Annotated in this window: 48 protein-coding genes; 35 read left to right on the plus strand and 13 right to left on the minus strand. The window is 37.8% G+C overall.

Going from position 1 to position 50,058, the window contains the following annotated elements; all coding sequences use genetic code 11:
* On the plus strand, positions 1–619 hold a 619-nt coding region (locus tag LACPOB_RS0110910), incomplete at its 5' end, for an amino acid ABC transporter permease (RefSeq protein ID WP_017868854.1).
* 417 nt (positions 620–1,036) lie between these two features.
* Entirely contained in the window at positions 1,037–1,447 is a 411-nt protein-coding gene (locus LACPOB_RS0110915; protein WP_017868855.1) for a GNAT family N-acetyltransferase, read from the plus strand.
* Between the two features lie 57 nt (positions 1,448–1,504).
* Here LACPOB_RS0110915 and hflX read toward each other — a convergent pair whose 3' ends face one another.
* Positions 1,505–2,767 carry a GTPase HflX gene (hflX, locus tag LACPOB_RS0110920; protein WP_017868856.1) on the minus strand — a complete coding sequence of 421 codons (1,263 nt, stop codon included), beginning with the start codon at positions 2,765–2,767 and terminating at the stop codon, positions 1,505–1,507.
* A gap of 401 nt (positions 2,768–3,168) precedes the next feature.
* Here hflX and LACPOB_RS0110925 point away from each other — a divergent pair, with 401 nt between their 5' ends.
* The 6 genes from LACPOB_RS0110925 to LACPOB_RS0110950 all read left to right on the plus strand — a co-directional run bounded on the left by LACPOB_RS0110925 (position 3,169) and on the right by LACPOB_RS0110950 (position 10,162).
* The gene (locus tag LACPOB_RS0110925; RefSeq protein WP_017868857.1) at positions 3,169–4,794 is read left to right on the plus strand and encodes a peptide ABC transporter substrate-binding protein; all 1,626 of its coding nucleotides are present in this window, start codon (positions 3,169–3,171) and stop codon (positions 4,792–4,794) included.
* Positions 4,795–5,045: 251 nt separating this feature from the next.
* Complete coding sequence (gene opp3b / locus LACPOB_RS0110930; RefSeq protein WP_017868858.1) at positions 5,046–5,975, plus strand: oligopeptide ABC transporter permease; 930 nt, start codon at positions 5,046–5,048, stop codon at positions 5,973–5,975.
* Between the two features lie 3 nt (positions 5,976–5,978).
* Positions 5,979–7,013 carry an ABC transporter permease gene (locus LACPOB_RS0110935; RefSeq protein ID WP_017868859.1) on the plus strand — a complete coding sequence of 345 codons (1,035 nt, stop codon included), beginning with the start codon at positions 5,979–5,981 and terminating at the stop codon, positions 7,011–7,013.
* Positions 7,014–7,021: 8 nt separating this feature from the next.
* On the plus strand, positions 7,022–8,062 hold the full coding sequence (locus LACPOB_RS0110940) for an ABC transporter ATP-binding protein (RefSeq protein ID WP_017868860.1): 1,041 nt from the start codon (positions 7,022–7,024) through the stop codon (positions 8,060–8,062).
* A gap of 24 nt (positions 8,063–8,086) precedes the next feature.
* Positions 8,087–9,064: an ABC transporter ATP-binding protein gene (locus LACPOB_RS0110945; protein ID WP_017868861.1), complete on the plus strand. Its 978-nt coding sequence runs from the start codon at positions 8,087–8,089 to the stop codon at positions 9,062–9,064.
* A gap of 114 nt (positions 9,065–9,178) precedes the next feature.
* Positions 9,179–10,162 (plus strand): nuclease-related domain-containing protein, encoded by a 984-nt coding sequence (locus tag LACPOB_RS0110950; protein WP_017868862.1) that lies wholly within the window; start codon positions 9,179–9,181, stop codon positions 10,160–10,162.
* A 535-nt stretch (positions 10,163–10,697) separates the two neighbouring features.
* Here the strand turns inward: LACPOB_RS0110950 and LACPOB_RS0110955 are convergent.
* The 3 genes from LACPOB_RS0110955 to LACPOB_RS0110965 all read right to left on the minus strand — a co-directional run bounded on the left by LACPOB_RS0110955 (position 10,698) and on the right by LACPOB_RS0110965 (position 14,001).
* Positions 10,698–11,366 carry a histidine phosphatase family protein gene (locus LACPOB_RS0110955; RefSeq protein ID WP_017868863.1) on the minus strand — a complete coding sequence of 223 codons (669 nt, stop codon included), beginning with the start codon at positions 11,364–11,366 and terminating at the stop codon, positions 10,698–10,700.
* A gap of 27 nt (positions 11,367–11,393) precedes the next feature.
* Positions 11,394–12,062, minus strand: coding sequence for a histidine phosphatase family protein (locus tag LACPOB_RS0110960; RefSeq protein ID WP_017868864.1), 669 nt, complete (start codon positions 12,060–12,062; stop codon positions 11,394–11,396).
* Between the two features lie 70 nt (positions 12,063–12,132).
* A complete protein-coding gene (locus tag LACPOB_RS0110965; RefSeq protein ID WP_017868865.1) occupies positions 12,133–14,001 on the minus strand; it encodes a cation:proton antiporter family protein in 1,869 nt (622 codons plus the stop codon).
* A 233-nt stretch (positions 14,002–14,234) separates the two neighbouring features.
* On the opposite strand from LACPOB_RS0110965, the gene helD reads away from it, so the two are divergent.
* Positions 14,235–16,538, plus strand: coding sequence for an RNA polymerase recycling motor HelD (gene helD, locus LACPOB_RS0110970; protein WP_026142834.1), 2,304 nt, complete (start codon positions 14,235–14,237; stop codon positions 16,536–16,538).
* 204 nt (positions 16,539–16,742) lie between these two features.
* Here helD and LACPOB_RS0110975 read toward each other — a convergent pair whose 3' ends face one another.
* Positions 16,743–17,324, minus strand: a complete 582-nt coding sequence (locus LACPOB_RS0110975; RefSeq protein WP_017868867.1) for a GDSL-type esterase/lipase family protein — start codon at positions 17,322–17,324, stop codon at positions 16,743–16,745.
* A 182-nt stretch (positions 17,325–17,506) separates the two neighbouring features.
* Between LACPOB_RS0110975 and coaA the strand changes: the two genes are divergently transcribed.
* Together coaA and guaA are read left to right on the plus strand one after the other, a co-directional pair.
* Positions 17,507–18,430 carry a type I pantothenate kinase gene (coaA, locus tag LACPOB_RS0110980; RefSeq protein WP_017868868.1) on the plus strand — a complete coding sequence of 308 codons (924 nt, stop codon included), beginning with the start codon at positions 17,507–17,509 and terminating at the stop codon, positions 18,428–18,430.
* A 106-nt stretch (positions 18,431–18,536) separates the two neighbouring features.
* Positions 18,537–20,090, plus strand: coding sequence for a glutamine-hydrolyzing GMP synthase (gene guaA, locus LACPOB_RS0110985; protein ID WP_017868869.1), 1,554 nt, complete (start codon positions 18,537–18,539; stop codon positions 20,088–20,090).
* A gap of 173 nt (positions 20,091–20,263) precedes the next feature.
* Here the strand turns inward: guaA and LACPOB_RS0110990 are convergent, their stop codons facing one another.
* A complete protein-coding gene (locus tag LACPOB_RS0110990; RefSeq protein WP_017868870.1) occupies positions 20,264–20,605 on the minus strand; it encodes a helix-turn-helix domain-containing protein in 342 nt (113 codons plus the stop codon).
* A gap of 184 nt (positions 20,606–20,789) precedes the next feature.
* On the opposite strand from LACPOB_RS0110990, the gene LACPOB_RS0110995 reads away from it, so the two are divergent.
* The 7 genes from LACPOB_RS0110995 (at position 20,790) to LACPOB_RS0111025 (ending at position 26,583) form a co-directional block, all read left to right on the plus strand.
* The gene (locus LACPOB_RS0110995) at positions 20,790–21,107 is read left to right on the plus strand and encodes a hypothetical protein (protein WP_017868871.1); all 318 of its coding nucleotides are present in this window, start codon (positions 20,790–20,792) and stop codon (positions 21,105–21,107) included.
* A 33-nt stretch (positions 21,108–21,140) separates the two neighbouring features.
* On the plus strand, positions 21,141–22,229 hold the full coding sequence (locus tag LACPOB_RS0111000; RefSeq protein ID WP_017868872.1) for a hypothetical protein: 1,089 nt from the start codon (positions 21,141–21,143) through the stop codon (positions 22,227–22,229).
* Positions 22,230–22,814: 585 nt separating this feature from the next.
* Positions 22,815–23,063, plus strand: a complete 249-nt coding sequence (locus tag LACPOB_RS12755; protein ID WP_017868873.1) for a hypothetical protein — start codon at positions 22,815–22,817, stop codon at positions 23,061–23,063.
* Positions 23,064–23,072: 9 nt separating this feature from the next.
* Entirely contained in the window at positions 23,073–23,621 is a 549-nt protein-coding gene (locus tag LACPOB_RS0111010) for a hypothetical protein (protein WP_017868874.1), read from the plus strand.
* Positions 23,622–23,880: 259 nt separating this feature from the next.
* Positions 23,881–25,131: a replication initiation factor domain-containing protein gene (locus tag LACPOB_RS0111015; protein ID WP_017868875.1), complete on the plus strand. Its 1,251-nt coding sequence runs from the start codon at positions 23,881–23,883 to the stop codon at positions 25,129–25,131.
* Positions 25,128–25,352 (plus strand): DUF3173 family protein, encoded by a 225-nt coding sequence (locus tag LACPOB_RS12840; protein WP_017868876.1) that lies wholly within the window; start codon positions 25,128–25,130, stop codon positions 25,350–25,352. The genes LACPOB_RS0111015 and LACPOB_RS12840 overlap by 4 nt, the downstream gene beginning before the upstream one ends.
* Positions 25,339–26,583 carry a tyrosine-type recombinase/integrase gene (locus LACPOB_RS0111025; protein ID WP_017868877.1) on the plus strand — a complete coding sequence of 415 codons (1,245 nt, stop codon included), beginning with the start codon at positions 25,339–25,341 and terminating at the stop codon, positions 26,581–26,583. The genes LACPOB_RS12840 and LACPOB_RS0111025 overlap by 14 nt, the downstream gene beginning before the upstream one ends.
* Before the next feature lie 492 nt (positions 26,584–27,075).
* Here LACPOB_RS0111025 and LACPOB_RS0111030 read toward each other — a convergent pair whose 3' ends face one another.
* The 4 genes from LACPOB_RS0111030 to LACPOB_RS0111045 form a co-directional block, all read right to left on the minus strand.
* Positions 27,076–27,765: an ABC transporter ATP-binding protein gene (locus LACPOB_RS0111030; RefSeq protein ID WP_017868878.1), complete on the minus strand. Its 690-nt coding sequence runs from the start codon at positions 27,763–27,765 to the stop codon at positions 27,076–27,078.
* Positions 27,766–27,769: 4 nt separating this feature from the next.
* Positions 27,770–28,825 carry an ABC transporter permease gene (locus tag LACPOB_RS0111035; protein ID WP_017868879.1) on the minus strand — a complete coding sequence of 352 codons (1,056 nt, stop codon included), beginning with the start codon at positions 28,823–28,825 and terminating at the stop codon, positions 27,770–27,772.
* Positions 28,826–28,841: 16 nt separating this feature from the next.
* A complete protein-coding gene (locus tag LACPOB_RS0111040) occupies positions 28,842–29,354 on the minus strand; it encodes a TetR/AcrR family transcriptional regulator (protein WP_017868880.1) in 513 nt (170 codons plus the stop codon).
* 275 nt (positions 29,355–29,629) lie between these two features.
* Positions 29,630–30,403, minus strand: a complete 774-nt coding sequence (locus LACPOB_RS0111045; RefSeq protein ID WP_017868881.1) for a sulfite exporter TauE/SafE family protein — start codon at positions 30,401–30,403, stop codon at positions 29,630–29,632.
* Positions 30,404–30,540: 137 nt separating this feature from the next.
* Here LACPOB_RS0111045 and LACPOB_RS0111050 point away from each other — a divergent pair, with 137 nt between their 5' ends.
* Entirely contained in the window at positions 30,541–31,119 is a 579-nt protein-coding gene (locus tag LACPOB_RS0111050; protein ID WP_017868882.1) for a TetR/AcrR family transcriptional regulator, read from the plus strand.
* 107 nt (positions 31,120–31,226) lie between these two features.
* Here the strand turns inward: LACPOB_RS0111050 and LACPOB_RS0111055 are convergent, their stop codons facing one another.
* Entirely contained in the window at positions 31,227–32,294 is a 1,068-nt protein-coding gene (locus LACPOB_RS0111055) for an efflux RND transporter periplasmic adaptor subunit (RefSeq protein ID WP_017868883.1), read from the minus strand.
* Positions 32,295–32,510: 216 nt separating this feature from the next.
* Between LACPOB_RS0111055 and LACPOB_RS0111060 the strand changes: the two genes are divergently transcribed.
* Positions 32,511–33,338, plus strand: coding sequence for an exodeoxyribonuclease III (locus tag LACPOB_RS0111060; protein WP_017868884.1), 828 nt, complete (start codon positions 32,511–32,513; stop codon positions 33,336–33,338).
* Positions 33,339–33,592: 254 nt separating this feature from the next.
* Positions 33,593–33,997, plus strand: coding sequence for an OsmC family protein (locus tag LACPOB_RS0111065; RefSeq protein ID WP_017868885.1), 405 nt, complete (start codon positions 33,593–33,595; stop codon positions 33,995–33,997).
* A gap of 106 nt (positions 33,998–34,103) precedes the next feature.
* On the opposite strand, the gene LACPOB_RS0111070 is transcribed toward LACPOB_RS0111065, so the two are convergent.
* Positions 34,104–34,556 carry a hypothetical protein gene (locus LACPOB_RS0111070; RefSeq protein WP_017868886.1) on the minus strand — a complete coding sequence of 151 codons (453 nt, stop codon included), beginning with the start codon at positions 34,554–34,556 and terminating at the stop codon, positions 34,104–34,106.
* Positions 34,557–35,159: 603 nt separating this feature from the next.
* Between LACPOB_RS0111070 and LACPOB_RS0111075 the strand changes: the two genes are divergently transcribed.
* From LACPOB_RS0111075 to LACPOB_RS0111120, 10 genes are all read left to right on the plus strand, one after another.
* Positions 35,160–36,020, plus strand: a complete 861-nt coding sequence (locus tag LACPOB_RS0111075) for an arginase family protein (RefSeq protein WP_017868887.1) — start codon at positions 35,160–35,162, stop codon at positions 36,018–36,020.
* Between the two features lie 363 nt (positions 36,021–36,383).
* On the plus strand, positions 36,384–37,055 hold the full coding sequence (locus LACPOB_RS0111080) for a hypothetical protein (protein WP_017868888.1): 672 nt from the start codon (positions 36,384–36,386) through the stop codon (positions 37,053–37,055).
* A gap of 336 nt (positions 37,056–37,391) precedes the next feature.
* The gene (locus tag LACPOB_RS0111085) at positions 37,392–37,841 is read left to right on the plus strand and encodes a hypothetical protein (RefSeq protein ID WP_017868889.1); all 450 of its coding nucleotides are present in this window, start codon (positions 37,392–37,394) and stop codon (positions 37,839–37,841) included.
* Between the two features lie 257 nt (positions 37,842–38,098).
* A complete protein-coding gene (locus LACPOB_RS0111090) occupies positions 38,099–38,788 on the plus strand; it encodes an N-acetylmannosamine-6-phosphate 2-epimerase (RefSeq protein ID WP_017868890.1) in 690 nt (229 codons plus the stop codon).
* A 348-nt stretch (positions 38,789–39,136) separates the two neighbouring features.
* Positions 39,137–40,780, plus strand: a complete 1,644-nt coding sequence (locus LACPOB_RS0111095; RefSeq protein ID WP_017868891.1) for a peptide ABC transporter substrate-binding protein — start codon at positions 39,137–39,139, stop codon at positions 40,778–40,780.
* Positions 40,781–40,800: 20 nt separating this feature from the next.
* The gene (pepT, locus tag LACPOB_RS0111100; RefSeq protein WP_017868892.1) at positions 40,801–42,060 is read left to right on the plus strand and encodes a peptidase T; all 1,260 of its coding nucleotides are present in this window, start codon (positions 40,801–40,803) and stop codon (positions 42,058–42,060) included.
* Between the two features lie 339 nt (positions 42,061–42,399).
* Positions 42,400–42,843, plus strand: coding sequence for an ASCH domain-containing protein (locus tag LACPOB_RS0111105; RefSeq protein ID WP_017868893.1), 444 nt, complete (start codon positions 42,400–42,402; stop codon positions 42,841–42,843).
* 50 nt (positions 42,844–42,893) lie between these two features.
* On the plus strand, positions 42,894–43,685 hold the full coding sequence (locus tag LACPOB_RS0111110) for an alpha/beta fold hydrolase (RefSeq protein WP_017868894.1): 792 nt from the start codon (positions 42,894–42,896) through the stop codon (positions 43,683–43,685).
* Between the two features lie 213 nt (positions 43,686–43,898).
* Positions 43,899–44,420 (plus strand): STM3941 family protein, encoded by a 522-nt coding sequence (locus LACPOB_RS0111115; protein ID WP_017868895.1) that lies wholly within the window; start codon positions 43,899–43,901, stop codon positions 44,418–44,420.
* Between the two features lie 178 nt (positions 44,421–44,598).
* Positions 44,599–45,660, plus strand: a complete 1,062-nt coding sequence (locus LACPOB_RS0111120; RefSeq protein ID WP_017868896.1) for a D-alanine--D-alanine ligase family protein — start codon at positions 44,599–44,601, stop codon at positions 45,658–45,660.
* A gap of 268 nt (positions 45,661–45,928) precedes the next feature.
* Here LACPOB_RS0111120 and LACPOB_RS0111125 read toward each other — a convergent pair whose 3' ends face one another.
* A complete protein-coding gene (locus LACPOB_RS0111125) occupies positions 45,929–46,519 on the minus strand; it encodes a histidine phosphatase family protein (protein ID WP_017868897.1) in 591 nt (196 codons plus the stop codon).
* Between the two features lie 240 nt (positions 46,520–46,759).
* On the opposite strand from LACPOB_RS0111125, the gene LACPOB_RS0111130 reads away from it, so the two are divergent.
* The 4 genes from LACPOB_RS0111130 to LACPOB_RS12790 form a co-directional block, all read left to right on the plus strand.
* Positions 46,760–47,557, plus strand: coding sequence for a tyrosine-protein phosphatase (locus LACPOB_RS0111130; RefSeq protein WP_017868898.1), 798 nt, complete (start codon positions 46,760–46,762; stop codon positions 47,555–47,557).
* Between the two features lie 197 nt (positions 47,558–47,754).
* The gene (locus LACPOB_RS0111135; RefSeq protein WP_026142838.1) at positions 47,755–48,843 is read left to right on the plus strand and encodes a glycosyltransferase; all 1,089 of its coding nucleotides are present in this window, start codon (positions 47,755–47,757) and stop codon (positions 48,841–48,843) included.
* Positions 48,844–49,123: 280 nt separating this feature from the next.
* Positions 49,124–49,807 carry an MgtC/SapB family protein gene (locus tag LACPOB_RS0111140; RefSeq protein WP_017868900.1) on the plus strand — a complete coding sequence of 228 codons (684 nt, stop codon included), beginning with the start codon at positions 49,124–49,126 and terminating at the stop codon, positions 49,805–49,807.
* A gap of 53 nt (positions 49,808–49,860) precedes the next feature.
* The coding region (locus LACPOB_RS12790) for a DUF7884 domain-containing protein (RefSeq protein WP_040533226.1) at positions 49,861–50,058 on the plus strand (198 nt) is incomplete at its 3' end.

Genomic DNA, 50,058 nt, shown 5'->3' on the forward strand with positions numbered 1-50,058 from the left:
TCTCAAATTTTTGTTGGCCGGTTTAGGTGTTACCTTGGAAGTTTCTGTGATCTCGATCGTCTTAAGTTTTGTGATCGGTTTGATCTTGGGGATCGTCCGTTATGTCGGCTTTAAGTATGTTTCGGCAGTCGTGGGGTTCGTGATCGATATCTTGCGGAACTTGCCGTTACTACTGATCATTTTTTTCACCTACTTTGCGTTACCGAGGTTAGGTCTACGGATGACACCAATGTCGGCGGCGATCACGGCCTTAGTGGTCTTTGAATCGGCGATGTTAGCTGAGATCGTCCGCAGTGGGATCATCGCGGTGGATCCCGGTCAGATGGAAGGTGCGCGTTCCACGGGAATGACTTACTGGCAGGCTATGTGGCAGATCATTTTGCCTCAGGCCTTGTTAAAGATGATCCCGCCGTTGGTATCGCAGTTCATTTCGTTAGTCAAAGACACGTCTTTGGCTACGATCATCGTCTTGCCAGAACTATTATATCGAGCTCAGATCATATACGGACAGGACACGCGGTATATGTTACCAATGTATCTGATCATCGCGGTCATGTATTTTATCGTATGTTATGCCCTGTCCTTGCTAGCAAAGCGAATGGAAAAAAGGTACGGATAAAAAAGCAGAGATATAATTATGTGAAGTAGGTTATTCTGCTATGGGTAATTTCAACCATAAGCATGATAAAATCAAGAGGTTGTTTTCTCAAATTTTTGAGAGAGCAGCCTTTTTAGCTTTAGAAATAAACTTGTGTCATCTTAAGCGGACGATAACACGACTTTGTAGTTTTCACTTACCTAGTTGTTTTAAATGGATAAGGACATCTTATTATGAGTATTTAAACCCAATATAAGAAAATAATCTCATTTTTTAAGGAATAGTTATATATTGAATATGCCCTTTAAATGCTAATAAATAAGCAAACCACTAAATTTAGCTTGAAAAAACCAGTGCATTTTCTTATAATAAAAAACATAAAAATTTCATTTTTTTCTAATCTTTATTTTAAGTACATATTCGAAAAGGGGTGGGATCATGGATTTGATCGTAAATCCTAGGCTGACCAAAAAAGACATCGTTGTGTTATATAGTTCGGTTGGCTGGCAAAAAGACGTGGAAAATATTGATAATCTTAAAAAAGGACTGAAAAAATCTTTTGTTATCGCGGCTTTTGAAGATAATAAGTTGGTCGGACTGGTACGAGCTTTAAGTGATTTTTCAACTGTTGTTTTCATTCAAGATCTATTAGTTTGCCCTGAGTTTCAAGGCAAAAGGATCGGCAAGACATTGATGCTGCATTTGTTGAATTACTTTGGTGCTGTCGGTCAAGTCATGGTTGCAGCTAAACCGAACAATGATGCACGGAAATTTTTTCATTATTTAGGTTTCCAGGAAGGACAGGATCGTCAATTATCTGCTTATGTGATGGATCGGCGTGTTCATTAGTTGATTTAAAAAGTACCGTATCCTTGTCTTGAGAGTGAGACAAGGATACGGTACTTTTTAATTAGAATATTCAAATTTTTGTAAAATACCAGCGGTTGCTGGAGATACTTCAGCAGTGATCAGAGTGCCTTTTGCGAGATAATCAGTGTTAAGGATACTGGCATTACTATTGAGTTGTTCAAGATACTTACCTTCATCAAATGGGATCAAGTAAGTTTTAGTCTCAAAATCAGCGAATAAAGTTTTTTTGATCATTTTGATCAAGAGTTTTAGTGACTCATCATCCTGAGCGCTAAATGTGATTTGGTCACCAGCAATTTGTGGATAACTAAGCTGTGGTTCAAGATCAGCTTTATTAAAGGCATAGATCATGGGAATACCAGTCACGCCGATCTCACGTAAAGTCTTTTCAGTTGTTTTGACCATTTCTTTAGCATGAGGGTCAGAAGCATCGATCACTTGTATGAGTAAATCAGCTTGTGCTGCTTCAGATAAAGTTGTTTTAAAAGCTTCAACCAATTGATGTGGTAAGGATGAAACGAAACCGACAGTATCACTTAGTAAGATCTGTTTGTTATCAGCAAACTGAATTTTACGGACGGAGGTATCAAGGGTCGCAAACAGCATGTTTTTTTCAAATACTTGTTTTTCTTCGTCCTGACCAGTCAAACGTAAAAGGCCGTTCATAGTGGTCGATTTGCCTGCATTGGTGTAACCAACTAAAGCGACTGTCTTCAAATTAGAGCGATCACGTGCTTTACGTTTAGTTTGTTCTTCTTGTTCAACTTCTTTAAGTTGATGACGCAAATGGTTGATCTGGTTTTGGATAGTTCGGCGGTTTAATTCCATTTGTGTTTCACCAGAACCACGACTCGTAAAGCCACCACCGCTCCCGGCAGTTTGCTGGTCAAAACGATTTAAACTTGAAGTCCGTAAACGTGGTAAGCGATATTGCAAAGAAGCAATTTGAACTTGCAGCTTTGCTTCACGAGTATGCGCACGCCGAGCGAAAATCTCTAAGATCAAAGCCGTTCGATCGATCACAGTTAAATTAGTTTGGTCTTCAATATTTCTTAGTTGAGTTGGTGTTAATTCATCATTAATGATCAGATCGATCGCGCTTTTGGCAGTGGCCGCGTTTTTGATCTCATTTAATTTACCACTGCCAAAATAAGTTGCAGATACTGGCTTATCAAGCTTTTGAGTAATAGTTAGCTCTGGTTTGATAGTTGCTGCTTGGGTCAAGGCCGCAAGTTCGTTCATTGTATATTCAAAATTTTCTTGTCCACTGTCAATTCCTGCAAGAATTGCACCATCCATATTTTTTCCCCCATTCATTTTCATAAACATTATAACATTTGGCTTGGTTCATTGTGGCGTTTATGAGATTTCCATTACTAAGTGAAGATAAGCCTATGTTAGAATAAGAAACTCTGAAAAATAATAGATCTTGGATGATAGAAAATTAATAATATACGGAAAATAGGGCTTTTTCATTAGTTAAATATAGCGCTATCAAACAGTTCGCCTTTTATAAAAATGAGAAAAAATATTGCTTGTATGTCCTTAAAATCTGGGCTTTATGCGAATCATTTAAAATAAACATTAAAAAGATTAGAGGATACTATTGATTTTAATATCAATTTCATATAGAATTTAAACAACGTTGAGAGAGATATTTTTGTATCTATCAATACATATAAAAAGGAGTTGTTACTATAATGAAGCTTAAAAAATTTGCAACAGCAGGCGCCGTAGTGGCTGTTTCTGCCTTAACATTAGCTGCATGTGGTTCTAAGTCTTCATCTGGTGATTCAAAACAAGTTTTGAATTGGGATGAAAGTGCCGAACTACCAAGTATGGACTTATCTAAGGCAACTGACGTAGTTAGTTTTAACCAGCTGAATAATACACTTGAAGGACTTTATCGTTTAGGTAAAGATTCCAAGGTTGAACCTGGTTTGGCTAAGAAAACGCATGTTTCTGACGACGGCTTAACATATACATTTGATTTACGAAAGTCAAAATGGTCTAACGGTGATGATCTAACCGCTAAGGACTTTGTGTATTCCTGGCAACGAACAGTTGACCCAAAGACTGGCTCACAGTATGCATACTTATTTGATGGTGTTAAAAACGCCAATGCAATTATGGATGGCAAGAAAAAGACCAGTGAATTAGGAATCAAAGCTGATGGCGACTACAAATTGACTGTTAACCTTGAAAAACAGATCCCATACTTCAAATTACTAATGGGCTTTCCGGTATTCTTCCCTCAAAATGAAAAAGTGGTTAAAGATGCTGGCAGCAAGTATGGTACTGCTTCGAAGTACATGGTTTATAACGGACCGTTTAAGTTAACGAAATGGACTGGTTCTAATTTAAGCTGGAGTTTGAACAAGAACGGTAAGTATTGGGATAAGAAAAACGTTAAACTTGATAAGATCAATTATAAGGTCAATAAGAGTAACTCAACTTCTTATAACTTGTACAAGACAGACAAGTTGGATGCAACTCCTTTGAGCTCTCAACAGGCTAAACAACTGAAAAATGATAAAGAGTTTTTGGCTCGTAAAGCCGCAAGTACATTCTACTTTCAATATAACCAAACTCAGAAACGTTTCCAAAACAAGAAGATCCGTCAAGCTTTGTCGTTGGCAGTTAACCGTGAACAGTTGACGAAGAAAGTTTTAGGTGATGGTTCAACGGTCTCCAAAGGTCTTGTATCTAAGGACCTAGCCAAAAATAAGGGCAAGGATTTCGCTGATCAGGCTTACGTCAAAGAGGGCGTACAAAACGACAATAAGAAGGCCAAGAAGCTATGGCAAGAAGGGATGAAAGAAGTTGGCGAATCTAAGATGGATATCAATTTGTTGAGTGATGATACTGATAAGGCTAAGGATACGACAGAATTCGTTCAAAGTCAGATCGAATCTACACTTGGCGATAGCGTTAATGTTCACGTTCAAAACGTACCATTTAAGACACGTTTGACACGTTCAGAACAAGGCGATTTCGATATGGTAATTTCCGCTTGGGGTGCTGACTTCGCTGATCCAATTAGTTTCTTAGATTTATTCACATCTGATAATTCACAAAATGATGGTGAATGGAAGAATGGTGAATATGACAAGCTGATCCAAGCTTCTAAGACAACAGATGCAGGAGATGCTGACAAACGTTGGGATGATTTGGTCCAAGCTGAAAAGATCTTAGCTCAAGAACAAGGTGTCGCACCACTTTATCAACAATCAACTGCATGGATGGTTAAAGATAAAGTCAAGGGTGTTATCTACAATTCATCTGGTGCTAACTACAACTTTAAGGATGCTTATATCAAAGAATAGTCTGGTTCTTTAATCAAAAAGCCGAGTGCGGCCAGGGGGAATTGACACGCTCTATGTTGTCAATTCCTTTTGACTTATCTGATGATTAATTAGTAGAATCCGAACATTATGAGAGATATGAATTGATAAAGATCGCTATTAAAGTTACAATAAAGAAATGTTAAAAGCATAGGATGCTGCATCAACTAAGCCAGAGACCCGACTGGTTTGGTTGTTGTACATAGTATAAACCTAGAATGTGAGGGTGAATTATGAAAAAATACCTGCTAAAAAGGGTCTTATATATGGTCTTGACGCTGTTTTTGGTTGCTACCATAACATTCTTCTTAATGAAGTTAATGCCTGGTACACCGTATTCCAATCAGGAAAAAATGACGCCACAACAAATCAAGATCATGAACCAACAGTATGGTTTGGATAAACCGATCTGGATGCAATATGTAATTTATATTTTTGGGATGGTCCATGGTGATTTAGGGACCTCGTTCCAATTTAGTAATCAACCTGTTTCTTACTTGATATCAAGCCGTATCGGTGCTTCCGCTCAACTGGGTGTACAAGCAATGCTATTCGGTGTGATCTTGGGGATCATTGTTGGTTCAGTTGCCGCTATTTACCGTAATACATGGGTCGATACAACAGCAACGGTCCTTTCGATCATTGGTAAGTCGGTACCGAACTTTGTTTTAGCCGTCTTATTACAGTATTACATTTCGCTGAAGTTAGGCTGGTTCCCAATTGCTGACTGGGAAGGCTTCTCATATACGATCTTACCAACGATCGCTTTGGGAGTTGGACCACTAGCGGAAACGGCGCGTTTCATTCGGACCGGAATGGTCGATGTTTTGAATTCCGATTATATTGAACTGGCACGCGCAAAAGGGATGAATAAGTTTGGTATCATTTATCATCATGCTTTGAGAAATAGTTTGATCCCATTAGTAACCCTAATTGGACCATACACAGTTGCATTGATGACAGGTTCCATGGTTATTGAAAATATCTTTTCGATCCCTGGTATCGGTGAACAATATGTTAAGTCGATCCAGACCAACGATTACCCAACGATCATGGGTGTTACAATGTTGTTTTGTTTTGGCCTAGTTCTTATCATCTTGATCACAGATATTATCTATGGGATCATCGATCCACGGATCAGACTTACTGGAAATGAGGACTAATAAATGGCAGAAGAGAAATATAATTTACAACCGGACAGCTTCGAACCATTAGGTCATGATCAGGAACAAGAAATTGAAAGTGAAAAAATTGCCGCTCCTTCATTAACGTTTTCTCAAGATGCATGGCGTCGACTAAAGAAAAACAAAGGTGCCGTGATTTCATTATTCATTATTTTGATCATGGTGATCGTATCATTTGGTTCCACACCTTTTATTAACCATTCAGAGTTGGTTAAATCTAACCCTGAATATGCTAATTTACCGGCTAAGGTCCCTGGTATCGATATCAATGGGCTAAACGGTAAGATGAAGGTTGGCGGAGAATGGACCGATGTTTATAAGGAAAATGGCATCAAGGATAGCGTTCATTTTACCTTGGGAACTGACTATTTAGGTCATTCTTTAGCACAGCGTATTATTTATGGAACAAAAATCTCACTGACTGTTGCGATCGTTGCGACATTGTTTGACTTACTGATCGGGGTCTCGTATGGTATTGTATCGGGTTGGAAGGGAGGACGAACTGATAATGTGATGCAGCGTATCATTGAAATCATTTCGTCTATCCCTAACTTGATCATTGTTGTCTTGATGTTGATTGTTTTTAAGCCTGGGATGACATCGATCATCTTAGCCTTGGCGATCTCAGAGTGGACCACGATGGCCAGGATGATCCGAGCGGAGACATTGTCATTAAAGACAGAAGAATATGTCTTGGCAGCTCGGACGTTGGGTGAATCGACGGGTAAGATCGCATGGAAACATTTGGTTCCTAATGTTTCAAGTATCATTATTATCCAAACGATGTACACGATCCCAAGTGCCATCTTCTTTGAAGCTTTCTTGAGTTTCATTGGTATCGGGATCTCCGCACCGCAAACTTCTTTGGGTGTATTATTGAATGATGGTCAAAAGAACTTCCAGTTCTTGCCTTACCAGATGTGGTATCCAGCAATTGTCCTGGTCATTTTGATGATCGCCTTTAACTTACTCGGTGATGGTTTACGAGATGCATTTGATCCAAGAACAAGAAGGTAGGTTGAATTATGGGTGAAAGAATTTTAGATGTAAATAATCTTGAGATCAATTTTCATACCTACGCAGGTGATGTTAAAGCTATCCGTGATGTTAGTTTTCATTTGGATAAAGGTGAGACACTTGCTATCGTAGGTGAATCTGGCTCAGGTAAATCAGTTACGACTAAGAGTTTAATGGGGCTTTTAGCCAATAACGCAAGAGTGGTCGGCGGTTCGATCATGTACCATGACGAGGACATTTTGAAGAAATCTGAAAAACAGATGCAAGATATTCGTGGTAAAGATATTGCCATGATTTTCCAAGATCCGATGACTTCCCTTGATCCAACTATGAAAATCGGTCGTCAAATCGCTGAACCATTAATGAAACACAAAAATGTTGAAAAGAAAAAAGCTTTAGCACAAGCCCTTGAAATATTAAAGCTAGTTGGCATCGATCATGCTGAAGAGCGGATCAATGAATACCCTCATCAATTTTCTGGTGGACAACGTCAGCGGATCGTAATCGCGATTGCTTTGGTTTGTTATCCAGAGATCCTGATTGCTGACGAACCAACTACAGCCTTGGATGTAACGATCCAGGCACAGATTTTAGATCTAATGAAAGAATTGCAGCAAAAAATTGAAACTTCAATTATTTTCATCACGCATGATTTGGGTGTTGTTGCAGGCATGGCTGATCGTGTGGCCGTTATGTATGCTGGCCAGATCATCGAATACGGCTCAGTTGATGAAATTTTCTATAATCCGCAACACCCTTATACTTGGGGGTTGCTCAACTCAATGCCGACATTGAATAGTACGGATCTACAAGCTATTCCCGGTACACCACCAGACTTACTGGATCCGCCGAAAGGTGACCCGTTTGCTGCTCGAAATCCATATGCAATGAAGATTGACGAGAAGGAAAAACCGCCGTTCTTTAAAGTTTCAGAAACACATTTTGCTTCAACTTGGTTGTTGCATCCGGATGCACCGAAAATCACACCACCCGATGAAATTGTGCGGCGTAAAAAAATTTTTAAGAAAATGCAAGCAAACGTAAATTAGTAGACCAAGGAAGGAAGAAACCACATGCCAGAAAATCAAAAAAAAGTTCTCGAAGTTAAGCATTTAAAGCAATACTTCGGCGTGGGCAAACCTGATATGGTCAAGGCGGTCGATGACATTTCTTTTGATATTTATGACGGAGAAGTGTTTGGACTTGTTGGTGAATCAGGGTCAGGTAAGACAACAGCCGGGCGTAGTATTATTCATTTGTACAATCCGACTGATGGTCAAATTATCTTTAACGGTAAGGATGTCAGCTCGTTCAAGAGTAAAAAAGAGAAACTTGAATTTACGCGTAACATGCAAATGATTTTTCAAGATCCGCAAGCTTCGTTGAATCCACGGATGACCGTTGAAGACATCATTGCTGAAGGGATAGACATTCATGGTTTGGCCAAAGACAAGGCTGAACGCCGCAAAAAGGTTGAAGATCTGCTTGAAACGGTTGGATTGAATCGTGACCATGCTAGCCGTTATCCACATGAATTTTCGGGTGGGCAGCGACAGCGTATCGGTATCGCGCGTGCCTTAGCTGTTGAACCATCATTTATCATCGCTGACGAACCTATCTCAGCTTTGGATGTTTCCATCCAGGCTCAGGTCGTTAACCTGATGAAAGACTTGCAAAAAGAACGTGGCTTAACATATTTGTTTATCGCGCATGACTTGTCAATGGTCAAGTATATTTCAGACCGGATCGGTGTTTTGCACTATGGTCGTCTGTTAGAGGTGGGACCTGCTGATGATGTTTATTTGACACCGTTGCACGACTACACTAAGAGTTTGATCTCAGCTGTTCCTGAACCGGATCCAGAGTTTGAACGGACTCGTCAACGAGTTCCCTACGACGCTTCGATAGAACAAGATAAGGAAGGGCAGCCACGTAAGTTACGGGAAATCACTCCAGGTCATTTTGTACGTTGTTCAGAAGAAGAACTTTCCTTTTATCAGGAACGGGCAGCTAACTATAAAAAAGAAAAACAGGAAACTCCTAGTGTTTAAATGAGAGTTTGTAAAAGCGACTATTATCTAAATTTTAGAGATAGTTGCTTTTTTTTGATGAAAAAAGATAAATTTTGCGTATTTGATAGTAGTAAAAGAAAGGAGAACAGTCAAATGCGTAGGAAATCATTTGAAATGCAGTATTTAGAGACACTGCAAGCGCGTACTAGTTTGAACGACCGTGAGAAACAACAGTTGTTGGCTTGTCAAAAAGGTTATAAAGGTGAATTACAGGTCGACGAACTTATTGAACGCATCATCAAGGATCGGTATCCAGTATTAGATGATGTGAATTTGATTTTTGATAAACAGCGGATACAGGTTGATAAGTTACTTCAAATAGGCAATAAATTGTACTTAATTGATATTAAAAATTATCGTGGTCACTATGTTTTTCGTGATCGGACCTGGTATTGCAACGGAAAACCATTGACCCACAGTATTTTTGGTCAGATCGATCGTACTCACGATATATTAGCGCGGATTTTTGCAGAAAACCATGTGAACATTGAAATCATTAAGGTACTCGTATTTACTGATCATAAAGCAGTACTCGATATTAAAGAAGAAACAGGAGTAGTTGTCAAATATTTGTGGGATTTTTGTGGCTGGGCGCAAAAACTGTGTTCTCAGTCAGCACAAAACGCACAAATGCGCTGGCAGGAGTCTTTACAACCTTATATTGTTACTTTCTATCGACCAGATAATGATTTTTCTACCGAGATTGATAGGAAATTAACTAAGGGGATAAAGTGTCCTAATTGTGGTGGGTTTGAGCTCCATCAACATCGATATTATTTACGTTGCAAACACTGTGAATACTGTCAGCCAAAAGAAACGGCTTATGTGTGTACGATTTGTGAATATGGAATACTGTTCTTCAAGGAAAATCTAAGGATCAGTGATTTGCTCGACTTCTTAGGGGAAAGATATAGTAGAAGCTATCTGGAGAGGGTGTTAGTGAAACATTTTAATTCACTTAAATTTAAATCAAAACAATTTTGTTATCAGAACAAAGGAATTGAATTTCAATATTGGTTTGGTGATCGCAAAAATTATTTTGATAAGGTTCAAGATAGAATACATTGGGGAAGCTGAAGTAGATGCAACACTATGTCGGTCAAAGTAAGCATCATAAATTGATATGTGACACAAAGATGGGAAGAGTAAGTATCACATATTGGTTTGTGCTACTTACTCTGCTCAAATAAGTAGCACAAACAGCAATGTAACACTAACTCCGTCAAAGTAAGTCACACAAGCAGCAATGTAACACTAACTCCGTCAAAGTAAGTCACACAAGCAGCAATGTAACACTAACTCCGTCAAAGTAAGTCACACAAGCAGCAATGTAACGCTAACTCCGTCAAAGTAAGTCATGCAAGTAGAAATGTAACGCTAACTTCATCAAAGTAAGCATCACAACTTAAAATGTGTTGCTAAGTATGCTGGAGTATGTATTACAAATGAGAATATGACGCGAAATCAGCTAAAGTAAGTCGCGTACACAGTGATGTGTCCCGAAGTTTCGATAACTAAGTTATACAATTATACAACACAAACATATTTAAGCATGAAAAATGACACCAGCGAACTTATTAATTTTCGCTGGTGTCATTCGTTCTGTTTCCTTTTAGTATTTAGCGTCATCATCGACTTGATTAAAGTAGTCGACTTTGACATCATCTCTGTCCATAGCTAATTTTGTCACTGAACCATTTTTAGGTCCGACGGTTTGATCAACGTTGCTGTCAAAACGCGCCGCAATACTTCTAATCGTTGTACCATGACTAACAACTAAAATATTGTCACCGTCACGTGCAATGGACTTTAAATAATCAAAGCCTGCATCGACACGCTTCCAATATTCTTTGGCATTTTCTGCGTTATGGAAAGGATCAGCTTCTTTGGTAAAGTCCTTGGTGTCATCCATTGAGTATTTCGCAGCCATTTCATGAAATGAACGGCAGCCATGTGATGCGCCGATCATTAACCAGGCTTGGTCGGAGTCGCTCCCCTCGTAGTAGCCGTAGCTTTGTTCCCGAAAAGCTGGGAGTTCCGCTGGTTCTGGTAATTCTGGGGAAGCCACGTTTTCTTGCAACAAGAAATGGCATGTTTTTTCTGCTCGAGTGGTGTCACTGTGAAAAGCATGAGCAAAATTGATATGGCTTAGATGATGCCCTGCCATATGCCCATCTTGCATGCCCTTAGGTGTCAACGGTGAATCACACCAGCCTTGCATTCTATTATAACGATTCAAGATCGTCTGTCCGTGTCTGACTAAGTAAATGTTAAATGACATAATTTCTACTCCTTACTTTCAAATCTCTTAGTAATCGAAATCTTCAGCTGTTTGATTATAGTAATCGACCGTGAAATTGTGCCCATCTACGGTCAGTTTAGTGACCGATCCGTTATCAGGGTCTGGAAATAACGGTGTCTTTTCGTCGAATAAATTAGCGATACTCCTGATCGTCATGGCATGGCTGACAACTAGCACATTTTTGTCGTCTGGGATCTTCTCGCGCAAATAATCAAAGCCGATCTTGACCCGACTCCAGAATTCAGCGTCATTTTCTGCGTCACCAAATGGATCAGCTTCTTTCATGAAGTCGCGTGTTTCTACCAAAGAATAGTTCTCCACAACGTCTTTGAATGAATGACAGTTGTGTTTAGCTCCGATCATAGTCCAAGCTTGACTGGCATCTGAGCCTTCAAAATACCCAAAACTTTGCTCACGGAAGTTCCGTAGTTCTTTGGGCTTTAAATCAGTATCAGTTGCCTGATTTTCTCCTAATAGGTATTCGCATGTTCTTTTGGTACGCATTGTATCGCTGTGAAAGGCGTAGTCAAAGTGCTTGTTTGTCAAACGTTTCCCAGCAGAGTGTGCGTCGTTGATCCCTTTTTGCGTAAGTGGTGAATCACACCACCCTTGCATTCGGTTATACAAGTTGAGATAAGTTTCTCCATGACGCACAAGATATACAGAAAAAGACATTATAGAATTCCTCCTTCTACAGTGTTGATACTTCTAGTATACAACAGATCAAGCTCTTATACGTACCGATTTACGCTTCGACTGAGTTTTGATTATTTAGCAACTGACGTAGGTTGGCTACATCTTTTCGACTCCCGGAAAGTAAGAGATGGTCGCCTAATTGTAACTGAATGTCGCCTCTTGGTGGTAAGAACTGCCGGTCGCGCACGATTCGGCTGATCACGATGTTTTGGATCTCTGGTAATTCGGACAATTCGATCCCTGAATAAAGCGAATTTGTTAAGTGGATCTCAAAGATCTCAGCATCTGTAGATGTTAACAAGCGTAAGAGTTCCGGTGACTGAATAGCGGCACGTAAGACGCCAACACCAGTCGTGAAGGTACTGAAAAATTCGATATTTTTCTTTTCGAGTTCAGCCTTCATTTTTTGGGCTTCATCTGGGTCTTGAGTATCTAAGCGTAGTAAGACTCGTGGGACTCCATATTTTTTAGCAGCCAGTGCTAGATCATAGTTGTCTTTTGCCAAACGGTGAGCCAATACCAGCACATCTGTGTCAAAAATTTCTTCTTTGATCAATTTTTCTGGTTCCATACTATCAAGATAAGTAATGTCAGTGACACCTTTGTAGGCATCATAACGTCCTTGATTATCGGTGTACATTTTGATCGAGTACCAATCATTGGGTAAGCCGTGAGTTGCGTTAACAGCGGTCAAACTTGCACCGATCAAGTGTACGGAAGTTTTGACAGTAGGTTCATGTCTGGGCTGGTAGATCCGTTTGAAAAATAACGGTCCGAGTAGACATGTTAGGATACCTGCAATGATAAACGCACCACTTTGAGCGGTAGACATTGCACCAATATTTTGCGCAACCGTTGTGGCAGCCAAGATCAAAGTGATCGTTGTCTCTGACAACATAGTAGCGGCAAATGAATTGGTTTTGCCAAATAAGGCTTTGAAGCCAAAGTAAGCCGGTAATTTAGTAATAAAGAAAGCCACTAACAATAACGGGATCAACACGAGCGTGGTCTTTGAACTTAACAGACCTGGTAAATCAAGCTTTGCTCCCGTCAAAATAAAATAGAAAGGGATCAAAAAACCGTAGCCCATGGCATCTAGTTTTTGTTGGGTCGTTTCTTCGGGTTCTAAAAGTTTGATGACGATCCCAGCTAAAAAGGCACCTAAAATGTTTTCAGCACCAACTGTTTCAGCTAAAACAACTAAAACGATTATGACTAAAAAAGCAAAGCGCATATCTAATTGTGTCGTGGATTTGGTATATTCTTGAAAGTGAGTAAAGAAATTACGAAAACGGAAAAGTAAAAAGGCCGCGGCTAAAAAAACGAGCGATATCAGCCATAAGGTACCAACGTGACCACTTTTAACAGAAGTGTAAATAGTTAATGCTATTAATGGGATGACTTCACCTAAAACAGCAAATAACAAAATCGTTTGTCCGATCTTCTTGCCAAGTAATTCGTTTTCCTTTAAGACACTGATGACGATCCCTAAAGCAACAGTAGCTAATAAGATCGCAGCCAAAAATATATCGGAGAATAGTCCGGTGATTTTCAGTAAAACAGCTAAGATAATTGCAGTGATCACGGTCAATGTATAACCGACACCGGCTGCAAATAGAGGTGAATGATCAGAGGAGTTTTCAGCTCTTTTAGCTGCAAGTGCAGTGGAAGTATCCGATTTTTTAAATAAAGAAAAGTCGATCTCCATCCCACTTAAAAACAATAATAAGATCACACCCAAGGTTGACATGGTCGTCAAAACTTGGGTTTCGTGGATCACGTTAAAAAAACTTTTTCCCAAAACGATCCCGACTAAAATTTCAGCAATTGAACTTGGCAAGAGTGAAACTTTAAACTTTGCGAGGATCATCGGAGTAATAAATGCAGCAAAAGCCACAATAACAAGTGATAGATTCATAAACCAGACTCCTTTGATTAGCGCTTTTTATAAGCACAAAAAATTTGGCATTCCGACGTAATTTTTTCCCTTTGTCTCAGTCCCAAATAGTTTACAGATTTCAGTTTAATTTTACAAGCATTTTATAACATATGGCAACTTGCACGTTCTGGTGTTAAATGTGGGCGACTTTATTTGTAGCAGTCTGTAAATAATGGTAGAATATTTCATTAGATTTCAACTCAAACGGAGGCGTGAGTTTGACAATTAAACAAAAAGAACAGCAACGTATGGACTATGTTGTTGATAAAATTAAGCAAGCAAAAACAAAAAGCCAGGCTAACATCGATAGTGCTGGCAAAGATCAGCGTGCGATCATGAATGATTTTAAAAATAATGTTCGGATCAAGACAGGAACTTATTCTGGTTTGATGGAAACGGCTTTGACAGTCCGTCAACAACAAACGATGTTACAGGAACGGGAAAATAACTGGCGTCAAGCGACCCTACAGTTGGATGTTTTACAACGTTTGGAAAAAACACCTTACTTTGCACGGATCGATTTTCAGGAAAGTGGTGAGAAAAAACCAGAAAGTGTTTATATCGGACTAAGTTCTTTTACGGACAGCCCAGATCACTTTTTGATCTATGATTGGCGTGCACCGATCTCAAGTATTTATTATGAAGGTGGGCTCGGAGAAGTTTCTTACGATACACCTGATGGAAAACAAAGTGCTAACTTGACTTTGAAACGGCAGTTTATGGTCGAAAACGGCAAAATCATGACAGTTTTTGATACAGACCAGACTGTGGGTGACCAAATGTTGCTGGAAGTATTGGATGAGTCATCGGATACGAAGATGAAAAGTATCGTTTCGACTATTCAAAAAGAACAAAATAAGATCATCCGGGATACTAAGTCTGACCTCTTATTTGTTCAGGGGGCAGCCGGTTCCGGTAAAACTTCGGCGGTGCTGCAGCGAGTCGCCTTCTTGTTGTACCGTTACCGAGGAAATTTAAGTTCTAGTCAAGTTATCTTATTTTCACCGAACCAGTTATTTAATGATTATATTAATGAAGTTTTGCCTGAACTAGGTGAACAAAATATGGTTCAAATGACCTTTTATCAGTATGCCAAACGACGGGTACCTAAGCTACACGTTGAAACTTTACAAGAGCGGTTTGAAGAGGATAACAATGATCAAGAACGAGCTGCTAAAAATTTAAAGGACAGTTTAAGCTTTTTCAAGGCGACAAATGCGTACGCCGATTTTTTGAACAGCCAGGGTATGCGTTTTAAGAATATTATGTTCCGAGGCAAACCGTTTTTTACTAAAGAACAGATAAAAGATATTTACTATGGCTTTAATAGTAATTATAATTTGCGGAATCGTTTGTCAGCCACTCGTGAATCTTTGTTGAAGAAATTAAGCGGCAAGGTCAACCGCGAAGCACGGACAGAACGAGTCCAAAAAGCAGTGCAAGGGTTAAGCCAGGAGGAATTAACTGACCTTTATGGCGATCACCCGCGTAATTTTGCTGATGGTGACAAGGAATTAAGATTCTTAACGCGTGAATATGTTACACGTGAATTCCAAGTGATCAAAAAGGCGATCGTGCGCAACCGTTTTATCAATATTAACGGGCAATATGCACACTTTTTACGGCATCTACCAGATCTTTTGGACGTCAGTGAATTTGGTTTGAGTCGGACAGACTGGTTGTCTACAGTTGACAAAACGATCGTAGCCATGAAACATGGTCGTATTTCTTTGACTGATGTGACGGCTTACCTTTACCTATTTGACCAGATCATCGGTAAGCGAGGCGACTTGGAAATGCGCCAAGTATTTATCGACGAGATCCAAGACTATTCAGCTTACCAGTTAGCCTTATTAAAAGAGGAATTTCCGCGAGCTAAGTTTACGATGCTAGGTGATTTAAACCAGTCGATCTTTACCCAGGAGAGTAGTCATTCTTTGTTGAGTGAATTAAGTACGATGTTTGAACCAGAAAAGACTCAAGTTGTCCAATTAACGAAGTCTTACCGGTCGACCCAACAGATCACGGATTTTAGTAAAGATATTTTGGAAAATGGTGAAGAAGTAGAGGCCTTCAACCGGGAAGGTGATTTACCAACTATTACTGTTGATATCGATGAAACTCGGATGGTTCAAGATGTCGCTGACCAATTAGAGCAAAATCAGCAAGATAAAATGACCACAGCGATCGTAACCAAGAGTCTACAAGAAACTGAAGATTTAACAGAACGTTTAAAGGCCTTGGGACAAAAAGTTACGGCAATCAAAACTGAAAACCAACGTCTAGTTTCTGGGACAATAATTGTCCCATCGTATTTAGCAAAGGGACTTGAATTTGACGCTATTATTGTGTGGAATGCAAATGAAACTAACTATCATCGTGAAGATGAACGTCAGTTAGTCTATACGATCTGTTCACGGGCGATGCATCGTTTGAATATATTTGCATCTGGCAAATTAACGCCATTGATGTCAGACATTCCAGCGGATCGGTATAAATTGCTTGACCGTGTGTAAAATATTGAAAGAGTGAGACAAAAGATGTTTTGAAGCCGATTTGTAACGATGTTCGCGTTATTTTGGTTCGTAGCAAAGCGAAGAGCCAGAATAACGCGAACGTTGTTACAGTAAGGCTTCAATCTTTTGGAACACGTTTAAGGGCCGTCGATTTAACCCATTTAGTGGGATAGATCAACGGCCCTTTTAGAATTGCACAGCTAGTTATGCACCAGCTACTTTTTGGTCCATTAATTTTTGTGAAACCAATGGAGCTAGTTTTTCCAATAAAAGGTCATAGGCACGTGGAGCATAGTGTAAGTCATCGTCTTGTAAGATCTCTGACGCGCTATGTTTGACTGCTTCACTAAACCAATCGACGTAGCCCACTTGGTATTCTTTGGCTGTTTCGAGCGTTGCTAAAGCGTATTGTTGTAATTTTTCGTTAGGCCGGTGTTCCTGACGGCTCGGGCCAGTAATACCCGGTGTGATCAAGATGCATTTTTGAGCACCAATATGTTTTAACATGATCTCCAAGTTATTTTGGTACTGTTGTAAGGTCATTTTCGGGACCTGCACGTCATTAGTCCCAAAGAAAATGACCACTAGATCTGGGTCATGATCCACAACGTCTGAATGCAAACGAGCTAGTCCGCCTTGAGTATTGTCGCCTAAAACGCCACGATTCATTAGGTCGATTTCACGTGGAGCTAAGGCTTGGGCTAACTTGTCTGTGTAAACGGAGGTGGGGTAACCATGCGTTGCACCAGCGGTAATACTATCACCAAATAAAATGATTCTTTGCATAATTTCTCATCCTTTAAAACTCAATATAAATCTAGTTTACTATAGCATAAATAAGAAAGTCGATACCAAATAGTTGCACGAAAACGATTTTATTTTTGACATCAAAATAGTACAAACGCGTGTCTGGTATGCTATAATGCATAGCGAATGTTTAAATCAAATGTGGAAGGCGTTTATCACTAATGGAAAATCGACTTAATTATTATCAGATCCCACGTGAAGAATGGCGCTTATTTTATCGGGATCACTATGTTCCTTTATCTAGTCAAGAATTAATGCGGATCAAATCATTGAATGATGTGATCTCTTTAAAAGATGTAGAAGAAATATACATGCCGCTTGTTCATTTGTTGGGGATGCGGATGCAGTCTCGTAACTATGCGCAGGGAAAATTGGCAGATTTTTTAGGTATCAAACATAAGAAGCCACCTTTTATTATCGGGATCGCTGGTTCTGTAGCTGTTGGTAAAAGTACGGTTGCGCGTTTATTGCGGGACTTACTGACTGACATTTTCCCACATAATAAGATTCAGCAGATCACGACTGATGGTTTTTTGTATCCGTCTGATGAATTGAAGAAAAGACATTTAATGAAACGTAAGGGCTTTCCCGAAAGCTATGATATGAAAGCTTTGATCAATTTTATCAACGATGTTAAAAATGGTTTGACCGCTAAAGCTCCAGTTTACTCACATTCGGTTTATGACCGTATCCCAGGTAAATATGATGTGATCGACCAGCCGGACATCTTGATCTTAGAGGGAATCAATGTTTTACAGTTGCCAAGTAACCAACAGATCTATATCAGTGACTTTTTTGATTTTTCAATTTATGTCGATGCTGCTGAACCTCTGATCAAAAAATGGTACATGGAACGTTTTGATTTAATTTTGGATAAAGCAAAGGATAAGCCCGAAGATTATTATCATGCCTATGCAATTGGTGACCGTGATATTGCTCATAAGATGGCAGAAGATTTGTGGAATGACGTTAATCATAAAAACTTGCATTCCTATATTTTACCGACAAGAAATCGCGCAGATTTAATCTTGAATAAAGGAAAAAATCATTTGGTTGACGAACTTTACTTGCGTAAATTCGTTTGAGTCTGCTTTTTTGTCCGGTTTTTCTTGAGAAAAGATTGACCGACGGGACAACCGCCGTTACAATAAATTGAGTAGTTAGTGTAAAATTTAAAATGAGGTGAATATCTTGGCTAAAGTTGATATAAAGGACTTCGACAAGATCATCGTCCTCGATTTCGGGAGTCAGTATAACCAGCTGATCACACGGCGTATCCGTGAATTCGGTGTGTATTCTGAATTGCTGTCACATAAACTGACAGCCGCTGAAATCAAGGAAATGGCACCTAAAGGGATCATTTTATCAGGTGGTCCTAACAGTGTTTACGATGAAGGTTCTTTTGACGTTGATCCTGAAATCTTCAACCTGGGTATCCCAGTGTTAGGAATCTGTTACGGAATGCAGATCATGGCTAATGAACTGGGTGGCAAGGTTGAAAGTGCAGCGAATAAAGAATATGGGAAGGCTCTGATTCAAATTACAGATGATCAGGCGCCAACATTTAAAGACTTGCCGGAAGAACAAACGGTGTGGATGAGTCATGGTGACTTGGTTACAGCCGTACCAGAAGGTTTTGAGTCGACAGCAACGAGTCCTAACTGTCCGATTTCTGCGATGGCAAATAATGCCAAGAAATTCTACGGTTTGCAATTCCATCCAGAAGTTCGTAATACAGAATACGGGAATGATATTTTGCGTCATTTTGCATTTGATGTCTGTGAAGCACGTTCTAACTGGTCGATGGAAGACTTTATTGATATGCAGATCGATAAGATCCGTGAAAAAGTCGGCGATGATAAAGTCTTGTTAGGCTTGTCTGGCGGAGTTGATTCATCGGTTGTGGGTGTTTTGTTACATAAAGCAATTGGCGATCAGCTTACATGTATCTTTGTTGACCACGGTTTGTTGCGGAAAAATGAAGCGCAACTTGTGATGGATAGTTTGGCTGGCAAATTCGGCTTGAACATTATCAAAGTTGATGCACAACAACGTTTCTTGGACAAGTTATCTGGTGTGACAGATCCTGAAAAGAAACGAAAGATCATCGGTAATGAATTTATCCAGGTCTTTAATGATGAAGCTATTAAATTAAAAGGTGTTAAGTGGTTAGCTCAAGGCACACTTTATACCGATGTGATCGAATCAGGGACTGATACAGCTCAAACGATCAAGTCACACCATAACGTTGGTGGCTTGCCAGAAGACATGGTCTTTCAATTGATCGAACCTTTGAATACTTTATTCAAGGATGAAGTCCGTGAATTAGGTGAAAAACTAGAAATGCCCCACGAACTTGTTTGGCGTCAGCCATTCCCTGGTCCTGGTCTAGGGATTCGTGTGATCGGTGAAATTACCGAAGACAAGTTACAAATCGTGCGTGATAGTGATGCGATCTTACGCGAAGTTATCGCTCAACATGGTTTAGATAAAGAAATCTGGCAGTACTTTACTGTCCTACCAGGTATCCGTTCAGTAGGTGTCATGGGTGATGGACGGACTTACGACTATACAGTTGGGATCCGTGCCGTCAACTCGATCGATGGCATGACTGCTGACTTTGCACAGATCCCCTGGGATGTTTTACAAGAAATCTCTGTTCGGATCGTGAACGAAGTAGATCATGTTAACCGCATTGTGTATGACATTACTTCTAAGCCGCCTTCCACAATTGAGTGGGAATAGCAGTTTTACGCAACTTGAAAGGGAAACCTTAATTTGTAGCGATTTGAGTGTGCTTTACTTAACTTAAAATCGATGTTTAAGTGTAAGATGTCTACCAAGTTTCTACCAAAAAACTAGAATTAGCTCAGTAAAGTTAATTCTAGTTTTTTGTGTACAAATTTGTAGGTTGCTTTTTATAATTCATCTATGATATTGGAAAAATATTTTGCGAGACGCTCAGCCTTTTCTGGTTCAAGATGGTCAAGCTGTTTAAGTAACAGATTTATATTTGGTGAAAAGGTTAAATTATTATTATTGTTTTGGTTTTTGGGGCTTACTAAGGATGTGATATCAGTATTTAAAGCTTTAGAAATTTGTTCAAGCTTGTTAATACTGATGTTTTGTTCGGAGCTATGTTCAAGTTTTGAAATAAAATTTGTTGAAAGGTCACTATATTCTGCTAATTTTTCTTGGCTTAAACCTAGACTCAGTCTTCTATTTCTGATGTTTGTTCCAATAAGTATATTAATATTCATTTTTTTCTCCCTAGATAGTAAAGTTTGCCTTTACTATGAATAGTAGGGATTTTGGATAAGTATATTAACAAATTATATTTGTACATTTAGTTAGTTACTATATTATATTGACAATGTTGATTAACTGTAGAGTTAGAGGTAGTATATGATATATAATGCTTTTTTAGATAAGGGGGTAGTTTATATGGGGGTAATTTTTAACTTTTTGAGCAATATTATAACTTTGTTGATTTTTGTTGGTGTAGTTTATTTTATTGTAAAAAGAATAGTTTCGCCTAAGTATAGAATTGTATTAACTGATCCGGTGACAGGGTATAGGAAATATTTGAAATCGATCGACGGTATTAATCATTCATATACTTATTCAGCAAGTGCTGAAGATGCTTTAGTATTTAGAGATGGTGATAGAGCTGAACGTTTTGCTAGCTCAGTTAATAGAGAAGCTTTTCCAGAAGTTCAAATGAAAAGAATTATTGTATGGCATTTGGTTAATAAAGGATAGTATTTGAAATCATATAGGGAATAGGAGAAAACATTGAAAAGTAATAATAGTTCTACAAAAGGAAATAGAAAATTATGGATTGTTATAGGAATTGTTGTGATAATTATTGTTTTGTTTGGTTTTATTTTACATGATAGAAAAACTAGCTTATTGAAAAAAGCAGATGTAAAAGTTGAATTTGGAGGATATAATGACTCCGGATACATGTCTTATGACAGAGATAAGCTGGCAAAAGCTGAAATGAAGATTTTTACCGATAAAGCAAAAATGAGTGATTATTGGACTAAAGAATTGTTAAAAGACCCAGACGAGTTAGCTGAACCTGAAAATTTTGATGATTCTGAATCAATGAGTAGCAAAGACAAAGATAAAATGGCAAAGATATATCAATGGCAAAAGGGAACAAAAATTAATGAAAGTTCAAATGGAAATTTAAAGAATGGCCAGAAAGTTATAATAGCGATTAAGACGTCTGATGATAAGACTAATCCACTTAAATCTGAATCTAAGACTTATAAAGTTAAAGGGCTGAAAAAAGTTAAGAATCTCAATGTTAGTTCATTTACCAAAAAACTTAGATTAAAAGTCAGAGGGACGAATACACACGGCTATTTTGATACTGTTAAGGCAAATTCCTCAACTCCTAAAGTTGTTTCAAAACATGTTGAGGACACATTCAAGGCTAATCATAATGGGGGATTAAAGAACGGAGATAAGGTTAAAACAACCGAGAGGAAAATTGCAGATGATTTAAATCGATATTCTGATAAGTATAATTTTATTGGTAGAAAGAACGCCCATGTTATTTTGACTATAGATAATTTGCCTACAAATAAAAAGAATGTAAAAAACTTGAGTAGTTTTATCGATGAACTTGATGAATTGCATCATGGAGATGAACTAGTACATGTTGTTTTTGACCAGGGGAAAAAATCACTTTCGTTGATATATAATCATGGTGACGGCCAGTATTTAACAGATAACTATTCTGGTGTAGTACTTAAGGAAGGAAAGTTAAAGAAGAGTAGTTCATTTACATCCTATCCTCAAAGACGTGACAATAAAGATCCATATGATGATACAAGCTCAAGTGGAAAAATTTATGATATATCCTTGAAATAATCGTGGTTAAATATTTATACACTTTCCTTAAAAGCTAGAAATGACTTTACAAAGTTATTTCTAGCCTTTTTTTGTAATAAATAGCGGTAAATGTTAAGAAATTATTAAGAAAAATTTACTATATTTCAAAAAAGATTAAAATTACGAATTTTTAGTTTCAGTTTGGTTTATAAGGTTAAGCGGGAGCTATGATTTTTCGCATAATTTTTTTGTTTTTTAGTTTCAATTTAGTTTCAACTTAGTTTAATGCAAGCTTCATTGGACATTGCAGTTTGTCAAGAATTTAGATTATTTAGTTTCATTTTAATTTACAAGATAAGGACTTATTGATTTTTTTTGTTTTTTATTTTCATCTTTTAGCAAACAATATTATTTCTAAAACCCCTATATTTTTACGTTAATAACGGAGTTTGACGCTGTCTATTATGAAGATGTAAACTCAGCTTTGTTGCTTTACTTTTTAAGTCAACAAAAATTTATGTATGAGGTGATCTTATAATTAAGTGGAACGAAAGGGTAATTGTTAATCCCGAATTAGTTGAAGCTGTCAATGGGAGTGGTGCAGTTGTTAAAAGGATTGAACCGTTGTTTGGCTTTGACAAAGTTAATAGAAAAAAGTCAGACAAGCAAGTAGGTTATATAGCCACAATTTGTATATTGGACCAAGGGGAAGTTGCAGGAGATACTTTCAAAATAAATGTTGTTGATGAACCCGAATTATACTCAAATGTCCAAGTTGAGGTGTCGGATTCCAAGGCCTATGCTGGTCGGACACGAGGTAATAGAAAGTATCTTGGTATAGAGCTTACTGGTAAGTTACTAAAAATTAAATAGGTTCGCATAATGAAAACATTGCTATTTATGTGGCATTGTATTACAGCCATTCCTGTAGTTGTGCTTGTCCCATTAGCTGTAGCTGGAATAATAACGGGTATTTATCTAGCTATAAGAATCTATTTTTTGGACTTAAAACCTTTTGGTGTTATTTTCGACTATTTGGCGCATAAGGAAAAAATTGCAGAAGAACAGGAAACTTTTAGTAAGGAAAAAAAGAAATTTGAATTTAAAAAAAAGCAATTTAAAAGAGAAAAAATATCTTTTAGACAATTGGAGAGTAAGAAGAAGGACGATTTAGATAAAATTAAAACAATTAAGGAAGAGTATCTGTATGAGATGAACGAATGGAGAACTATTAATTTGAGTTTTGAATCAAGAAACATGGAAAAACCGTATGAGCTGTTATCGATGTTAGTTAAAAATAATGCATATCAGAATAAGTTTTACAAAGAAATTAAGGGGCAAGTGGGAAGAAAATCGGATGACCATTCTACTTTCTTGATTCAAAGATTGCTAGAAGAATTAGATTTTTATTTTAGGCTCGTGAGAGTGTAATTTCGTAAGAAATATCTTATTGATTGTTATGTTTTTCATAGTAATTGTATTGTTTCAACTTATATTGTGATGTGCGATTCTTTAACTGTAGTGCCAAATTATAATTATATTTTTCAAATATAATTATAATTTGGTGCAAACCTTGAGAGGTCTGGGGAGATTGGTATAATTTTCCCCAGCTTTCTATAAAGATTAAGTCTGAGATGTAAAGTCTAGTATATGTAATGACCTAGACTCCACCATTTGCTAGTGAAAGAAGGTGATCTATATCAAAAAGAATATAAAAGTTGGTATCGACGAGTTGAGTATTAGTATAGTTCCAGTTTATCCTGACAATCAAACGGTTGACTGGTGTCGCGACGCATTATGCTTAATTGACGAGTTTGAAAATAGTACAGGTTTAAAGGCTTTATATGGAAGCATCGAATATAGTTTGACTAATTTTCCAAGGTATAATCAAACTTATGAATTTCAGACAGCTAATTCAATTATTATTGCGTACAATGATTTTAAGAAAAATATGGGAATCATATTTCACTTTGGTGCAAAAGCTTGGAATCAATATGTTTCTGATTATCTTAATTTAACTGGTCAAGAGATGAATCCCAGTAAATTATTGCTTCTTATAAACACTGGTGAAAATTATAAAATTAGATTGAGCCGAATAGATTTTACGGCAGATTATTTTAATTATGCGATTAACCTAAATGAGCTATACACAGATATTAACAACGGAAAGATTACTCTGCAGTTATATGGAGGAGGGAATAAAAAAAGAAAAACAACTGCATTTTTAAAGGAAAGCCATTTACAAACATTTTATATTGGTTCATCTAAAGCAGGCACAACTTCTAGAATGAGAGTGTACGATAAAAAGGCGGAGCAAATAGAGCAGCAGGGTTTTAGAATGAAAGAGGCTGTGGATTGTGAAAGCTGGACAAGGTTCGAAGTGGTTTTTAGACGGGACTATGCACATCAAATAACTGAAATATTACGTTCAAAGGAATTTAATGAAAAACAGTTGCAGAACCTTGTAGTTAATAAAATTTTGGAAAAATACAAGCTCGTAAATACTGAAACCGGAGAAGTTCTTAACATTTCGGCTGATTTAGAAAAGCTATTGGATGAATCTGTACTCAAATTTAGTAAACCTAGTCCAAGAGACAACGATTTAGGGAGTTCATTGAAACACCAATTAAACAACTCTGGATTAATGCCACTCTTCTACAAGGTTGATAAATTATGGGGGACAGATATTTTATATATGTTATTTTTAGGGCTTTTTGTTTGGTATAAAAAAAACTATAAACCTAACAAAGACGCAAAGATCTGGATTAGAAAGCACAGGAGGACTACGAAGATAAATTGTATTGAACAGCTGTTTGTAGATGTATCTAGAGAAGATGTAAAAAAAGCTACCGATTACTTTGGCGAGTTCGGTAGTAGTGATTATGAGAATAATCATCATCTAGATGCATTATGTCACTTTTTGCAGGAAAATGAAAGGTGATACTTTTGATAAAAACTACATTAGATAAAGAAGACATTGTTAAATTGGGATTTCTTCCTAACACTGCTAAAGATGTCATCAAAAAAGCAAAAGTTTTTATGGTAGAAGATGGCTATGAGTTCTATAATAAACCTAAGTTAGGTAAAGTACCTGTTAGAGCAGTTGAAGCTATATTAGGGTTTTCGATATCTATAGAGGATGATAAGAATGTCGAAAACTAAGTATCAAAATGTATATCGTGATAAAAATGGAGAGTATTACATCAGTGTTTATATAGGAAGGAATAAGGTAACTGGAAAAAAGAAAATAAAGAAAGCAAAACGAGACGAAAAAGGAAATCATTTCAAAACTGCGAAACAAGCTTCTAACGAGGTGCAACGGATTAAACGTAAATATAAAGATGCGTCTAAACTTAGTAGCGATGGTTTAACTTATGGTGAATTTATGGAAAAAATATTTTTGCCTATGTATAAGGGAAATGTGCAGACTGGAACTTGGGATTCAAGACAGACGATTTTTAAAATAGTTCAAAACTGGTTTGGCGATAAAAAGTTATCGCAAATAAGCCCATTAGAGTGTTTGCAATTTAGAACGTGGTTGTTAGATACTGATGAAGGTAATTATTCGCAAGGATATGCTTCGCAGATTTATACTCTTTTCCGAAAAACTTTAGATGAGGCCGTTGATTTGGAATTTGTTTCCAAAAATGTGGCCCGTCAGAAAAATGCATTACGAGCAATTCCTAAAGGTAAACGGGAAATAAGCTATTGGAACTTAGAAACCTTCGAAAAGGTTATTTCTTGCATATATACCGACGATTTTTATGAAAACATGTGCTTTGTTGCCTTGTGGCTTTATTTTATGACTGGTATGCGTGTAGGTGAAGGACTTGCATTATTTTGGGATTCAGTGGACTTCGATTCTAAATGTATGTATGTCAATCATACTTTAGAACGATATAAAGGTGGCAAATATTACCGGAAACCACATACTAAAACAATAAATGGCGAAAGAACTATTAATATAGATGACGATACTGTGGCACTTTTAAAAAGATGGAAAAAAAGACAAACAGATTATGGACTTAAATACTTTGTTTTAAGTGTTACTGATCAACCTATTTATAAAGATACGATAGGAAGAATAATCAGAAGATACGCAAAATTGGCAGATGTTGAACCAATTAAACCTAAAGAATTGCGACATTCCCATGCTAGTTTATTGATCAATAAATATAATTTTGATGTTTTGACCGTTTCCAAAAGGTTAGGGCACTCTAGTCCAGAAATAACATTAAAATATTATGCCCGTTTTTGGTCTGGCAGAAGTTTAGAGGTAGCAAATAGGTTATCGGGTGTTGTGAAATATTCTTCACCACATGAAACAATGATTAATTTTAATGGGAATCAAAGTATTAAAAAAAAGATAGATGTCTACCAAAAGTCTACTTGAAAAAACATAATACGCTTATAACAGTGATTTAATAACGTTAGCTGCATACCTGTTTCTTTTGAGTGGGAATAAGGCGCCAAGTGAACTTGGTGATGGAACTCCCTGTAATTAACAAGTTTGGTGCGATATCTAATTAGAAATTAGTTTAAATACTAGGGTAGTCCGCCAAATTTATTTACAGATGTTTGGTTGTAATTTTGGATCAGTTTAGTCTGTAATTCAAATAAAAATGGTGCTGAAAAAATTCAGCGCCATTTTTTATTTGGTCTCGGCTCTATTAAATTTGACATTTATTAATAACCCACCCAACAAAATCAAGGTAGATGCAATCATTACGAGCATAAAAAACGTTAGTATGAGTTTGTTTTTTAATATAGATTTCTTCTTTTTTGAAATTTTCATCAGACGGTCAATCTCAACGAAAAAAACAGCAATCCTGAAAAGTTTACGTGGATTGCTGTTCAAAATGCACAAACATAGTTGGGAAAGACTCTAGTAGTTATTAACTGGTTCTTTAACCGATAGATAGCCGTCACTCATCTCGTACAAATGGTCAGCTGATTCAATTAGTCGTGCATCATGTGTGACAACGACAACAGCCTTGTTGTGCTTTACAGCCAAGTTTTTTAATAAGGCAGCTACGACACTGACACGAGAGCTATCGAGTGCAGCTGTAGGTTCGTCTGCAAGAATGATTGCGGGATTTGGATATAAGGCTCTGGCGATTGCCACACGTTGCTGTTGCCCGCCTGATAATTCGGCAGGATATTTGTTCAATAATGACTTGATACCAAGGGTTTCTAGAACGTCATCAAGTTCATCAGGTGATAGGTTCCCGTTGGGCTTTACTTTATCGACAAGTTTAAACTGATCTGCAATCGTTAGATAGGGAAGTAAGTGATACTCCTGTAGAACGAAGCCAATTGAGTCAAGGCGCAGTGCATCACGTTCTTTTTTTGAACGTTCGTTGTAACTGATACCATTGACTTTTACTGTACCTGATGTTGGCGTAAGAAGCCCGCCGGCAATCGTGAGGAATGTACTTTTGCCTGAACCTGATGGTCCCATGATCAAACTTAGACTACCGGGATCGGCTTCAAAATTAACATCGTGAAGAACGTGTACTTTAGCGGTACCAGTTCCGAAAATTTGATTTACGTTTTTTACTGAAAATGAGTTCATTAATTTACCCTCCAATGACTGAAACAGGATCAACACTCAATACAGACTTGATAGGAATTAAACCACCAATCATAGCCATTACCAACAGACCAGCACCAACTGCACCAAGGACTGGAATATCAAACGCCATTGGAACACTGGCAGGAATAACAAGTGCAGTTGCTGTAGTGAGCAACGTAGCAACAATTAATCCAGTGATAACGAGTAAGAATGATTGTGCAATGGTTGCCATTACGAGAACTTTACTTGGAATGCCTTGTACACGCAAGACGGCATAATTCGGTAGCTTTTGCATGGTTAAAATGTACAAGAACACTGCGATAATGATTAGCGAAATAACCATTAAGAAGCCGATCATAATAATGAACGTGGTTGTTTGCGCTTGATAACCCGGGAGTTTATCGATCACTTGCTGTTTGTCATAAGTCTTGACGCCTTTGTGGATGTTATCGTATTTTGAATCTTTAGAGATTATCGCTGATGCAATTGGACCACCAGTAATGTCACGTAAACTTTGCCATGTATCTAGTTGACCATAAACAACTGGAGCAACGTTCATTTTTGCTTTTTTAGTGAAGCCAACAATGGTAAATTTTTGCTTATCATCGTTGAGTTTAACTTTACTACCAAGCTTATACCCTTCAAGTCTAAAGGCCGTATCAGCAACTATTTCATGTGTGTCTTTTACGTTTCGACCACTGTCGAGGTCAATGTTTTTGTAAATGAATTCATTAGATTTGAGCCCAACGAAAACTGCCGCTAATTGTTTATGGCTTTTTGCTTTAGCAACAATTGATGTTTCTCCAATTAGTGATTCTTTATTACTTAATGTACCAACTTCGTCTTTTGTTAAGAATGATTGACGCATATCGACATTTGAATTGGAATTAAGCGCAATGCGATTGCCACCCCATGAATTAATGGCGTCAGTATTCTGTTGAGCTAATCCAAGTGCAAGACTTGTTAATATGAAAATTAAGTAACCGATCAAAACAATCATTGTCACAATTAAGCCAGAACGAATTTTTTCTTTTTTGAGTTCCTTTAAAGCCAAAAACATAGTAGATTCTCCTTTATTAATAAGCCTTTCGCAATACCTTTCGGAGTTGCTCAATGCGTTGTTCGATATTGACCGGGTCAAGTACTATATCACGGACTGTTTGGTGGTATAGCACGGTGACAGCCCATGTTGAATAGCTATCATCGGATAGTCTCAACTTTGTCGGCTCGCTACCTAAAAAACCTTCGTTATATCTATAGTGTTTTTCGATTAAATCTTTGTAACCTTTTTTATCAGTACCACTAACAAAATGTCGTATTGATTCAACGTACTCATCGACATTACTTGCGTTTGGTGTTTTCGGCATTTCTTGATGAATTTGGAACATTGCGATATCGAAAATATAATTATATGCGTCAGTCAAGTCTTCAAAATACTTGTAAAAAGCGCCGCGAGAAATTCCGGCATTAGATACGATTCTTGCAACTTGAGCCTCGGCTAAGGGATAGTTGGAGAACTCGTTTAATAATGAGTTTCGGATGCGATTCTGCTTGTCGGGTTTTAAATTTTCAAAGGTTGGTAATACCATTGACTTAACCTCCATTTCATTTTTAGTGACACCGTGTCACTTATTGCAGTTACAATCATACCAACGGGGGTGACACCGTGTCAACAATTAATTCTATTTTTTATTCGCCAAGTAAAAAACCGCCCATGATATTCAGCATTTCAATATCGTAAGGTGGTTTAATTAATGTACTTTTTAGTTAACGTTAATGATTTGTGGAAGTATTACTTAAGAGACTGGTAGTTTTTAGGTTTAGTTTGAAAAATTTATCATAGACATAAAATATGTCGCATGATTTATTTGAATAACAGAGTAATTCCCATCGCCATGTTGCCAATAATTATCAAAGCATCGATCAAATTATTATTTTGAGAGTTTTTCTTTTGCGAAATTGATTTGGTCAATAAAAATGTGCCAAAGAATGCGCCTAATATTGCTCCTCCGGCCAACACACCGGCTAATAGCCAGTCAACAGTTCCCACACCGGCGCGCATTAAAAAACCTACCAAAGATATACCAGCCAAAACAAAGACGGAAGTCCCGACTGTTTGCATGGTCGTACAGCCTAGTAAAGTTAATCCTGCAATAATTGCAGTCGTTCCACTGGTCCCAACTAGTCCTGATAACACACCACTAATAATTCCAAAAAAGCTAGCTTGCCAAAAACGTTTTGTCTGACTAGTATTAAGCTCACTTTTAGTATCAGTGGGCTTTCTTTTTTTGATGATCATTAGGACAGTTAAAACTACGATGACACTGCCAATTAATGTGTTGTAGTTGTTGTCAGGAATATCGCCAGAAAAATAAGAACCAACTAATGCACCGGCTGTTCCCCAGCCTAACATCGTCCAACCGATCTTGAAATTGACGTTAGATTTTTGAGCGTGGAGATATGCACTGATCGCAGCTGTTGGGAACATAGTAGCTAATGATGTGGCTGTGGCAACTGCGGGTGAAATATTAAAAAATAAAGTTAAGACACTGACGTATAAAGCTCCAGCACCTCCGCCTGTGATGACAGTGGCGATTCCCATGACAAAACCGATAAACGCTAAAATAATTAATTGCATATATTTATTCTCCCTTGTCTACTACATTTAAGTAAGATAATATTTAAGTCGACATCAAAAATTATAAGGATATTGACTTTGACGACAACCAACAATTTAAGGCGTTTTGTCGGTTTAGTAGCTAAGGAAGGAAAATAATGGCACAGTTGGGAGAAATAAATTCTACAGAACAAAAGATCATGCGGGCATTTTGGCAGTTATACCAACAGAAAAAGATCAGCAAAATCACGATCCGTGAGATCATTACTTTGGCCGGGTGTAATCGCAGCACCTTTTATGCACATTTTGCCGATGTCTATGACTTATTGGAGCGGTTTGAAAATCGGCTTTTACCTGATTTAATGCAGCCGTCAGTGCAAAAAATTATTGCCAAGAATGATATTTCCTTGTCAGTGGAACACTGTATGCAGCTCTATCAAAAATACAAACCTTATTATCAATTACTTTTAGGGCCAGATGGTGATCCAAGTTTTCGCACTAAATTGACCGATTGTTTGGGTAAAATTATTAAAGCCCACCTAACTTCGACTTCAGAAAAAAACGAATTTGAAACAGATTTCTTGATTGAAGTAACCTCTTCAATGATTATCTCCTCGTTGATATTTTACTTTAAAAGAGCAGACCGTCCACAAGCTACTGAGATCATTGATTTGATCACTAAAGTTTTAAATGATGGTGTTTCTGGCGAACTTCAATGGCATATTTTATCAGATTGATCAGGTATAAAATCTTTCTATATATAAATGTAGCAATGTTTAAGACCTAATAAGAAGATTGAGTAGCTTGGAGTTATTTAGAGTCGATTTTGGACGATTTTTCGCAGCTATTTACGTTCGTGGATCTGGAGTCCATTGTGCAAATTTTTATTTGGATCAATAATGATTTTGTCACCTTTTTTTAGTCCATCGCTGATGATAAACTTCTGACCCAAGGGTTTTCCCGTGACATTAATTTTTTGTGCTTTTCCATTTGGCTGAACTAAGTAAACATGGTTCTTTTGAACAGCTGATTTTGGGACCTGTACTCCTGTTTGCGGTACTTTAAATTTTACGACCTGACCGTTTAAGAAGGCCGCATCTACAGGAACGGTAAACTTATATGCAGGTTGATCAGCGTGTTTTTGTGTGATTGGTAATTCTGAAACAAAAGAGATCTTACTGTCTTGTTTTTCAGCCAGAATTGAATTTTTTAAAGTGATCTTGGCGTTGTTTTTAACCTGAGTGTAATTCATTTGTGGTACTAGCGCTTCTAAAACGCGTTTTTTTGAAAAGACTATTATTTCTTGTTGACCATTTTTTAGTTGCTTTAGTTGGTATGTGCCGTCAAATGGTGCAATGACTTCAATTTCACTTTGCCCTAAAAGTTCATCTTTGTTTGCTTGTAGTTCAGTTAACCTGTTTTGTAAATTGTTAATAGCTATTTGCTGATTTTGTATGAGAGTTGATCTTAGTGTTTGCATTTCTACTTGGTCGGCTGAGTCTTTATCCTTACCGACCTTAAAATCCGGCTGATTATGGTTTTCATTGGTTATTTTTTGTTCTTCCAATTGTTCTTTGATGCTTGTGATGTTAGTTTGGACTTGTTTTAATTCTGCCTGTTTTGCTGGAAAAGAAATGACAGCAAGTGCTTCTCCTTTTTGAACCGTCTGTTCATTTCTTAGTTCAGTACTTAAGAGTGCATCTGTAGGAATTTGCTTAGTGTACGTTGAATTGCTGGCAACTGTACCTTTTCCACAATACGGTGATACATTTTCAGCTATTGTTACGTGGTAGGTTGATTTTGTTATTTGATCTTTTTTCAGGCTGAAGCCATAGATGAAGATTATGCTGATAATTATAGCCAAGAAAACTGTTACTAGTATCTTATTATACTTATTAATAAACTTTCCCAAATTTTACCCCTCATTTACCGTTTGATGGTCAGTACACATAATTCGTGCTTATTGTAATTGAAAATTTATTTTTTTAAAATAAAGTGGTTAATTGCAATGACTATTAGACTCTGATTTTTCACTAAAAAGTGACTTAAGTTGCGTTTTTCAATAAAATACATGTTTCGTGTTATAGTTAACAGTAACAATAAAATTATGCGGTAAAGGAGAACAATCGTGAAACTAATTTCGTGGAATATTGATTCATTAAATGCAGCTTTGACTAGTGATTCGAACCGAGCACTACTCTCCAGAGATGTTTTAAAGACGATCACTGAATATGATCCTGATGTGATCGCTATTCAAGAAACTAAATTATCGGCTAAGGGACCAACTAAAAAGCATTTAGACGTCTTGAAGGACTTTTTTCCTGACTATGATATTGCCTGGCGCAGTTCAGAAGAACCCGCCCGCAAGTCATATGCGGGTACAATGTTTATCTATAAAAAGGTATTAGCACCAAAAGTTACCTATCCCAAGATCGGTGCTCCTGAAACGATGGATCAGGAAGGGCGGATCACGACTTTAGAACTAGACAAATGTTTTGTGTCGCAAGTTTATACACCAAATTCTGGCAATAAATTAGATCGCTTAGCCGACCGCCAAGTTTGGGACGAAAGATATAGCGAATACTTAAAGGAGCTCGATCAACAAAAACCAGTTATCACTTCAGGCGACTTTAACTGTGCACATACTGAGATCGATTTGGCTCATCCTGACCGTAATCATCGCTCAGCTGGTTTTACTGATGAAGAACGGGCTGATTTCACCCAACTATTAGACAATGGCTTTACCGATAGTTTCCGTGCAGTGCATGGGGATATTAAAGGTGCTTATTCATGGTGGGCTCAACGTGTAAAGACTAGTAAGACTAATAATTCGGGATGGAGGATCGATTATTACCTAGTTAGTGACCGAATTAAAGACCGAATTGTTAAGTCTGAAATGGTAGATTCGGGCACTAGGCAAGATCACACACCGATCTATTTAGAAATTGACTTATAAAAAATTGAATTTTAACTGCGGACAAAGTCCTGATGTACCCTTGCGGTAGGTCAGGGCTTTGTTTTTATGAAAATGTTTTGTATAATAAGCAAATCACTAAACCGTAAAAAACTAAGAAAGTTAGTGATCAATTATAAGCGGCTTTTTAGGTGATAACTGGGATTTTGTGCATATAGGGGGTTAAAAACTTGAGGATCTCAACTGCCTGATCCTTGTTATTATATGTTTACGAAATACAGCAGGGGTGGATGATAATGAGTACAGATAAGAAAAAACAATTGGTATTACAAGCAAATAATGGTAATTTTGTGTTGCCTCATACACCAGAAAACTGGGTATTAAAAGCCAATCAAGGTTATTCACCAGTTCAGATGGTCGTTGCCGCGACGGCCTGTTGTGGTGGATACGTTTATCAAGAAATTTTAGAAAATTCACACGTGTCATTTGAGATGGTTCAGGCTGAGGTTTCTTACACTAGAAATGAAAAGAAACCAGCACAACCACTAAAACAGATCGAAATCACTTTTTGCCTAAAAGTGACAAATGAAGATCAAAGAAAAGCGATAAGTTGTTTACGTTTGATCGACCGTCATTGTCCGGTAATACAGTCTTTGGACCCAGAGATCGAAGTTACACAAAAAGCCGTGTTCGTTGATTAGAAGGATAAAAACGCTTGGTAATATGAACATGTGAGAAAATGGGCCAACAAAAAACGCCAGCAACACAAACAGCTGACGTTTTTTCTGTTTATTTTCCAAGCTTTTGTTAGTCTAATTCAGCCATGCTAGCTGGTAAGAAAAGTGAAGCAAAGCGGGTTATTGGACCACTGAATAAGAAGACTACGACAGTACCTGTCAGAATGGTGAATGGTAATGATGATAACCAATCCATTACAGATCCCCAAGAAATTCCACCGAAGACCATCGTTAAAATGAATACGATCGTTACAACGTTGATCAAGACGATCCCGATCATCGTGTCATACTTACTATTAGACCCCAAACAAAAATTCCCAACGGCTGTTCCTATTTTAGGTAAGGGTAATAGATAAGCCATCAACAAGGCGATGATCCATCCATATAAAGTTGGTTGAAAAAGTGATCCGAAGTTTTGTGGCGCATCGTGTAAAATGTTGATCGCCATTGAGATATTAAAGGAAACAAGTAAGTTGATGAGCAACTGTTCAATTAAAAATGCGAAAGATTTTTTTGGCAACATAATTAGTCCCTCCATTGTTGAAAAAATTTTTAGTACAACATTTCCTGACAAGCAATTCGCAAGCAAGCTTTTTTAACACAAGTGAAAATAAGCGTAAAAAGGTATTTGAAAAATGATTACTTATAAGTGCTATAAAATGAATAATAAATTAATGAATTATAACAGGCATCGATTACAAATAGTTTAAAAGCAATAATGTAACCGCTTTATTTATTTTGTTAAAAAACAGGTTAGCCTCACTTTATGTGATTTTAACCAGAAACAAAAGGGTAAATATTTGGCGAAAATAATGTGAATTACTTATCAATTCAAGTATATCTTGAAAACTAATTTTTGAGAAATAGTATTTGTACAATTCTTTAATAACCAATTTACTATTGTATAGTTAAAATGTACGTTTGTTAGTGCTTTAACTGGAAATTTTTATTGAAAGCGATAAAATAATAAGTTGAAGACACTTTTAAATTATCCTAACGATGGGTTGCTTTTTGAAAAAAGGTACACCATTTTAAGAATGCGAGCGTTTGAATTGTAGAAATGATCTGAGTTAGTATGATTAAAAGAGAGGACAAATATTGTGGAATTAAACTTGGAGGTTTTTGAATGACTGTAAAAACTATTAGATTAGTCAGTGAACAATGGCAGGGAGGAATGAATGAAAATTATAGTTTCGGAGCCCGACTACTATCACACATTGTGCCACCAAGCTACTCTGATGAGACAGAAACCATTTTTACTCCTGTTAGTTCTGAGGTTAAAAGTGATGGGCAAGTCGATGCTGGGGCTACCTTAATCGAACAGATGCAGGCTACATATGATATTTTAGTTGCTAAGGAACCCTTGAATGTGTTGACACTTGGCGGAGATTGTAGCGTTTCACAAGCCCCTTTTGATTATTTGCATGGCAAATATCCAGCTAAATTGGGTTTGATCTGGTTAGACGCTCATCCGGATGTGGCAACAACCAAGACCTCCCATCATTTACATGAAATGGCATTATCAAATCTGTTAGGCAGGGGTGCACAAAACTTCAACCAGGCCATTAAGAATCCTTTCAAAAAAGAGGATGTTTTGCTGGCGGGCTTACGTCATGATCAACTACGACCGATGGATGCAGCTGTTAGTGAATTGAACTTGCAGTATGTGACCCCAGAAGCTCTGGCAACTGAAAGTACAGCAGTTACCAACTGGATCAAGCAACAAGGATACACTAAAGTTGTGATCCACGCTGACCTAGATGTTTTAGACCCTGCCGATTTTCACAGCATTTTACCGGCAGAACCAGGATTGGATAAGCGCGACTTTGACGCTGCGATCGGAACGATGAAGCTTGACCAAGTACTACGCTTATTAACTGACATTTCTCAGACAGCTGACATAGTAGGTTTGACGATGGCTGAACATATGCCATGGGATGCTTTACGTTTACGTCACGGTCTTGCTGATTTGGCGATTTTTAAATAAAGAATTTAAAATACAAAAAAATTGGAATAAGGCTGGGACAAAATAATGTCCCAGTCTCTTCTTTGACTAAAAATAATCAAATTATTGCTTGTGATTTTTATGGCATAAACGCGTTTCAAAAGTCTGAATTCTCAATGTAATGCCATATACGCCATTCCTATCCTGCGCCTTGCTACGGCCAAAAATAACGTAAACGACATTACATACCGGCTTCAAAACGACTTTTGTCCCGCTCTCGCCTTTTTGTATTGATCGGAGTAAAATGAAACTGGTATATTGAAATAAATAATGGTTCAACATGTGTAAGACAATAATAGTTTGTTATTAGCAGATTAGAAAAAGGTAGAAAGGAGCTTGAATATTTTGAAAGAACCAAGTCAACAAACAGTACAACGGATACTAAATGAAGCAAATGAAAATATTACTAAATTCCAAAAATCACGCTTCGGCCTACCATTTAAAAAAACGATGGAGGCCGATCAAATCAATTATGTGATCGCCAGCTTTACCGGGGCTGCTTATACGGGGGATGGACGAACACCGAAACGCTGGACTGCGGAAACAGTTAAAAATGTGATCAGCATGTACTTTCCCCAGTTTTTAGTCATTGATACCGACTTACTGGGACAGATCGTTCCATTACTGGTCAATTACTTTACCTTTTTAGAACATGACCAACATTATATTAAAAATAGTAACGCATTGATCAAGGCAGCTTTTGTCGCTAATTCAGATTTAGTTGCTGCTTGCATGGATCCATCTGATTGGCCTGATGGTGACATTGATGATATTGTCAATGGGGACTTAGGTGAAGAATTTTTAAATCAGACTTCACCAGAAGAATTAGAGCAAATGAAACAGGCCTATACTGTTTTATTACAGGAGCAACAACAAGGGACCTTGGCCTCAGAAGATGAAAAAATGCTGCAGATCTTAGATGGCGTATTGTCACATGAAGATGACCGATCAGATCGAGCACAGACAAAATCAAAGGGACATCCGCAGATGAAATTAGTAAAAAAGCCACGTAAATAATTGTTGTTAGAATAAGTAAAGAAGGAAAAGAATGCGATCCTATTAATTAGAAAAGTATTCTTTTCCTTTTTGTAATGACTAATTTCAATTAAGTTTGTATGTTGATAACGTTGAGTTAAATAAAAAGGCTGAACTTAAGTGTACAACTTTTCAAACTGTATTGTATGTACTTAAGAGTGCTTCTATTAATCTGGTTAAATTTAGAGATAAGACGTGGTGACAGTAAAATTTATTTGGTAAAACAAAAAGTGATGCCAAGTTGTTTTGACGAATTAACAATTGAACAAGAAAGTAAGTTATAATATGAACAGTAAATTTAGAAAGTAGAGTAGTGAAATGACAGGAGAAAAACAATCATTAACACAAAAAGCCAATAACTGGCTGAGCAGTCCAAAAACTTTTTTGATGCTAGCAGTAATAGTGATTTTGATCATTTTAGGTTCAGCCGTGTTTTCCGGGAACTCAGATAAACGTTACCTTGATGATCAGGGTTGGAATGTGCAAATCAACGACGGCGGTAAAAAAACTGAAGTCAATGTTTATTTCTCTGGAGACAAGGCGTATGGCTTTGTCAAAGGAAAAACAGATCTGCCTAAAAAAAATGCAGCGCAGGTTAAATATGACAAGAAACGACACCAAGTAAATATCTATGGCTCACAGTCAAAGATGAGCTTTTTGATTTCAAAGAAGAAAAATAGCCAAGTAGAAGGCACAGCAACATTTGGGAATAGTAGTCAAAAATACTCTTATGTGATGACTAAAGACGATACGATCCAGCTAAAGTAAAATAGAGTGTAACTAGTCAGTAAGGTTTAAGTAGCAAGGGCTTTAGTCATAAAATAAGATGAATGTTTTTGATATTGACATTAAAGTTAACTGGATGAAAGGTTTTGGGTTGAGTCACTTGGCTAAAAGACATCTGAGCACTTTTCTTAAAAATTCCTTTCTTCAGTCATATCAGAAATGTATTTTGTTTTATACGCAAGTTAGTCTGATGTTAAACTGACAACGATGACGTCGAGTCAAAGTAACAGGAGGCCAATATGAATAAAGAAACGTTTATCAACCAAGTTCAGGGAGGTTTGATCGTGTCTTGTCAGGCACTACCGGGTGAACCTTTGTATACAAAAGCAGGAGGAGTCATGTCGTTGATGGCCCAAGCTGCACAGCAAGGTGGGGCAGTCGGGATCCGCGCAAATTCAGTCCAAGATATTCGGCAGATCAAAGCACAGGTAGATTTACCAGTGATCGGGATCGTCAAGCGTGACTATCCACCAGAAGCACCTTATATCACGGCCACTATGCAAGAGGTAGATGAGCTGATGACCGTTAAACCAGAAGTGATCGCACTAGATTGCACTTTACGTCCGCGACACGATGGTCTTTCAGTCACTAAATTTATTCAACAAATTAAAAGCAAGTATCCGAAGCAATTATTGATGGCAGATATTTCTACTCTAGAGGAAGGTATTAATGCAACTCAAGCTGGTGTGGATTTTGTGGGGACGACTTTGGCTGGCTATACTGCAGAAAGTGAACATCTGCCTGGCCCTAATTTTCCATTGATCAACAGTTTGGTTGAGCATGGCTTAGAAGTGATAGCAGAAGGTAAGATCCATACGCCACAAGAAGCTTCACAGATCAGAGATATGGGAGTGATAGCTGTGGTAGTTGGTGGGGCGATCACTAGGCCACAAGAGATCACCCAACGATTTGTGGAAAAATTGCGTTGACATTAAAATATTAGCTGTTAAAATTAAATTATCATTAAAAGACGCTGAAGAGAAGAGTAGCTTGTGGCCTAGATAACAGAGAGCGTGGATGGTGTAAGCACGCATTTAGCAAAATGAGTGAAGATGAGCTTGGAGTCTGTTGATTGTGAAAGCAGTTAATACGGAACGGGACCGTTATCACTCGTGACTTTTGGCTAAGGCAGAAGTTAGTAAGGTAGTCGATGTGAGTCGACTGTAAAAAAGGTGGTATCACGCAAAAGCGTCCTTTCAGATTTTTTCTGAAGGGGCGTTTTTTTCTACTTCAGTTAACACATTTGTTTCTCATTTAAATTTAAGGAGGCAGCTCAGATGAACAAAAAGTTACTGTATACATTTGTTATTGGAACAGCTTTATTTTTAACTGCTTGTGGGAATAACAATGATTCACAAAGGTCAGGGACAGGAAAGTACGCTGACAAACAAGAGCTTCATTGGACGGAAGCTTCGACTTTGGCGACAGCCGACTTATCTAAGGCAACTGATACTTTAAGTTTCAACACTTTGATGAATACCCAAGAAGGTTTGTATCGTTTAGATAAAAAGGGAAAACCAAAACCGGCCTTGGCGGTCAAAACTAAAAAGTCAAATAACGGTAAGACTTATGACTTTACTTTGCGCAAAGGTGTGAAATGGTCGAATGGGGATCCAGTCACGGCTAAAGATTTTGTTTATTCCTGGCAGCGAACTGTTGACCCAAAAACGGCTTCCCAAGATGCGTTTTACTTTGATGGTGTTGAAAATGCTACTGATATTTACAATGGGAAAAAAGATAAGTCGACTCTGGGCATTAAGGCAATTGATGCCCATCATTTACAAGTTAAACTGGCAAAACCAGTGGGGTATTTTGATCAACTTTTAGCCTGGCCACTATTTTATCCTTTGAATCAAAAGGTTGTTGAAAAGTATGGTTCTAAGTATGGGACACAATCAAAATATTTAGTTTCTAATGGTCCATTCAAATTGACAAAGTGGGATGGTACAGGTAAATCATGGACTTTGGCTAAAAATGATTCATATTGGGATAAAAAGCACGTTCATTTGGATAAGATCACTGAGTTAGTTACTGAAAGTACTACAACTAGTTACAATATGTATTCGTCTAAGAAAGTTGATGAAACATTGTTAAACGGCCAACAAGTCAAGGCTAACCAAAATAAGAAAGATTTCGTCAAGCGTTTGCCAACAGCTACCACACGTTTAGACCTGAATCAAAACAAGATCCCAGCTTTCAAAAACAAAAAAATCCGCCAGGCCTTTTCGTTAGCTATCGACCGGCAACAATTGACTGATAAAGTTTTACAAGACGGGTCAGAGCCACTGAAAGGTTTTGTTCCAAGCCAAATGGGAGATGATCCTAAAACAGGACGCCATTTTGAAGATGAAGCTTACGTCAAAAAAGCAGTTTCTTTTGATTTAAAGAAGGCTAAGTCCCTGTTAAAACAAGGCTATCAAGAAGAAGGAATCAAGTCCTTGAAAGTTGATTTGTTAACGTCTGATACTGATAGTAGTAAGCAAGCAGCAGAATTCTTGCAAAGTAAGTTAGAAAGTTTGCCAGGTGTACGTGTTTCAGTTTCCAAAGTTCCGTTCGTACAAATGATCTCACGTCAAAGTGATAAAGATTATGATATGACCGTTAAAACTTGGCAGTCTGTCTTTGCTGACCCAATCAATTTCTTGGATATCTTCGAATCAGATGCCAGCCAAAACAATTCGGGGTTCAAGAATAAAGAATTCGACGACTTGTTAGACCAATCAGAAAATGAATATGGTGATCAGCCAGAAAAAAGATGGCAGAACTTAGTTCAAGCCGAAAAGATCTTGATGGATGACCAAGGAACGATCCCACTATATCAAGTTGCTAAATCACAACTCTTACGAGAAAACGTGAAAGGTGTCATCTTCAACCCAGCAGGTGTACCTTACGACTGGAAAGAAGCTTATATCAGCAATTAGAAATGAGGCATATTAAAGATATGGTTGAAATAAAAGGAAGTTATTTGGAAGAACATTTCCTCAAATATTGTCGGTATAATACTCGTTCAGATGGTAATAGCCAGACGATCCCGACGACACCAGGACAAGTTAAATTGGCAAAACGTGTTGTAAAAGATTTGCAGCAATTAGGATTGCAAGCTTGGTATAACGAAAAGAATGGTTTTGCTGCAGCTTATTTGCCCGCTAATAATACAAAAGAAGTCACAGCCCTGGGATTTTTTGCTCATCTGGATACAGCTGACTATCCGGCAGAAAATGTGAGTCCACAGGTTTATCCCAATTACGATGGGGAAGATATTGTCTTAAATAAGCGAGAAGACATTGTCTTGTCTGTGGCAGAATTTCCAGAACTAAAAAAGTTAGTAGGACAGCGCTTGATCACGACTGATGGAACGACCTTACTAGGTGCAGACGATAAGGCAGGCGTGGCTGCTTTGGTATCAGCCTTAAAAACTTTAGTTGATCAACCAGACATTTTACATGGGCCGATTTACGTGACTTTTGGACCAGACGAAGAAATTGGTCAGGGAGCAAAGCATTTCGATGAAAGTCAGTTTCCTATCGAGTTTGGATATACCTTGGACAATGGTCAACCAGGTGACTTAGAATATGAAACGTTCAACGCTGCATCAGCTCAGGTCGACATCAAAGGAACGCCCGTCCATCCAGGAGATGCTTATCATTTATTAGTGAACGCTACGACTTTGGCTAATGAATTTGTTGCATCCCTGCCGGATGATGAAGTTCCTGAGAAAAGCCAAGGTCATCAGGGTTTCATCATGGTGACTAACCAAGAAAGCACACCCGATCACGCGCGGTTAAACTTGATAATTCGTGATTTTGACAAGTTGCGTTTTGAAGCTAAGAAACAATTATTGCGGGAAATAACAACTAAAATCAATGCACGTTTTGAAGAAAAGCGTGTTAAATTGACCTTAAAGCACCAGTATTCAAATATTGGTGATAAAATCAAGAAAAATCCTTACATTGTAGAACTTGCGTTGAGTGCATACAAAAAATTAGGTTTAACACCAAATGTGACTCCTTTTCGGGGTGGTACGGATGGGAATTTCTTAACAGAAAAAGGGATCCCAACACCTAATTTATTTAATTCCGGAAATAATTTCCATGGCAAATACGAGTATGTAACAGTTGAAGGAATGCAGCTAGTTGTTCAAACCGTCATAGAGATCTGTCGACAACATTTTAAACAAAGCAAGCCGGTAAAACAGGAGTGATAGAGGGCTTTACCGACATGATACGAGGTTAGTTAGGCAGATTATGTTGGAAGTTGTGATATGACTAGTCAGAAATCCGGCAGTTAAAAAATTAGTAACAGATAAAATAATTACTACAGCCCCTAAACTAACAACATTCTAGTTTAGGGGCTGCGTGTGTAAAAAATATCTTGAAGTTTGATTTGAAAAAGTGAGTAATATTTGTCTATAATTAGTAATGTAAAAAGGCTTTCATAAGTTGACGATCAGTTGAAGTGAATAGCTTGATGTTTTTTTGGTGGAGTAACTTAAAAAAATAATTAGCAATTTATGTGAAACTATAATGGGCGGGGAGAAAAAATGGAAACTAAAATCAAAGAATTTTGGGGTAAGTTTGTGACTGAGCATCATTTAGAAAATGTATTGGAGCCAGAAGCTTGGAGTTTTGGCACAGATGCCGATGGTTTAGCGAAATTGGTCCAACAGGGTATCAAGACTGCGACGACTTCGGGCTTTGAATTATATGCTTTTGACGATGATCCATTACCAAAAGTGGGAGAATATAATATTATTTTGAATAGCAAAAATGAGCCTGTTTGTGTTACACAGACTAAGGTAGTAGAAGTAATACCATTTAAGTATATTTCTGAAGAACATGCCTACCATGAGGGAGAAGGAGACCGCAGTTATGAATACTGGCATCAGGTGCATGTAGAATTCTTTAAAGATGAATATGCTAATTATAATGCAACTTTTACACCTGAATCAAAGTGTGTTTGTGAAGTTTTTGAATTGGTTAAATAAGAGATGAGCTTTAAAATAGCGCCAAGTTTGCTAAAATTAGGAGGCAATCCATGAAATTTAGAACAAGCGATGATGTGCGATTAGAGTATGATGACGTGGGTTCGGGCCAACCAGTAATGATTTTGAGTGGGATAGGGGGCAATCGCGTCATTTGGCGAGATCAGGTGTCTGCTTTAGTTGATGCGGGTTATCGGGTGATCAACATCGACGCCAGAAATCAAGGTGCCGCGCAACATACTACAAAGGGCCTAAGGATCTCCCGGCATGCCATGGATCTACGTGAGATCATGGTTGCTTTAGACATCAAAAAACCTATCTTACTGGGAAATTCAATGGGAGCTGCGACAATTTTTGCCTATGCTTCTTTATTTAATACGACAGACGTGGCTGCGATCATTGATGTCGATCAAAGTCCAAAGATGATCATTGACGATGAATGGCATTATGGTTTTAAAAATAAGGTTACCTGGGATAATTTCCCATCAGTTTTAAAAGAGCCGCTTGGTAGATCGACCTACCATAAATTGAAAGATGAGACTTATCGTGTCAATAAAGAAGCACAAGAAAAGTATCCGTATGATGAAAAGCTGAATTATCCTTTCTTAAAAGATCATGCATTTCAAGATTGGCGTGATGTGATCACACAGTTTACTTGTCCATTTTTGATCATTGCCGGCGAGAAGTCACCATTTTTTGATTGTAATTTTGCACCACTGATCGCTAAATCTGCTCGCTATGGGACTTATAAGATCATACCAGAGAGTGGGCATATTGTGATGGCTGAACAACCAGATGCTTTTAATTTGACATTGTTGAATTTTTTGCAAGACAATAATTTGTAAGTAAACAACTGAGACGCTTCTGTCGGATGCTGATGGAGGTGTCATTTTTTTTGGTGCTTGAATAACTTTTAGTCAGGTTATGTGAGCTAAAAGCCTGTGCCTATCCAACTTTTAACAATACATCAAAAACCACGATGTATCGACAAAAGTCCGATAGTGCTCGTTTTTTTGAACAAGTTCACTTCACCTTGTTCTAGAATTGGAGGAATGTTTATGGATATTACAAAACCTTATATAGTTTATGAGCTCAAGGGTAAACAAACGCAACTATTATTCACGGACTTATTAATAGTCTTATTGGGTCTATGCTTGTTGTATTTGGGGTGGCCTGATAAACAGGCTGGATATCTGATTTTTGGAACTGTTTTGGTCATAATCTTTGGTGGGTTAGGTTTGCATTTGTTAAAACAGTTTTTCACGGGCAAGGTTTTAGTTAAGATCACTGCAGCTGGCTTTTATGATCATTCCCGGTTGAGTTCGACTGGCAAATTAGTTAAATGGGAAAAAGTCGTTGGGTTGACCGAATTGCCAGTTGGAGTTCAAGGACAGGTCAGCGTGCGGCTAAAGGATGAAGCAAATTATTTAGCTGCCTTACCTGTTTATAAACGGTTGTTAGTTCGACCACAACTCAAATTAGGTCAGGGCCCGCTAAATATTAGTTTGCAAAATGCACGTTTTGTGACTGCGGCTCAGTTGATAAAAATCATGCGAATTTATCGGCAAGGACAAAAATAGCTTAGAAGTGGGTATATTTTTGACAAATTAAAATTTTTTTACATGTAAAGAATACTGATATAATAATGACTTTAGCGTTTTCATAACAAAAATGTAATCGAATTCAAAAAATAATTACCCGCTCCCTTATTTTTATGGTATACTTAAGATTCTAAATAAACCTGGAGGTGTTCAACCTATGAAAATTGCCGTTTTAGCTGGCGGGCGTAGTACCGAGCGAAACGTTTCAATTTCAAGTGGTTACCGGATCACAAATTCGTTACGTGAGAAGGGCCACCAATCAACCTTTGTCGACCTGTTTCTTGGTTACGATCTACCAGCAGGAGCAAGTGTCGAATCAGTTTTTGAGGATGCCAATACGAGCAAGGACCTGCAGATCTCAGACGCTATCCTAACTGATGACGATATTAACGCCCTGCGCGAAGATGGTACGACCGAGTTATTCGGGCCAAATGTTTTAGATATTTGTAAAGCTGCAGATATTGTTTTCTTGGCATTGCATGGAGGCGATGGAGAAAATGGTAAGGTGCAAGCTGTACTGGATCTAAATAATATCCGCTATACTGGTAGTGGATCAACTGCTAGTGGTATCTGCATGAACAAAGTTTATAGTAAAGAATTGATGCTATATAACAAGATCCAAACTGCAGCCTTTGTTGAGATCAAACGTGATGAAGGAACAAAGGGGCACAAGTTACCGTTTGATTATCCAGTAGTTGTTAAACCGACTTCTGGTGGCTCTTCAGTTGGAACACATATTGTCCATGATGACGCTGAATTAGAGCAGAGTTTAGCGGACGTTTTCCGTTTCGATAATAGTGCGATCATTGAAGAATTTATCGGAGGACGTGAATTCTCATTAGGGGTGGTCAATGGTTATGCTTTCCCTGCGATTGAGATCAAAGTTCATGATGGCTGGTATGACTTCGAGCATAAATTCCAAGCAGGCCATACAGACTTCATCACCCCACCAGATGACCTTGATCCAAAAGTGCATGCTGAAATGAAGCGTGTTGCTGTAGAAGCAATGGATGCATTAGGTTTGCAAAACTATGGACGGATCGACTTCTTTACTAATGATCGAGGGGTCTGGGTCATCGAAGGTAATAACTTACCTGGTATGACGCCACTTTCCTTGTTGCCCCAAGAAGTGGAAAAAGATGGCGTCCCATACGCTGACCTTGTTGATAGTATCGTTCAAGGTAAAATGAAGATTTATGATGAAGGTATGAATAATTAGGTTAGTGTGAAATAAATAACAGCGAAAACATTTGACCTGTATACTTAATCAAACATTAAAGTGAGACAAAAGATGTTTAAAAGCCGATTTGTAACGATGATTGCGTTATTTTGAATCATAGCGAAGCGAAGGAACAGAATAAGGATCGTTATTATAGTAAGACTTCAATCTTTTTGGAACACGTTTAAAGGCCGTCGATTTATCCCATTAAATGGGTTAAGTCGACGGCCTTTTTAGGATGGGACAGATACTTATGTTTCAGTTCTTTTTAACGGTTAAAGTATTTCAGTGTTCGTGCTTGAAAAGACCAGTTGATTTTAGTGACTCCAGCGTTAGTGGGCTCATTTAAAGCAGCTAAATTATTGATCCCTAAGACAAGATCCACGATCAGTTTGATAGTATAACCATGGCTCACTAATAAGACTTGGGCATTTTTAGGTAATTGAGTCGTTACTTCTTCAAAAAAGGCTAAAAGTCGTTGTTTGGCCTGTGTATGAGTTTCTCCATGTGAGTATTTTTGTGAACCGTCTAGTAAGTTATGCTGAGCATCGTAAAATTGTGGATATTTTTGCCACAGTTCAGCAATTTTTTGCCCATCCCATTGACCATAGTCAAATTCACGTAAACGCCAGTCGTATGTAACTGACTGTGTAGGAGCGATGATCTGTGCAGTTTGGGCCGCACGTTGTAATGGGCTAGAAAAGACATACTCAAATCCTTTTTTTGTTAGTTTGGCGGCAGTTTGTTGAGCTTGTTGCTTACCGTTATCACTAAGAGGCGTGTCGATCATAGCTCCTTGTAAAATATGTTGTGCATTAGCCAAACTTTGGCCGTGGCGGACTAGGTAAAAAGTTGTCATAAACAGATCTCCTTGAACATTTTCTAGTCATATTATAACGATTGAAACGTGGCTTGTCTTTTACTTAGTTAGAAATATCGAAATTTTCTAATTTTGATCGTTATAAAGCATCTAACTAGCAATTTAGTTTCAGGTCTGGTAAATTAATAAGGAACATGCAGAAAAAATGCATTAGTTTGTCTCAATTATCAGTTAAGGTATCGCAGAGGGTTTTGGAGTATTAAAGGGGAGAATTAATCCATGATGCCAGAAAAGTTACGAATTCAAAATGGTTTTAATTTCAGAGAATTAGGGGGTTACCAAACTATTGAAGGTAAGCACCTTAAGAAACGTAAATTACTACGATCGGCGGCTTTAAGCAATTTATCTGAACAAGACCTTAACTATTTGGATGAATATGGTCTAAGATATGATATTGATTTTCGTTCACCGAGTGAAAAACAAAAACAACCAGATCGGATACCGTCCCAAACCGCTTACCATTTCGCACCAGTTTTTACGGTTGATGAAACGAAAAGCCAGTCAGATGACCGGGCTGAAGATGATCGACTAATGAACGAAAAAAATGCTGGCTTTAAGCAGATGCTCGATGCTTATAATGATATTGTGTTGTCGGACAATGCTAAAAAAGCCTACCGGAAGTTTTTCGATCTGTTATTGGCCAATGACCGAGATGATCAATCAGTCATCTTCCATTGTTCAGCGGGTAAAGATCGTACCGGAATGGGTGCGGTGTATGCATTAACGGCTTTAGGCGTTGATCAAGACACGATCCGGGCTGATTATCTAGTTTCCAACGAATTTTTAAAATTACGTCGAAATTTTAAGCCAGCGTCTGAGCGAATACCAGTACAGCAACAAAGTGCGATCTACTCAGAGAATATGCAAGCATTAAGTTTCGTTTCGGGAAAGTATTTAGATTGTGCTTTAGGGACGATGCAACGTGAATACGGTACATTAGATCATTATCTCGAAAGTGAATTAGGTGTTGATAAGCAACAAAGAAAAGATCTCCAAAAAATCTATTTGGAAGATTAAGTCAAGTGGGGAGGCAAGCGAAAGCGGGCCTCCTTTTTCAAAAAAATTTTTAGGGGCACTACACCTGTTTAAGGTGAATTTGGGGTTGAACGTAGTTGATCTTGTTAATGGTTCAGCAAAAAGTAGTTAAAAAAGCTATCGGATATTTATTTTTTAGTGAATGGCTTTGCTTAAGTAAACCTATCGGAGGTGTCCATATGAAAATTTTATTTTGTTTAGAGAATCTAAAGATGGATGGCGCACACCGCGCAACGATCGTAGTGGGAAACTACTTATCGAAAATTTATGATGTTTCTTTTTATTCGTTATCAACGATCAAATCTTATTTTGAATTGGAAGCTCCACTTTTTGTCGCGAAACATCCCTATGATACTGGTAAAAGTTATCGGGGTGGGGCACCGTGGGATGACTTTGACCAACAAATAAAAGATCTGGTGAAAGTCATTGAAGAAAATCATTTTGATGCGGTAGTTTTAACGGCAGGTACATTGACTAGTTTTGCGCCATTTATTAGGAAAGAGCGTCCGCAAGTTATCCAGCTCGCTTGGATGCACAATAATTATCAAACTTATATGAACCAGTATTATAAGGACATGCAACCAGAGTTCCAGTCAGGATTAAAAACGGTCGATATGATCATTGCACTGACACAATCTGATACTGACCAATTTGTTTTGTTGAACCGAAACACGATATGTTTATACAATCCGTTGACACTTGAGGCTAATGAGCGTTCTGATCTCAAAGAGCCTGTGATCTCGATGGTTTGTCGAATGGATATCGCGCATAAGGGATTAGATCTAATGGTAGAAGTCGGTGAGTTGTTGCCAGACCCGTGGCAGATACGTGTCGCTGGGACTGGGCCTGATGAAAAAGAAGTGCAAAAAATGATCTCAGATAAAGGTTTGGAAGATAAAGTCATTTTGCGTGGTTCTTTAACAGATGAGCAGCTACAAGAACACTATCACGATTCCTCGATTTTTTTGTTAACTTCACGCTGGGAAGGTTTACCGTTGGTAGTCGGCGAAGCGATGACTTTTGGATTGCCAATCGTGGCGACTGAAAATACGGGAACTGAGGAATATTTAAAGGAAAGTCGGTATGGTAGACTGGCTAAATTTGACAAGAATTCAGTTTATCGTGCACTAAAGCCACTGCTCGCTGATGAGAAAAAACGTCAGCTATGGGGCAAGACAGCTTTAGCACGTTCCAATGAGTTTAGTGGTAACCGGATCATTGAACAATGGGTCCGCTTACTAGAGATCCTTAGTGGTCGCAAAAATTAAAAAGTATGATAATATGTATATTAGAAATTTAGTTAAAAGTTGCTAGACATGGGATTTGTTGGCCTGATATCTTATAATATGAATTGTTTTTTAGCATTTTTATTGATTAAGATACCTTTTGGTCAACAAATAGTTATCTGTTAAGACAAGTTGTATACATGTTTTAATGGTGTCTAGCTCAAATTTTTGAAATTATTTTTTTAAAAGTTTTGACTAATTATTTAAAAGCTAAAATAGTTGATGATGACATTCTATAAGAAAAGAGGGTGATCTTAGATCTATGTCGCAAAGTGTAGAATGGACTATTAGATTACTAGTAGCTGCTTTGTGTGGTGCGGCGATCGGCTTTGAACGTTCAAAGTTGCGTAAAAGTGCCGGTATTCGGACGCACATGGTGGTTGCAGTAGCTTCGGCATTGATCATGTTAGTTTCAAAATATGGTTTTTATGACATTTTATCAACTAATAATATTGATTTGGACCCTTCACGTATTGCCGCTCAGATCGTGAGTGGGATCAGTTTTATCGGTGCTGGGACGATCTTGGTCCGCAAATCTCAAATCAGTGGTTTAACAACGGCTGCTGGTGTGTGGGCAGTTTCTGCGATCGGGATGTCGGTAGGTGCCGGGATGTATGTGATCAGCATTATTGCTACGATTTTAATTGTGTTGGTACAAAAATATTTCCATGATGATTCACTGATCAATTCGCTAATGCGTAGTGTACGGATGCGATTGCATATCGAAATAAAGCCCGGTCAAAAAAATTTAGAACAACTGCGAAGTTTTTATAATGAGCAAGGTGTTAAAGATGCTTCATTTAATTTATTAGCAATCAATGATAAGATGATCGTGTTAGAATCAGATGCTCTGGTTAGTCATAAGTTTGATACAAACCAATTTTTGTTGGAACTTGAAGGTTTACCAGGCGTCCTTATGGTGCAAGTCTCAAATATGAAAGAATAGACAGGCTCAACCATAGTCAGGTATAGGAAAAACGACTTGGAGGAAATTTTTACATGTTAGAGAAGACAATTTATAGGAAACTTTTGAGCAATGCTTTTGATATCCCAGTTTCTGTCACATACTGGGATGGTAAAACAGAAGATTATGGTGAGGGAACACCCGAAGTTAAAGTTGAGATCCGCGAGGCTTTCCCGTTAAAAGAATTAACGGCTTCACCAACTCTGGTATTGGGTGAAGCCTACATGAACGAA

Origin of the sequence: Ligilactobacillus pobuzihii E100301 = KCTC 13174 (assembly GCF_000349725.1) — a bacterium.
Classification (GTDB): Bacteria; Bacillota; Bacilli; order Lactobacillales; family Lactobacillaceae; genus Ligilactobacillus; species Ligilactobacillus pobuzihii.

What these genes read in the sequence shown, in the direction of transcription:
- LACPOB_RS0110915 (WP_017868855.1), top strand. Translation starts at nt 1,037, where the DNA reads ATGGATTTGATCGTAAATCCTAGGCTGACCAAAAAAGACATCGTTGTG.
- hflX (WP_017868856.1), bottom strand. Translation starts at nt 2,767, where the DNA reads ATGGATGGTGCAATTCTTGCAGGAATTGACAGTGGACAAGAAAATTTT.
- LACPOB_RS0110925 (WP_017868857.1), top strand. Translation starts at nt 3,169, where the DNA reads ATGAAGCTTAAAAAATTTGCAACAGCAGGCGCCGTAGTGGCTGTTTCT.
- opp3b (WP_017868858.1), top strand. Translation starts at nt 5,046, where the DNA reads ATGAAAAAATACCTGCTAAAAAGGGTCTTATATATGGTCTTGACGCTG.
- LACPOB_RS0110935 (WP_017868859.1), top strand. Translation starts at nt 5,979, where the DNA reads ATGGCAGAAGAGAAATATAATTTACAACCGGACAGCTTCGAACCATTA.
- LACPOB_RS0110940 (WP_017868860.1), top strand. Translation starts at nt 7,022, where the DNA reads ATGGGTGAAAGAATTTTAGATGTAAATAATCTTGAGATCAATTTTCAT.
- LACPOB_RS0110945 (WP_017868861.1), top strand. Translation starts at nt 8,087, where the DNA reads ATGCCAGAAAATCAAAAAAAAGTTCTCGAAGTTAAGCATTTAAAGCAA.
- LACPOB_RS0110950 (WP_017868862.1), top strand. Translation starts at nt 9,179, where the DNA reads ATGCGTAGGAAATCATTTGAAATGCAGTATTTAGAGACACTGCAAGCG.
- LACPOB_RS0110955 (WP_017868863.1), bottom strand. Translation starts at nt 11,366, where the DNA reads ATGTCATTTAACATTTACTTAGTCAGACACGGACAGACGATCTTGAAT.
- LACPOB_RS0110960 (WP_017868864.1), bottom strand. Translation starts at nt 12,062, where the DNA reads ATGTCTTTTTCTGTATATCTTGTGCGTCATGGAGAAACTTATCTCAAC.
- LACPOB_RS0110965 (WP_017868865.1), bottom strand. Translation starts at nt 14,001, where the DNA reads ATGAATCTATCACTTGTTATTGTGGCTTTTGCTGCATTTATTACTCCG.
- LACPOB_RS0110975 (WP_017868867.1), bottom strand. Translation starts at nt 17,324, where the DNA reads ATGCAAAGAATCATTTTATTTGGTGATAGTATTACCGCTGGTGCAACG.
- coaA (WP_017868868.1), top strand. Translation starts at nt 17,507, where the DNA reads ATGGAAAATCGACTTAATTATTATCAGATCCCACGTGAAGAATGGCGC.
- LACPOB_RS0110990 (WP_017868870.1), bottom strand. Translation starts at nt 20,605, where the DNA reads ATGAATATTAATATACTTATTGGAACAAACATCAGAAATAGAAGACTG.
- LACPOB_RS0110995 (WP_017868871.1), top strand. Translation starts at nt 20,790, where the DNA reads ATGGGGGTAATTTTTAACTTTTTGAGCAATATTATAACTTTGTTGATT.
- LACPOB_RS0111010 (WP_017868874.1), top strand. Translation starts at nt 23,073, where the DNA reads ATGAAAACATTGCTATTTATGTGGCATTGTATTACAGCCATTCCTGTA.
- LACPOB_RS0111025 (WP_017868877.1), top strand. Translation starts at nt 25,339, where the DNA reads ATGTCGAAAACTAAGTATCAAAATGTATATCGTGATAAAAATGGAGAG.
- LACPOB_RS0111030 (WP_017868878.1), bottom strand. Translation starts at nt 27,765, where the DNA reads ATGAACTCATTTTCAGTAAAAAACGTAAATCAAATTTTCGGAACTGGT.
- LACPOB_RS0111035 (WP_017868879.1), bottom strand. Translation starts at nt 28,825, where the DNA reads ATGTTTTTGGCTTTAAAGGAACTCAAAAAAGAAAAAATTCGTTCTGGC.
- LACPOB_RS0111040 (WP_017868880.1), bottom strand. Translation starts at nt 29,354, where the DNA reads ATGGTATTACCAACCTTTGAAAATTTAAAACCCGACAAGCAGAATCGC.
- LACPOB_RS0111045 (WP_017868881.1), bottom strand. Translation starts at nt 30,403, where the DNA reads ATGCAATTAATTATTTTAGCGTTTATCGGTTTTGTCATGGGAATCGCC.
- LACPOB_RS0111050 (WP_017868882.1), top strand. Translation starts at nt 30,541, where the DNA reads ATGGCACAGTTGGGAGAAATAAATTCTACAGAACAAAAGATCATGCGG.
- LACPOB_RS0111065 (WP_017868885.1), top strand. Translation starts at nt 33,593, where the DNA reads ATGAGTACAGATAAGAAAAAACAATTGGTATTACAAGCAAATAATGGT.
- LACPOB_RS0111070 (WP_017868886.1), bottom strand. Translation starts at nt 34,556, where the DNA reads ATGTTGCCAAAAAAATCTTTCGCATTTTTAATTGAACAGTTGCTCATC.
- LACPOB_RS0111075 (WP_017868887.1), top strand. Translation starts at nt 35,160, where the DNA reads ATGACTGTAAAAACTATTAGATTAGTCAGTGAACAATGGCAGGGAGGA.
- LACPOB_RS0111085 (WP_017868889.1), top strand. Translation starts at nt 37,392, where the DNA reads ATGACAGGAGAAAAACAATCATTAACACAAAAAGCCAATAACTGGCTG.
- LACPOB_RS0111090 (WP_017868890.1), top strand. Translation starts at nt 38,099, where the DNA reads ATGAATAAAGAAACGTTTATCAACCAAGTTCAGGGAGGTTTGATCGTG.
- LACPOB_RS0111095 (WP_017868891.1), top strand. Translation starts at nt 39,137, where the DNA reads ATGAACAAAAAGTTACTGTATACATTTGTTATTGGAACAGCTTTATTT.
- pepT (WP_017868892.1), top strand. Translation starts at nt 40,801, where the DNA reads ATGGTTGAAATAAAAGGAAGTTATTTGGAAGAACATTTCCTCAAATAT.
- LACPOB_RS0111105 (WP_017868893.1), top strand. Translation starts at nt 42,400, where the DNA reads ATGGAAACTAAAATCAAAGAATTTTGGGGTAAGTTTGTGACTGAGCAT.
- LACPOB_RS0111110 (WP_017868894.1), top strand. Translation starts at nt 42,894, where the DNA reads ATGAAATTTAGAACAAGCGATGATGTGCGATTAGAGTATGATGACGTG.
- LACPOB_RS0111115 (WP_017868895.1), top strand. Translation starts at nt 43,899, where the DNA reads ATGGATATTACAAAACCTTATATAGTTTATGAGCTCAAGGGTAAACAA.
- LACPOB_RS0111120 (WP_017868896.1), top strand. Translation starts at nt 44,599, where the DNA reads ATGAAAATTGCCGTTTTAGCTGGCGGGCGTAGTACCGAGCGAAACGTT.
- LACPOB_RS0111125 (WP_017868897.1), bottom strand. Translation starts at nt 46,519, where the DNA reads ATGACAACTTTTTACCTAGTCCGCCACGGCCAAAGTTTGGCTAATGCA.
- LACPOB_RS0111130 (WP_017868898.1), top strand. Translation starts at nt 46,760, where the DNA reads ATGATGCCAGAAAAGTTACGAATTCAAAATGGTTTTAATTTCAGAGAA.
- LACPOB_RS0111135 (WP_026142838.1), top strand. Translation starts at nt 47,755, where the DNA reads ATGAAAATTTTATTTTGTTTAGAGAATCTAAAGATGGATGGCGCACAC.
- LACPOB_RS0111140 (WP_017868900.1), top strand. Translation starts at nt 49,124, where the DNA reads ATGTCGCAAAGTGTAGAATGGACTATTAGATTACTAGTAGCTGCTTTG.